Origin of the sequence: Streptomyces aculeolatus, from assembly GCF_020400605.1 — a bacterium.
Lineage (GTDB): Bacteria > Actinomycetota > Actinomycetes > Streptomycetales > Streptomycetaceae > Streptomyces > Streptomyces aculeolatus.
Genome location: NZ_JAINRD010000001.1, coordinates 56,510 through 114,180, shown reverse-complemented (window position 1 = coordinate 114,180; position 57,671 = coordinate 56,510). Strand labels below are relative to the sequence as shown.

At 76.1% G+C, this 57,671-nt stretch carries 18 protein-coding genes and 1 tRNA gene (2 of these 19 running past the window's edge); 12 read left to right on the top strand and 7 right to left on the bottom strand.

Features of this window, described 5'->3' with window-relative positions; translation table 11 throughout:
• Both LG396_RS00340 and LG396_RS00335 read right to left on the bottom strand, forming a co-directional pair.
• Positions 1 to 424, bottom strand: the 5' portion of a protein-coding gene (locus tag LG396_RS00340) for an FHA domain-containing protein FhaB/FipA (protein WP_018838847.1). It extends 83 nt beyond the left edge of the window; only the first 424 of its 507 coding nucleotides appear in the window; it begins with the start codon at positions 422 to 424; its stop codon lies off the left edge, out of view.
• Between the two features lie 10 nt (positions 425 to 434).
• Positions 435 to 1,322, bottom strand: a complete 888-nt coding sequence (locus tag LG396_RS00335; RefSeq protein WP_225793117.1) for an FHA domain-containing protein — start codon at positions 1,320 to 1,322, stop codon at positions 435 to 437.
• Between the two features lie 395 nt (positions 1,323 to 1,717).
• On the opposite strand from LG396_RS00335, the gene LG396_RS00330 reads away from it, so the two are divergent.
• The 12 genes from LG396_RS00330 (at position 1,718) to LG396_RS00265 (ending at position 54,631) form a co-directional block, all read left to right on the top strand.
• Positions 1,718 to 1,801: transfer RNA gene (locus LG396_RS00330), tRNA-Leu, on the top strand.
• A 291-nt stretch (positions 1,802 to 2,092) separates the two neighbouring features.
• Complete coding sequence (locus LG396_RS00325) at positions 2,093 to 3,385, top strand: cytochrome P450 (protein ID WP_100300263.1); 1,293 nt, start codon at positions 2,093 to 2,095, stop codon at positions 3,383 to 3,385.
• Positions 3,386 to 3,436: 51 nt separating this feature from the next.
• Positions 3,437 to 4,708: a cytochrome P450 gene (locus tag LG396_RS00320; RefSeq protein ID WP_018838850.1), complete on the top strand. Its 1,272-nt coding sequence runs from the start codon at positions 3,437 to 3,439 to the stop codon at positions 4,706 to 4,708.
• A 162-nt stretch (positions 4,709 to 4,870) separates the two neighbouring features.
• The gene (locus LG396_RS39560; protein WP_308190048.1) at positions 4,871 to 17,755 is read left to right on the top strand and encodes a type I polyketide synthase; all 12,885 of its coding nucleotides are present in this window, start codon (positions 4,871 to 4,873) and stop codon (positions 17,753 to 17,755) included.
• Between the two features lie 65 nt (positions 17,756 to 17,820).
• Positions 17,821 to 28,461 carry a type I polyketide synthase gene (locus LG396_RS00300; protein ID WP_225793116.1) on the top strand — a complete coding sequence of 3,547 codons (10,641 nt, stop codon included), beginning with the start codon at positions 17,821 to 17,823 and terminating at the stop codon, positions 28,459 to 28,461.
• Between the two features lie 22 nt (positions 28,462 to 28,483).
• Positions 28,484 to 34,987, top strand: coding sequence for an SDR family NAD(P)-dependent oxidoreductase (locus LG396_RS00295; protein WP_372483234.1), 6,504 nt, complete (start codon positions 28,484 to 28,486; stop codon positions 34,985 to 34,987).
• Positions 34,984 to 44,874, top strand: coding sequence for an SDR family NAD(P)-dependent oxidoreductase (locus LG396_RS00290; RefSeq protein WP_225793114.1), 9,891 nt, complete (start codon positions 34,984 to 34,986; stop codon positions 44,872 to 44,874). The genes LG396_RS00295 and LG396_RS00290 overlap by 4 nt, the downstream gene beginning before the upstream one ends.
• Positions 44,875 to 44,882: 8 nt before the next feature.
• Positions 44,883 to 50,672 (top strand): alpha/beta fold hydrolase, encoded by a 5,790-nt coding sequence (locus tag LG396_RS00285; protein WP_225793113.1) that lies wholly within the window; start codon positions 44,883 to 44,885, stop codon positions 50,670 to 50,672.
• Entirely contained in the window at positions 50,665 to 52,179 is a 1,515-nt protein-coding gene (locus LG396_RS00280) for an FAD-dependent monooxygenase (protein WP_225793112.1), read from the top strand. Before LG396_RS00285 ends, LG396_RS00280 begins: the two co-directional genes overlap by 8 nt.
• Positions 52,180 to 52,497: 318 nt before the next feature.
• Positions 52,498 to 53,073: a TerD family protein gene (locus tag LG396_RS00275; RefSeq protein WP_018840686.1), complete on the top strand. Its 576-nt coding sequence runs from the start codon at positions 52,498 to 52,500 to the stop codon at positions 53,071 to 53,073.
• Positions 53,074 to 53,368: 295 nt separating this feature from the next.
• On the top strand, positions 53,369 to 54,205 hold the full coding sequence (locus LG396_RS00270; protein ID WP_037745945.1) for a J domain-containing protein: 837 nt from the start codon (positions 53,369 to 53,371) through the stop codon (positions 54,203 to 54,205).
• 81 nt (positions 54,206 to 54,286) lie between these two features.
• Positions 54,287 to 54,631, top strand: a complete 345-nt coding sequence (locus LG396_RS00265) for a rhodanese-like domain-containing protein (RefSeq protein ID WP_018840684.1) — start codon at positions 54,287 to 54,289, stop codon at positions 54,629 to 54,631.
• Between the two features lie 49 nt (positions 54,632 to 54,680).
• On the opposite strand, the gene LG396_RS00260 is transcribed toward LG396_RS00265, so the two are convergent.
• From LG396_RS00260 to paaA, 5 genes are all read right to left on the bottom strand, one after another.
• Positions 54,681 to 55,781, bottom strand: coding sequence for a 2Fe-2S iron-sulfur cluster-binding protein (locus LG396_RS00260; RefSeq protein WP_225793111.1), 1,101 nt, complete (start codon positions 55,779 to 55,781; stop codon positions 54,681 to 54,683).
• A complete protein-coding gene (gene paaD, locus LG396_RS00255) occupies positions 55,778 to 56,338 on the bottom strand; it encodes a 1,2-phenylacetyl-CoA epoxidase subunit PaaD (RefSeq protein ID WP_225793110.1) in 561 nt (186 codons plus the stop codon). Before paaD ends, LG396_RS00260 begins: the two co-directional genes overlap by 4 nt.
• A complete protein-coding gene (gene paaC, locus LG396_RS00250; protein WP_100300274.1) occupies positions 56,332 to 57,096 on the bottom strand; it encodes a 1,2-phenylacetyl-CoA epoxidase subunit PaaC in 765 nt (254 codons plus the stop codon). The genes paaD and paaC overlap by 7 nt, the downstream gene beginning before the upstream one ends.
• Positions 57,093 to 57,359 (bottom strand): 1,2-phenylacetyl-CoA epoxidase subunit PaaB, encoded by a 267-nt coding sequence (gene paaB, locus LG396_RS39060; protein ID WP_026276709.1) that lies wholly within the window; start codon positions 57,357 to 57,359, stop codon positions 57,093 to 57,095. The genes paaC and paaB overlap by 4 nt, the downstream gene beginning before the upstream one ends.
• Positions 57,360 to 57,466: 107 nt before the next feature.
• Positions 57,467 to 57,671, bottom strand: the end of a protein-coding gene (gene paaA / locus LG396_RS00240) for a 1,2-phenylacetyl-CoA epoxidase subunit PaaA (RefSeq protein ID WP_225793108.1). It continues 839 nt past the right edge of the window; 205 of the gene's 1,044 nt are visible here — the last part of the coding sequence; its start codon lies off the right edge, out of view; its stop codon occupies positions 57,467 to 57,469.

The window sequence follows — 57,671 nt, the reverse complement described above, 5'->3', positions numbered from 1 at the left end:
GGTCGAGATAGGTGCCGTTGGTGGACCCGAGGTCCTCCACGATCCAGCGCCCGTCACGGTCCGGGTAGATCCTGGCATGCCGCGAGGAGGCATAGTCGTCGTCCAGCACGATTGTCGAATCGTGGGCCCGTCCCAGGGTGATGGTCTGCCCCTGCAGGGTGACGGTGGTGCCGGTGAGCGACCCCTCGGTGACGACGAGTTTGGTCGGGGCCCCGCGCTGGCCCCGGCGCCCGCCGCGGCCGCCCCTGGCGTCCTGCGGCGGCGCCTGCGGCCGCGGCGGCGGACGGTCCTGGACGGCCGCGGCCCGCCGGGTGACCCGGGTGCCGAACAGGTCACTGCGGATGACCTGTACGGCGACGATGACGAACAGCCACAGTACGGCGAGGAAACCCAGCCGCATGACCGTCAGGGTCAGCTCTGACATCGGCCCCGCTTCACCCTTCGGCTTGCCGGTAGAGGACGGTGGTGCTGCCCACGCGGATGCGTGAGCCGTCGCGGAGCGTAGCGCGCTGGGTGTGCTGGTCGTCCACCACGATGCCGTTGGTGGATCCGAGGTCCTGCACCATCGCGCCGCCGTCGAAGGCACGGATCTCGGCGTGCCGGCGCGAGACGCCGGGGTCGTCGATCCGCACGTCTGCTTCTGTGCTGCGCCCGAGGACCAGGGACTGCCTGGTCATCTGGTGGCGTACGCCGTTGATCTCCAGCCAGTGGCGCAGCCGGCGCGCGCCGCCCGGGGGGGCGCCTCCGGGGGCGCCCGCGGGCGCACCGCCGGGCATGCCGGGGGGCGGGCCCGCGGGCATCGGCGGCGGCTGGTGCTGCGGGGGGCGGCCGAAGGCGGCGTAGTCACTGGGCTGCGAGCCGTAGCTGCCGGGGCCTGCGGGGGCGGGGGGTCCGGGCGGCGCGGTGGGCGCACCGCCGGGCCGGCCCCGGGCGGGCGCCTGCGAGTGGCTGCCGGCCAGGGTGCGGCTGCGGATCCGGTAGAGCCCCGTGTCGAGGTCCTCCGCCTTCTCCAGGTGCACCTTTATGGGGCCCATGAAGGTGTAGCGCTGCTGCTGCGCGTAGTCGCGGACCATGGCGGCCAGCTCGTCGCCCAGCTGGCCGGAGTACGGCGCGAGCCGGTCGTAGTCGGGGGCGCTCAGCTCCACGATGAAGTCGTTGGGCACGACCGTGCGCTCGCGGTTCCAGATCGTGGCGTTGTTGTCGCACTCGCGCTGCAGGGCGCCGGCGATCTCCACCGGCTGCACCTCGGACTTGAACACCTTGGCGAAGGTGCCGTTGACGAGACCCTCCAGACGCTGCTCGAAGCGCTTGAGTACTCCCACGGGGCACCTCCTCTCCTACGCCTCTCTACGGGCCTTCCCGCCGGGCCCTCGAACATGCTGCTCGAAACTGCACGCTGATCGTATCCACGCGCGGGGGAATGGACTGGTTCCCGGTCCCCGCCGCCGGTACGCGGTGTCCTCTCTCACACCTGTCTCGCGCCAGTCCGGCCGGCCGCCGGCCGGCTGTCCGGCCGGGCCGTCCGGCCCTGCTCCTCCACCGTCCGCCCAGGCGTCCCCTGGGATGGTACGGGCGGCTCCTCCCAGTGTCCCGCACCACCGGCCCCGAGCGGCCGCGGTGCGGGCAAAACGGATGTGATTCGGGCCCGGACCGCGTGCTACGCTTCCTGACGTCAGCAGGACGCCGCACGGCCCAGGCCATGTACGGCACACCCTTTGCGCGGGTGGCGGAATAGGCAGACGCGCTGGATTCAGGTTCCAGTGTCCGAAAGGACGTGGGGGTTCAACTCCCCCCTCGCGCACACAGAGGGCAATATCATGTTATTGCCTTTGATCCCAGACGACAGAACCCCTGTTTCGGAGAGAACCGAAACAGGGGTTCGTTGCTGTGCGTACAGGGCATCCAGCCGGTGGAGGTGCGGATGTCGCTCTCCGTGACCAGCCGGGCCGTGAGCGTCCGGTTCCGGGGGGAAAAGAGAGCAAAACGTAACTGTTTGACAAGCCCAGATGTGATCCCACACACTCGAACGCGATTTCACTGAGACGTCTCAAACGGGGTGGCGGCCAAGGGGGTTGGCCGCGGGAGGAGTGAAATGACGGGGCATCAGGGGCGGGATTCCACCGAGCTGCCGGCGGTGCTGGAGGGCTTCGACCTCACCGACCAGACGCGGTTCGCCGACGGCTTCCCGCACGAGGTCTTCGTGCGCCTGCGCGAAGAGGCCCCGGTGCTGTGGCACCCGCCGGGCACCACGGTGGACGGCGAGGGCTTCTGGGTCGTCACCAGGCACGCGGACCTGAAGGCCGCCGCGGAGGACCCGGTGTTCTCCTCGAAGGGCGGTGTCGGTCGCGAGGGCGGCGGGACGCACATCGACGACCTGAAGCCCGGCGTGCACGCCGGCGCACTGATCAACATGCAGGACGACCCGCGGCACCAGCTGTTCAAGGACCTGGTCAGCCCGCCCGTCGCCCGGCAGGCCGTCGAGGCGCGGTTAGACGAATGGCGTGAGATCGCGGCCCGGCTCGTCGGGAAGGCGGTCGCGGAGGGCCGGGTGAACCTGCAGCCGGCGCTCACCGCCCCGTACACCATCGAGTGTGTCGGGAAGGTGCTCGGCGCGCCCGAGGAGGACGTGCCGCAGCTCATCGAGTGGGGGGAGACCCTCGCCGGATTCGAGGAACGCCGCTCCGGCAAGGTCAACCAGACCTCCACCGAGACCCAGTACGCGATGTACGAGTACAGCAAGAAGCTGCTCGCCCGGAAGCGTGCGGCCGCCGGCCCGCCGGCGAACGACCTGATGTCCGTGCTGGCGCACGGAGACATCCCCGCGGGCCGGGGCGAGGAGCCGCTCTCGGAGTACGAGCGCGAGGCCTTCTTCTGCCTGGTGCTGATCGCCGGCAGCGAACCGGCGCGCAACACGCTGGCGAGCGGCATCCTGGCCCTGGCACAGCACCCGGAGCAGTGGCACGACCTGCGCGCCGACCGCTCCCTGCTGCCCGGCGCCATCGAGGAGATGCTGCGCTGGGCCAGCCCCACGCCGTACAACAGGCGGACCGCGCTGCGCGACACCGTCTTCCGCGGCACGGAGATCAAGGCGGGCGAGAAGATCACCTTCTGGTGGGCGTCGGGCAACCGGGACGCCGAGGTCTTCGACGACCCCGCGACCTTCGACATCCGCCGCTCCCCCAACCCGCACCTGGCGTTCGCCCACGGCACCCACTCCTGCCTCGGCGAGCAGCTCGCGCGGATCGAGATGCGCGTGCTGCTGGAGGAACTGCTCGACCGGGTGGCCGAGATCAGGCTCGAAGGCGACGTGGTCTGGGCCCCGAGCAACAAGCACACGGTCGTCCTGCGGATGCCCGTCGAGCTGGTGCCGGCCCGTACGGCCTGACACCAACCACCCGTAACGGGACTTCACCATCACAACGGGGAGCAATTGAGCATGTCGGAAACACCAGCGACCGAGGAAGGGGCGAGCGGGGCGGAGGCGGCGATCGATCCGGCGATCTTCTCGCAGCTGCTGCCCTTCGACCCCTTCGACCCGGCGTTCCACGCCGACCCCTACGCCGTCTACCGCAAGATCCGCGAGCAGGGCCCCGTGACGCGTACGCCCCTGGGGCTCGTCGTGGTCCCCGGGCACGCCGAGGTCTCCGCGGTGCTGCGCGACAACCGGTTCGGGTGGGGCGACGGCGCCACCGTGGCCGAGCACTTCAGCCAGGCGCCGGACGGCACCACCGTGCGCCCGTTCATCTTCATGGACCCGCCGGACCACACCCGCATCCGCGGCCTGGTCAGCCAGGCGTTCGCCGCGCGCCGCATCGACGCGCTGCGCACCCGCGCCGGCGAACTGGTCGACGAGCTGATCGAGAAGGCCAGGGCCGAGGCCGGCGACGGCCCCGTCGACCTGATCGACGCGGTCGCCCACCCGCTGCCCGCGATCCTGCTCGGCGAACTCCTCGGCGTACCGGCGGAGCAGCACGAGCGGTTCCGCCAGCTGTCCAACGACATCGCGCACGGCCTCGACCCGAGCATCTTCCTCACGCCCGAGGAGGTCACCCGCCGCGACAGCGCCCGCGCCGAGCTGAACGCCTACTTCGGCACGCTCGCCGACGAGCGCCGGGCCGCGCCCACCGGGGACCTGATCAGCGAACTGGTCGCCGCCGAGGACACCGACGGCAAGCTCTCGGGCCACGAACTCGTCGTCACCCTCACCCTCCTGCTGTCGGCCGGGTTCGCGCTCACCGTGAACCTCGTCGGCAACGGCATGTACGCGCTGCTGCGCAACCCCGAGCAGGCGGCGTGGCTGCGCGCGCACCCGGAGGAGGTGCCCGCCGCGGTCGAGGAGATGCTGCGCTACGACCCGCCCGGGCAGATGATCTCCCGGGTCGCGCTGGAGGACGCCGAGGTCGCGGGCGTCCCGATCGCCGCCGGCGAACAGGTCATGCTGATGATCGGCGCCGCCAGCCGCGACCCCGAGGTCTACGAGGACCCCGACGCGCTGCTGCTGTCCCGCCCCGCCGGCCGGAACCTCGGCTTCGGGCTCGGCGTGCACTTCTGCGTCGGCGCGCCCATCGCCCGGCTCGCCGCGCAGGCGGCGGTGGCCAAGCTGACGGCGCTCGACCTGGAGCTGGCGACCGACGAGCCGCCCCGGGCGCCGTACATCATCACGCGCGGGCTGAAGGAGCTGCCCGTGCGCGTCGCCCCGGCAGGCTGAACGCACCTTCCGGCGCAGGGCACCACGGAGCAGGCGGCGCGGCGGCGCGGCGGTGAGCAGGCCCGGGCACGGCGCGACGATGTCGCGCGCCCGCAGCTCACTCCGCGTCTGCCCGCCGGATCGTACGGGGGAGTCATGAGCGAGAGAAGTGGTAGAGCCGGCGTGCCGGCCGATCGCCGGATCGCCGTGGTGGGGATGGCCTGCCGGGTACCCGGGGCGGCGGACCCCGGGGCGTTCTGGCGGCTGCTGCGCGACGGCGTGGACGCGGTCGGACCGGCGCCCGCCGGGCGCGGCCTGCCGGAGGGCGCCCACGGCGGCTTCCTCGACGAGGTCGACCGGTTCGACGCCGCGTTCTTCGGCATGTCACCGCGCGAGGCCGCCGCCGTGGACCCGCAGCAGCGCCTCGCGCTCGAACTGGCCTGGGAGGCGCTGGAGCACGCGGGGTTACGGCCCGGTCTGCTGCGCGGCAGCCGTACCGGCGTGTTCGTCGGCGCGATGACCGACGACTACGCCCGGCTCCAGCACGCCGCCGGCGCCGTCTCCGCGCACAGCACCACCGGCCTGAGCCGCGCCGCCCTCGCCAACCGCCTGTCGCACGTCCTCGGCCTGACCGGCCCCAGCCTCGCCGTCGACACCGCCCAGTCCTCCGGTCTCGCCGCCGTGCACCTGGCCGTACGGAGCCTCCTGGACGGCGAGTCGACCCTCGCCGTCGCGGGCGGCGTCCAGCTGAACATCCTCGCCGAGGGCTTCGCCGCCGCCGAACTCTTCGGCGCCCTCGCGCCCGGCGCTGACGCCCGCTGCCGCGTGTTCGACGCGCGGGCCGACGGCTACGTACGCGGCGAGGGCGGCGGCATCGTCGTCCTCAAGCCGCTGGCCGCCGCGCTCGCCGACGGCGACCCGGTGCACGGCGTCATCCTCGGCAGCGCGCTGGGCAGCGGCACGGGCCGCACGCTGACCGCGCCCGACCCCGCGGCGCAGGAGAGCGTCATCCGGGCCGCGTACCGCGACGCCGGGGTCGACCCGGACGAGGCGCGGTACGTCGAACTCCACGGCACCGGCACCCCGATGGGCGACCCCGTCGAGGCGGCGGCCCTCGCCGCCGCGCTGGGGACGGCGCACCGCGGCGAAGGCGAGGAACTCGTCGTCGGCTCGGTGAAGACCAACATCGGACACCTGGAGGGCGCGGCCGGCGCCGTCGGGCTGATCAAGGCGCTGCTGAGCCTCAAGCACGGAGAACTGCCGCCCAGCCTCCACTTCGAGGAGCCCCACCCGCGGATTCCGCTGGACGAGCTGAAGCTGCGCGTACGGACCGGGGCCGGGCCGTGGCCGCGGGAGCGGGAGCGGCGGGCGGCGCAGAAGGGGGAGAGCGCGGAACGCCTCGTCGCCGGCGTCAGCTCCTTCGGCATGGGCGGCACCAACTGCCACGTGGTGCTCTCCGACTGGCGCCCGGCGCCGGGGGACGGGCACGGCGAGGGGGACGGCTCGTACGGCACGCTGCCGTGGCTGGTCTCGGGGCGCGGCGCCAAGGCCCTGCGCGCGCAGGCCGCGGCGCTCGCCGCGCACGTCACCGGCACCGAACCCGACCGCGTACGGCTGCCGGACCTCGCGGGCTCCCTGGCCACCACCCGCTCCGCGTTCGAGCACCGCGCCGTCGTGCTCGGCGGGGACCGCGAGGCGCTGCTGTCCGGCCTGGCCGCGCTCGCCGACGGCCGCGACACCCCCCACGTGCTGCGCGGCGCGGTCGCGGCGCGGCCGGCGCCGGACGCGCCGGGCGGGCGCGTGGCGTTCCTCTTCTCCGGGCAGGGCAGCCAGCGCGCCGGCATGGGGCGTGCGCTGTACGCCGCGTTCCCCGCGTACGCGGAGGCGTTCGACGCGGTCTGCGCCGCGCTCGACGCCCGCCTCGCCCGGCACCTGCCGGACGCGCCGCCGCTCCGGGACGTCGTCCTGGCCGGTCCTGACACCCCGGAGGCGGAGCTGCTGGGGCGCACCGTCTTCACGCAGCCCGCGCTGTTCGCCGTCGAGGTGTCCCTCTGCCGGCTGCTGGAGCGCTGGGGCGTGACCCCCGACGTGCTGTTGGGCCACTCCGTGGGCGAGTTGGCGGCGGCGCACGTCGCGGGGGTCCTGGACCTCGCCGACGCCGCGGCCCTCGTCACCGCCCGGGGCGCGCTCATGCAGGCCCTCCCCGCGGACGGCGCCATGGCCGCGATCGAGGCGGACGAGGCGGAGCTGCGCGCGGACCTCGCCGCGTACGAGGAGGAGTCGGGGCCGGGCCGCCGGGTGGCGATCGCCGCGCTCAACGGCCCCGCGGAGACCGTCGTCTCCGGTGACGCCGACGCCGTACGGGAGCTGACCGCCGCCTGGTCCGCGCGCGGCCGGAAGGCCACCGCGCTGCGCGTCAGCCACGCGTTCCACTCGCCGCACATGGACGGCATGCTCGACGCCTTCCGCCGGGTCGCCGAAGGCCTCACCTACCACCCGCCGCGCATCCGGGTCGTCTCCGACCTCACCGGCGCCCCGGCCGGGGCCGCGGAGTTGTGCAGCCCCGACTACTGGGTGCGGCACGTCCGCGAGGCCGTCCGCTTCCTCGACGGCGCACGGGCGGCGAGCGCCGCCGGGGCGACGGTGTTCGTCGAGATCGGACCGGGCGCCGCGCTCAGCGGACTGACCCGGGACTGCCTGGGGGACGACGCCGGGGCGCTGGTCCTGCCGACGCTCCGGCGCGACGCGGCGGAGGACCGGTCCCTCCTCACCACCCTCGGCGAACTCCACGTGCACGGCGCCGAGGTCGGCTGGGACGCCTTCTTCGCCGACGCCGGCGCGCGGCGGGTCGAGCTGCCCACGTACCGCTTCCAGCGCAGCCGCCACTGGACGGGGCAGTCGCCGCCGGTGCGGCCCGCGGCGGGGGAACTGCCCGGTGCGCCGGACGCGCCGCCGGCCCCGGCCGAAGCCGCCGAGCCCGCGGAGCCCGCCGATGAGCAGCCGCCCGCCGACATCGCGGGCCTCACCGATCTCGTACGCACCCACACGGCCGCCGCCCTCGGCTACGACTCTGCGGCAGCCGTCAGCACCGGCACGGCCTTCCGCGACCTCGGCCTCGACTCCTACGGCGCCGTCGAGCTGCGCCGCCGCCTCACCGCCGGCACCGGCGTGCGGCTGCCGAGCGGCGCCCTGTTCAACCACCCGACGCCCGCGGCGATGGCCGCCTGGCTGCACACCGCCCTCGGCGGCGGCGACGCCCGGCCCGAGCCGGACGCCGGCCCGGCACCGGCGGCCGGCGACGACGACCCCGTCGTCATCGTCGGCATGGCCTGCCGCTACCCCGGCGGCGTCGGCTCCCCGGCGGAGCTGTGGCGGCTGCTGCGCGAGGAGCGGGACGCGATCGGGGACTTCCCCGCCGATCGCGGCTGGGACCTCGAAGGACTGCACGACCCCGACCCGGACCGCGCGGGCACCTCGTACACCGCGCGGGGCGGCTTCCTCGACGATGTCGCGGGCTTCGACGCCGAGTTCTTCGGGATCTCGCCGCGCGAGGCGCTGGCGATGGACCCGCAGCAGCGGCTGCTGCTGGAGACGAGCTGGGAGGCGTTCGAGCGCGCGGGCATCGCGGCCGGGCCGCTGCGCGGCAGCCGCACCGGCGTCTTCGTCGGCGCCACGGCGCAGGACTACGGGCCGCGCATGCACGAGGCCGCCGACGGGCTGGAGGGCTACGTCCTCACCGGCACCACCCCGAGCGTCGCCTCGGGCCGCATCGCGTACGTCTTCGGGCTGGAAGGGCCCGCGGTGACGGTGGACACGGCGTGCTCGTCGTCGCTGGTGGCGCTGCATCTCGCCGCGCAGTCGATACGCGCGGGCGAGTGCGACACGGCGCTGGCCGGCGGGGTGACCGTGCTGTCGACGCCCGGGATGTTCGTGGAGTTCAGCCGGCAGCGCGGGCTCGCGGCGGACGGCCGGTGCAAGCCGTTCGCGGCGGGTGCGGACGGCACGGGCTGGGCCGAGGGCGTCGGCGTGCTGGTCCTGGAGCGGCTGTCGGTGGCCCGGCGCAACGGGCACCGGCCGCTGGCCGTCGTGCGCGGCACGGCGATCAACCAGGACGGTGCGAGCAACGGCCTCACGGCGCCCAACGGGCTGGCGCAGGAGCGCGTGATCAGCGCGGCGCTCGCGAGCGCCGGCCTGGGCACCCGGGACGTCGACGCCGTGGAGGCGCACGGCACCGGCACGGAGCTGGGCGACCCGATCGAGGCGGAGGCGCTGCTCGCGACGTACGGGCAGGGCCGGGCCGAGGACCGGCCGGTGTGGCTGGGATCGCTGAAGTCGAACATCGGGCACACGCAGGCCGCGGCGGGCGTGGCGGGGATCATCAAGATGGTCCAGGCCATGCAACACGGGGAGTTGCCGGCGACGCTGCACGTGGACGAGCCGACGCCGCACGTGGAGTGGGCCGCCGGCGGTGTCTCGCTGCTGACCCGCGCCCGGCCGTGGCCGGAGGTGGATCGCCCGCGGCGGGCGGCGGTCTCGTCGTTCGGGGTGAGCGGCACCAACGCGCACGTGATCCTGGAGCAGGCCGACGAGACGGGTCCGGCAGAGACCCCGGAGACGCCCGGGGTGGCCGCGTGGCCGCTGACCGGCCGTACGGCGGCGGCGCTGCGGGCGCATGCGAAGCGGCTGCACGACTACGCGGCGGAGCGGCCGGAGCTGCGCGGCGACGAGGTCGCCGCCGCACTCGTACGCCGCACGCGCTTCGACCGGCGCGCGGTGGTCGTGGGCGCCGGGCGGGCGGAGTTGCTGGCGGGGCTGGAGGCGCTGGCCGCGGGTGTGCCGCACGACGGTGTGGTGCAGGGGACGGCGGCCGGGCCGGGGAAGACGGTGTTCGTCTATCCGGGGCAGGGGTCGCAATGGGTGCGGATGGGTGCCCGGCTGCTGGCGGAGTCCCCGGTGTTCGCGGATGCGCTCGCGGACTGCGCGCGGGCACTGTCCCCGCACGTCCACTTCGATCTGCTCGACGTGCTCACGAGTGATGATCCTGCCGTGTTGGAGCCGGTGGAGGTGGTGCAGCCGGCGCTGTGGGCGGTGATGGTGGCGTTGACCCGCTGGTGGGAGCACCACGGTGTGCGCCCGGACGCGGTCATCGGGCATTCGCAGGGTGAGATCGCCGCGGCGCATGTCGCGGGGGCGTTGAGCCTGGAGGACGCGGCTCGGGTGGTCGCGCAGCGGTCGCAGGCACTCACGGCTCTGGCGGGTACGGGCGGGATGCTGTCCGTTGCGCTGGACGAGGCCGGTGCGGAAGCGCTGCTGGGTGCCTGCGGCGTCGTCGGCGAGGTGTCGGTGGCGGCGTACAACGGGCCCGCGGCGGTGGTCGTCGCGGGACCTGCGGGCGCGTTGGACGCGGTGCAGGAGCACTGTGTACGGAACGACGTCCGGCACCGCCGCGTCCCGGTCACGTACGCCTCGCACACGGCGCTGGTCCAGCCGCTGGAAGCGGACCTGGCGGCACGCCTCGAAGGCATCGAACCGCGAACCGCCGACATCCCCTTCTACTCCACCGTGAGTGCCGGGCCGGTCGACACCACCACCCTGACCGCCGACTACTGGTTCACCAACCTGCGTTCGCCGGTTCGTTTCCACCAGACCGTGCAGGCGCTCCTCGCCGACGGCTACGGCCACTTCGTCGAACCCAGCCCTCACCCCGGCCTGCTCACCGCCGTCGAAGACACCATCGACGCCGCCGACGCCCAGGCCGTCACCCACGCCACCCTCCACCGCAACGACGACACCCCCCACCGCCTCGCCCTCGCGCTGGCCCACGCCCACGCCCACGGCCTCGACGCTGCCTTCGACGCCGCCGCCCCGCCCGCCGACCTGCCCACCTACCCCTTCCAGCATCAGCACCTCTGGCTCTCCCCCGCCGCCACCGCGCCCGCCGCGAGCGCCGGCCGCCACCTCTTCCTCGGCGCCCCCGTCCCTCTCGCCACCTCGGGCGGCCTGGTGTTCACGGCGGAGGTGTCGCTCGCCACGCACCCCTGGCTCGCCGACCATGCCGTGGCCGGTACCGTCCTCCTGCCCGGCACCGCCCTGGTGGAGCTGGCGTTGCACGCCGCCGACCACGTCGGCTGCGACCGTGTCGACGAGCTGACGCTGTCGGCTCCCCTGCTCCTCCCGGCAGCCGGGGCCGTCCGGCTCCAGGTCACCGTGGACGCCCCCGACGCCGAAGGCCGGCGGGCGCTCGGCGTCCACGCCCGCCCGGCGGCGGACGAGGAAGCGCCGTGGACCGCGCACGCCGAGGGGGTGTTGGCGCGTACCGCCGACGCCTCCGCGACCGGCCTGCCGTGGCCGCCCCCCGCCACCGCCGCCCCCGTCGACCTGTCCGACGGCTACCCGCGGCTCGGCGCACGCGGCTACGACTACGGGCCCGTCTTCCAGGGCCTGCGCCGCCTGTGGCACGACGGCGCCGACGGCACGGTCTTCGCCGAGGTGGCGCTCCCCGACGAGGCGACGGCCGACGCCGACCGCGCCGGCGTGCACCCGGCGCTGTTCGACGCCGCCCTGCACGCGGTGCTCCTCGGCGCGCCCTCGGACCGTACGCTCCTGCCGTTCTCCTGGTCGGGCGTACGCCTCCACGCGACCCGCGCGACCTCTCTGCGCGTACGCGCCTCCCGCCTCGGCGACGACGCCGTGGCCCTGGTCATGACGGACCCCGCGGGCGACCCCGTCGTCACGGTGGACCGGCTGTCGCTGCGCCCGGTGGAGGCGGCGCGGCTGCGCGAGGCGGCCGGCGGGCGGCACGACGGGCTGTACCGGGTGGCGTGGCGGCCGCTCGCGCCCGGCCCGGAGCGCGCCGACCACGTCGACATCGCGGACCTCGCCGACCTGTCCGTCCTGCCCGTGCCGGTACCGGAGTCCGTGGTGATCCGCCCCGCGGCCGTCCCGGCGGACGCAGCCCCCGACGCCGCCGCGATACGGGCCTCGGTGGCCCGGGCGCTGGAGCTGGTGCAGGGGTGGCTCGGGGACGAGCGGTTCGACGGCTCGCGGCTCGTCTTCGTCACCGGCGGCGCGGTGGCCGTCGACCCCGGCGACCGGGTGGCCGACCTCGCGGGCGCCGCGCTGTGGGGGCTGCTGCGCTCCGCTGCGTCGGAGTTCCCGGGCCGCTTCGCCGTCGTGGACACCGACGACGACCCCGCGTCCGCGGCCGCCCTGCCCGCGGCGCTCGCCACCCGCGAGCCCCAACTCGCCCTGCGCGCGGGACGCCTGACCGTGCCCCGCCTGGCCCGGCACACCCCCGCCGCCGACCCCGGGGCCCCGCCCTTCGGGCCGGGCGGCACCGTCCTCGTCACGGGCGGCACCGGCACCCTCGGCGCCCTCCTGGCGCGCCACCTGGTCACCCGCCACGGCGTACGCCACCTCCGGCTCGTCTCCCGCAGGGGACCCCGCGCCCCCCACGCCGGTGAACTGCGCGACGAGTTGACCGCCCTCGGCGCCACCGTCACCGTCACCGCCTGCGACCTCGCCGACCCCGACGCCACGCGCGAGCTGATCGCCGCCACCGCCGCGGCCCGCCCGCTGACCGCCGTCGTGCACGCCGCCGGGGTGCTCGAAGACGCCCTGATCACCAACCTCACCCCGGAGCGCCTGGACGCGGTCCTCGCCGCCAAGGCCGACTCCGCGCTCGCGCTCCACCGCGCCACCGCCGACCTGCCCGACCCGCCGGCGCTCGTCCTCTTCTCCTCCACCACAGCGACGCTCGGCACCCCCGGCCAGGCCAACTACGCCGCCGCCAACGCCTTCCTCGACGCACTCGCCCACCACCGGCCCCGTACCCTCTCGATCGGCTGGGGGCTGTGGGCGGAGGCCAGCGGCATGACGCGGCACCTCGGCGACGCCGGGATCCGGCGCATGGAACGTACCGGCGTCGCGCCGCTCGGCACCGACCACGCGCTCGCCCTCTTCGACGCGGCCGCGGGCGCTACAAGCACCGACGGCCCGCCGCACCTGATCGCCGCCCGGCTCAGCCTCGGCGCGTTCGGCGACCGGGACGGCGACGCGGCGGTACCGGCCGTGCTGCGGGACCTGGTGCGGCTGCCCGCCCGCCGGTCCGCCGCCGCCGCGTCCGCGGACGGCGACACCCTCGCGTCGCGCTGGGCGGCCATGCCGCCGGCCGAGCGGGAGCGCGAGGCGCTGCTGCTCGTACGGGAACAGGCGGCGGCCGTCCTCGGCCACGGCTCCGCGGAGCCGATCGAGCCGGGCCAGACGTTCAAGAGCCTCGGCTTCGACTCGCTGACGGCCGTGCAGTTGCGCAACCGCCTCGCCGACGTCGTCGGCCGGCGGCTGCCGACGACCCTCGCCTTCGACTATCCGACGCCGCACGCCCTCACCACCTACCTGCTCGGCGACGACGCCGCGGGCGCCCGCTCCGATGCCGCGCTCCGGCCTGCGGGCGGCGGGGCCGGGGAGTTGGCGGACGACCCTGTCGTCATCGTCGGCATGGCCTGCCGCTACCCGGGCGGCGTCGCGTCGCCCGAGGACCTGTGGCGGCTGGTGACCGAGGGGCGCGAGGGCCTGGGCCCGTTCCCCACCGACAGGGGCTGGGACCTCGACGCGCTGTTCCACCCCGACCAGGACCGGCCGGGCACCTCGCACACGCGGGCGGGGCACTTCCTCTACCGGGCCGGGGACTTCGACCCCGACCTCTTCGGTCTTTCGCGGCGCGAGGCGCTGGCGATGGACCCGCAGCAGCGGCTGCTGCTGGAGACGAGCTGGGAGGCCTTCGAGCGCGCGGGCATCGACCCGGCGGCGCTGCGCGGCAGCCGCACCGGCGTGTTCACGGGCCTGATGTACCACGACTACGCGGTCGGCGTGGACGCCGGCGCCGAGGGCGTCGAGGGGCATGTGCTGACCGGGACGCAGGCGAGCGTGGCGTCGGGGCGGGTGTCGTACGCGTTCGGGCTGGAAGGTCCTGCGGTGACGGTGGACACGGCGTGTTCGTCGTCGCTGGTGGCGTTGCACTTGGCGGCGCAGTCGCTGCGTACGGGTGAGTGCGACATGGCGCTCGCGGGCGGCGTCACGGTGATGGCGAGTCCGGGGACGTTCGTGGAGTTCAGCCGGCAGCGCGGGCTGGCACCGGACGGCCGGTGCAAGTCGTTCGCGGCTGGTGCGGACGGTACGGGCTGGGCCGAGGGCGTCGGCGTGCTGGTGGTCGAGCGGCTGTCGGCCGCGCGCCGCAACGGCCACCGGGTGCTCGCGGTCGTACGCGGCTCTGCGGTGAACCAGGACGGCGCGAGCAACGGCCTGACGGCGCCCAACGGGCCGTCGCAGCAGCGGGTGATCCGCGCGGCGCTCGACAGCGCCGGGCTGGGCCTCGCTGACGTGGATGCCGTGGAGGCGCACGGTACGGGGACGACGCTGGGCGACCCGATCGAGGCGGAGGCGCTGCTGTCGACGTACGGGCGGGGACGGGACGAGGACAGCCCGCTGTGGCTGGGGTCGATCAAGTCCAACATCGGGCACGCCCAGGCCGCGGCCGGTGTCGCCGGGATCATCAAGATGGTCCACGCGATGCGGCACGGCGAACTGCCCGCGACGCTGCACGTGGACGAGCCGACGCCGCACGTCGACTGGGCCGCCGGGGGCGTCTCGCTCCTCACCGACTCCCGGCCCTGGCCCGAGGTGGACCGGCCGCGCCGCGCGGCGGTCTCGTCCTTCGGCGTCAGCGGCACGAACGCGCACGTCATCCTCGAACAGCCCGAGCTGGAGGCCGAACTGCCGGCGGCGGCAGCCGCGGGACCCGTGGGCGTGCCGCTGTCGGCGCAGGGGGACGCGGCGCTGAGCGCGTACGCCGCGACGGTGCGCGGGCATCTCGTGGAGCACCCCGAGCTGGAGCCTGCCGCCGTCGCGGCGGCGCTGCGGACGCGGGCGCGGCTGTCCCGGCACGCGGTGGTCGTCGGAGAGGGACGGCAGGAACTGCTGGCGGGGCTGGAGGCGTTGGCGGACGGCGTACCGCACCCGGGGGTGGTGACCGGGCGAGCGGGGATGCCGGGCGGGACGGTGTTCGTCTACCCGGGGCAGGGCTCGCAGTGGGTGGGGATGGGCGCCCGCTTGTTCGCCGGGTCGCCGGTGTTCGCGGACGCTCTCACGGAGTGCGCGCGGGCGCTGGCCCCGCACACCGAGTTCGATCTGCTCGATGTCCTGACCAGTGATGACCCTGCTGCGTTGGAGCCGGTGGAGGTGGTGCAGCCGGCGCTGTGGGCGGTGATGGTGGCGCTGACCCGCTGGTGGGAGCACCACGGTGTGCGTCCCGACGCGGTGATCGGCCATTCGCAGGGTGAGATCGCTGCCGCGCATGTCGCGGGTGCCTTGAGTTTGGAGGACGCGGCTCGCGTGGTCGCGCAGCGGTCGCAAGCACTCACTGCCCTTGCCGGTACGGGCGGAATGCTGTCCGTAGCCCTGGACGAGGCCGGTGCCGATGCGCTGTTCAAGGACTGTGGCGTCTCGGGGGACGTGTCGGTCGCGGCCGTCAACGGGCCTACGGCGGTCGTGGTCGCGGGCCCGGCGGCAGCGCTGGACGCGGTGCAGGAGCATTGTGCCCGTAACGAGATCCGCCACCGCCGTATCCCGGTCACGTACGCCTCGCACACGCCGCTCGTTCAACCGTTGGAAGCGGATCTGGAGGCACGGCTGTCGGGCATCGAGCCCCGTACTGCGGACATCCCGTTCTACTCCACGGTGACCGCAGGGTCGGTCGACACCACCACCCTGACCTCGGATTACTGGTTCACCAACCTGCGTTCGCCGGTCCGCTTCCACCAGACCGTGCAGGCGCTCCTCGCCGACGGCTACGGCCACTTCCTGGAGCCCAGCCCGCACCCCGGCCTGCTCACCGCCGTCGAAGACACCATCGACGCCACCGACTCCGACGCCGTCACCCACGCCACCCTCCACCGCGACGACGACACCCCCCACCGCCTCGCCCTCGCGCTGGCCCACACCCACGCCCACGGCCTCGACGCCGCCTCCGCCACCAACGCCCCACCCGCCGAACTCCCCACCTATCCCTTCCAGCACGAGCACCTCTGGCTCGCCCCGCCCCGCGCCACCCGGTCGACGCACGACACCCTCAACTCCTGGCGCTACACCGTCACCTGGCGCCCGCACACACCCCCCGCCGCCCCGCGCGCCGTGCTCACCGGGACCTGGCTGCTCCTCACCCCGCCCGAGGCGTCTGTGCCCGCCGCCCTGGTCGCGGCGCTCGAAGCCGCCGGTGCCGCCGTCACCACCGACCCCGAACACCCCGACCCGGCCGGCATCCTCAACCTCGACCCCGACCCCACCGCCACCCTGACCCGTCTCCACGACCGGCAGCGGCGCCCCGCCGCCCCCCTGTGGACGGTCACCACCCACGCCGTACGGGCCACCCCCCAGGACCCGCCGCCCGACCCCGACCACGCCCGGACCTGGGGCCTCGGGCGGGTCGCCGCGCTGGAGTACGTCCGGCACTTCGCCGGGCTCGTCGACCTGCCCGCCGACCCGCAGCCCCACCACTACGCCCGGCTCGTCCAGCACCTGGCCGACCGGACCGACCCCGAGCACGAACCCCACGTCGCCATCCGCGACGGCGGCGGCCACGCGCCCCGCCTGGTCCGCGCCCCGCTCACCACCCCGCCGCCCGGCGCCGGTTACCGCCCCCGCCACGCCACCCTCGTCACCGGCGGCACCGGTGCCCTCGGCCCGCACATCGCGCGGTGGCTGGTCGAGGCCGGTGCCGAGCACCTCGTGCTCGTCTCCCGCCGCGGCGGGACGGCCGACGGTGTCGCGGAGCTGGTGGCCGAGGTCGAGGAGCAGGGCGCGCGGGTCACCGTCGCCGCCTGCGACGTGGGCGACAGGGACGCGGTCGCGGACCTCGTGCGCCGCCTCGACGCGGACGGCGTCCGGGTCGGGACGGTGATCCACGCGGCGGCGGCGATGCGGCTCAACTCGCTGGACGCGCTGACCGTCGAGGAGTTCCACGAGGTCGTCGAGGCCAAGGTCGCGGGCGCGCGGCATCTGGACGAGCTGCTGGCGCACCACCCGGTGGAGGCGTTCGTGCTCTTCTCGTCCATCGCCGGCGTGTGGGGCAGCGGCGACCACGGTGCGTACGCCGCGGCCAACGCCTGGCTCGACGCCTTCGCCGAGCAGCGCCGCGCGCGCGGGCTGCCCGCCACCTCCGTGGCGTGGGGCGTGTGGGGCAGCGACACGCTGCCGGACGCGGTCGATCCGGAGTTCCTGCGCAGGCAGGGGCTGCCGCTGCTCGACCCGGAGACCGCGCTCGCCGGGCTGCGGCAGGCACTCGACCACGACGAGACGTTCGTGGCCCTCGCGGACGTCGACTGGGAACGGTTCCTGCCCGTCTTCACCTCCGCCCGGCCCAGCCCGCTGCTCGCGGAGATCGCCGCCGAGCAGCGGCCGGCGGCGGATCGGGCGGCGGCCGGGCCCGTACGCGAAGGGTCGCCGCTCGCGCAGCGGCTGGCCGGTCTTGCGCCCGAGGAGCGCGAGAAGGAGCTGCTGGCCGTCGTCCACAGCTGTCTCGCCGCCGTCCTCGGGCAGCGGCCCGGCGCCGCGGAGCAGGCGGACCTCACCGACAAGACGCCGTTCCGGCAGCGCGGCATGGACTCGCTGCTGGCCGTCGAACTGCGCAACCGGCTCGGTGAGGCGACCGGCCTGCGGCTGCCCGCGACCCTGGTCTTCGAGCACCCCCACCCGCTCGCCGTCGCCCGCTTCCTCGGCGGGGAACTCGCGGTGGAGCTCGCCGGGGACCCCGCCGGCCTGCCGCCCGCCGCCGCCGTACGCGCCGAACTCGCCCGCCTCGAAGCCGCGGTCACCGCGCACGGGGTGGGCGCCCAGGAGCGTACGGAGGTCGCCGCCCGGCTGCGGACGCTGCTCGCCGGGCTCGACACCCAGGCCGCGCCACCGCCGGCGGACGCCGGCGAGGCGGCCGGCGGCGCCGCCGCGGACGACGATCTCGATCTCGTCAGCGACGAGGAGATGTTCGACCTCATCGACCGCGAACTCCGCGAAGGCTGAGGCGTGAGACCCATGCCGACCGCCGTATCCACCGCCCGACCGCCGCACGACGTGAAGGACGCGCCATGGCCGAGGACGTAGCCAAGCTCCGCGACTATCTCAAGCGGGTCACCGTGGACTTGCGCAAGGCCCGGCGGCGCCTCCAGGAGGTCGAGGACCGGGCCGCGGAGCCGATCGCGATCGTCGGCATGGCCTGCCGCTTCCCCGGCGGGGTCGCCTCGCCCGGCGACCTGTGGCGGCTGCTCGTCGAGGAGCGCGACGCCATCGGCCCGTTCCCGACGGACCGCGGCTGGGACCTGGAGCGCCTCTTCGGCTCCGGGCCCGCCGGTACGACGACGGTGCGCGAGGGCGGCTTCCTGGCCGACGCGGCCGGGTTCGACGCGGAGTTCTTCGGCATCTCGCCGCGCGAGGCGCTGGCGATGGAGCCGCAGCAGCGGCTGCTGCTGGAGAGCGCCTGGGCGGCGCTGGAGCACGCGGGCATCGACCCGGCGGGCCTGGAGGAGGCGAAGGCCGGGGTCTTCGTCGGCCGGAACTACCACGAGTACGGGGCCCCGCTGGAGTACGCCCCGGGGTCGGTCGAAGGGCACCTGGTCACCGGTTCCGTGGCGAGTGTGGCGTCCGGGCGGATCGCGTACACGCTGGGGCTCTCGGGCCCGGCCGTCACGGTCGACACGGCCTGCTCGACGTCCCTGGTGACGCTGCACCTCGCGGCGCAGTCGCTGCGCTCCGGGGAGAGCGACCTCGCGCTCGCGGGCGGGGCGACGGTGATGTACACGCCGGGCACGTTCGTGGAGTTCGACAAGCAGGGCGCGCTCGCGGCGGACGGGCGGTGCAAGGCGTTCGCGGCCGGGTCCGACGGCATGGGGATGGCGGAGGGCGTGGGCGTCCTCGCGCTGGAGCGGCTGTCGGACGCGCGGCGCAACGGGCACCGGGTGCTGGCGGTCGTGCGCGGCTCCGCCGTCAACCAGGACGGCGCCAGCAACGGGCTCACCGCGCCCAGCGGCCCGGCCCAGCAGCAGGTCATCTGGGCGGCGCTGGACAACGCGGGCCTGGGGCCCGGCGACGTGGACGCGGTGGAGGCGCACGGCACGGGCACGGAGCTGGGCGACCCGATCGAGGGCCGGGCGCTGCTGGCGACGTACGGGCAGGGGCACACCGCGGAACAGCCGCTGTGGCTGGGTTCGGTGAAGTCGAACATCGGGCACGCCCAGGCCGCGGCCGGGGTCGCGGGGATCATCAAGACCGTCCTGGCGCTACGGCACGGGCAGTTGCCCCGGACGCTGCACGCGGACGAGCCCTCCCCGCACGTCGACTGGGAGTCCGGCACCGTACGCCTCCTGACCGAGGCGCGGCCGTGGCCGGAGACGGGCAGGCGGCGGCGGGCGGCGGTGTCGTCGTTCGGGATCAGCGGCACCAACGCGCACGTGATCCTGGAGCAGGCCCCGCAGGAGCCGGAAGCCGAAGAGGCGGTACGCCCCGGGGCGTTGCTGTGGCCGTTGTCGGCGAAGAGCCCGGCGGCCCTGGCGGCGCAGGGGGAGCGGCTTGCCGCGTACGCGGAGAGCCACCCGGAGACGGATCCCGCGGACGTCGCCCACACGTTGGCCGCGTCCCGGGCCGGGCACCGGCACCGCGCCGTGGTCCTGGACGGCGACCGGGCGGCGCTCGCCGCGCTCGCCGCAGGCGCGGCGCACCCGCACCTGGTCACAGGCCCGGCCACCGGACCCGTAGCCGGCAAGCTGGCGTTCCTCTTCTCCGGGCAGGGCAGCCAGTACCCCGGCATGGGGCGGGACCTGTACGCCGCCTTCCCCGCCTTCGCCGAAGCGCTGGACGAGGTGGCGGCGGCGCTCGACCCCCATCTCGACCGGCCGCTGCGCGACGTGATGTTCGACGCGGAAGCCGAGGTGCTGGACCGGACGCGCTACGCGCAGCCCGCCCTCTTCGCCTTCGAGGTCGCGCTCTTCCGCCTCCTCGGCCACTGGGGCATCACCCCCGACCGCCTCGCCGGCCACTCGGTCGGCGACATCGCCGCCGCCCACTGCGCCGGCGTCCTCGACCTCGCCGACGCCGCCCTGCTGGTCGCCACCCGGGCCCGGCTCATGCAGGAGATGCCCGCCACCGGCGTCATGATCTCCCTCCAGGCGTCCGCCGAGGAGGTCACCCCGCACCTCACCGGGGGCGTGACGATCGCGGCGCTCAACAGCCCCTCCACCACGGTCATCTCCGGCGACGCGGCCGAGGCGCGCGCGGTCGCGGAGCGGTTCCGTGCGCGTGAGCTGCACGTGAGCCACGCGTTCCACTCCCCGCACATGGACGGGATGCTGGCCCCGTTCCGCGAGGTCGTCCGCACGCTGACGTTCCACCCGCCGCGCATCCCCCTCGCCGTCGACGAGGACCTGCTCCGCGACCCCGAGCACTGGGTGCGCCACGTCCGCGAGCCCGTCCCCTTCGCCGACCACGTCGCCCGGCTCGCGGCCGACGGCGTCGCCGTGTTCGCCGAAGTCGGCCCCGACGCCGCGCTGGCGACCCTCGCCGGCCAGAGCTTCGCCGACGGCGCCGACCACCTCGCCGTCGCCCTCCAGCGCCGCACCCGCGACCAGCGCCACACCCTCCTCACGGCCGTGGCGACCCTCCACACCCACCACGCCGCCACCCCCGCCTGGCCCGCGCTGCTTCCCGGCGCCCGGCCGGCCGGCCTCCCCACGTACCCCTTCCAGCACAAGGACTTCTGGCTCCCGCCCTTCGCCCCGGGCGCCTCCCCCGGCGGCCGCGACGCGCACCCGTTCGTCGAGACCGCCACCCGGCCCGCGGACGGCGACCGGCTCGTCCTCACCGGCCGGCTCTCCCTGCGTACGCACCCCTGGCTCGCCGGCCATGCCGTCGCCGGCCGCGTCCTCCTCCCCGGCACCGCGTACGTCGACATGGCGCTGGCGGCGGGCGCGCGGCTGGACGGGCCAGGACTCGGCGTCGAGGAGCTGACGCTGCACGCGCCCCTGGTGCTGCCGGCCGCTGGGGCCGTCGAGTTCCAGGTGCTGGTGGCGGAGGCAGACGCCGCGGGGCGGCGGGAGATACGCATCCACGCGCGGCCCGAACCGGCGGGCGTGGCGCCCGGCCCCTGGACGGAGCACGCGTCCGGGCACCTCGCCGCGCTCCCCGCCCCGCCGGCCGGGGTTCCGGACCTCACCGCCTGGCCGCCCGCGGGGGCGGAGCCGGTCGCGGTGGACGGGCTGTACCCGCGGCTGGCGGCCCTCGGCCTGGCCTACGGGCCGGTGTTCACCGGCGTACGGGCCGCGTGGCGGCGCGGCGACGAGGTGTTCGCGGAGGTGGCGCTGCCCGAGGAGGCGGCCGCCGACGCCGAACGCTTCGGGATCCACCCCGCGCTGCTCGACGCCGCCCTGCACGGCATCGGGCTCGGCCTCGGCGCGGGCCGGGAGCCGGAGCGCGCGGGCCTGCCGTTCTCCTTCGGCGGGGTGCGGCTGGACGCGGTCGCCGCCACCGCGGTACGGGTGCGGCTGGCCCCGGCCGGGACGGACGCCGTCGCCGTCACGGTCGCCGACGCGCTCGGGCAGCCCGTCGCCGCCGTCGACGCCCTGGTGACGCGGCCGTTCGACACCGACCGGCTCGCGCGGCCCGCGACCGACTCGCTGTACCGGCTCGACTGGACCCCGGTCACGGCGGACGCGGCGGGCACGGAGAACGGCGCGGACGGCGCCGAGTTCGCCGAGGTCGCCGACGTCGCCGCGCTGCCGGAGGTCCCCGGGACCGTCGTCCTCCCCTTCGGCGAGGCGGCCGACGCGACCGCCGCGCTGCACCGCGCCCTCGACGCGGCACGCACCTGGCTCGCCGACGACCGTGCCGCTGCGGCCGGTTCGCGGCTCGTCGTGCTCACCCGCCGCGCCGTCGCCGCCGGCCCCGGCGACGTACCCGACCCGGCGGCGGCCGCCGTGTGGGGGCTGCTGCGGTCGGCGCAGTCGGAGGCGCCGGGCCGGTTCGTCCTCGTCGACGCGGACGACGACGCCGCCGCGGAGCGGGACCGCACCGTACGGCGGGCCCTGGCCTGCGGGGAGCCGCAGGTCGCCGTGCGTGCCGGCCGCCTCGCCGCGCCCCGGCTCGTACGGCACCAGCCCGCCGCGGACCGGCCCGGTCCGCGGTGGGACCCCGACGGCACCGTGCTCCTCACCGGCGGCACCGGCACCCTCGCCCGGCTCCTCGCCGCGCACCTGGTCACCGAGCACGGCGTACGCCACCTCCTGCTCGTCAGCCGCACCGGCCCGGACGCCGCCGGCGCCCCCGCACTGCGCGAGGAACTCACCGCCCTGGGCGCCACCGTCACCGTCGCCGCCTGCGACATCGCGGACCGCGACGCCACCGCCCGGCTCCTCGACGGCATCCCCGCGGCGCACCCGCTGACCGCCGTCGTCCACCTGGCGGGCGTCGTGGCCGACGGGCTGCTGACCGGGGTCGCGCCCGAGCAGCTGGACCGCGTCCTCGCCCCCAAGGTGGCGGGGGCGCTGAACCTCCACGAGCTGACGGTCGCGCGCGAACTCCCGCTCGACGCCTTCGTCCTCTTCTCCTCCGCCGCCGCCGTCCTCGGCGGCGCGGGCCAGGGCGCGTACGCGGGCGCGAACGCCTTCCTCGACGCGCTGGCCCGGCACCGGCGGGCGCAGGGCCTGCCGGCGGTCGCCCTCGGGTGGGGGCTGTGGGAGCGCGAGAGCGGCATGACCGCCGCCCTCGGGGCGGCGGACCGGGCCCGGATGGCCAGGTCCGGTGTCGCGCCGCTCGGCGACGCGGAGGGGCTGGCGCTGTTCGACGCGGGAGTCGCCGACCCGGCGGACGGGGCGCTGCTGCCCGTACGCCTCGACCTCGCCGCGCTCGCGGACGCCGGGGCGCTGTCGCCCGTGCTGCGGGGCCTGGTCCGTACGCCCGGGCGGCGGGCCGCGGCGGCAGCGGCACCCGGCGCCGGGGCGCCGGCGCTGCGGGAGCGGCTGGCGGCGCTGCCCGGCGCCGAGCGGACGGCGGCGGCGCTTGACCTGGTCCGTACGCAGACGGCGACCGTGCTCGGGCACGAGTCGCCGGGGTCCGTGCCGGAGGCGCAGGCGTTCCGGGACCTGGGCTTCGACTCGCTGATGGCGGTCGACCTGCGCAACGGCCTCGCCCGCGAGACGGGCCTGCGGCTGCCCGCGACGCTGGTCTTCGACTACCCCAACCCGACGGCGCTGGCGGCGTACCTGCTCGCCGAGTTCGGCCTCGGCGCGGAGGCGGACGCGGACACGGACGCGGTGCCGCTCGCCGCGGCCTCGGCGGACGATCCGATCGCCATCATCGGCATGGCCTGCCGCTACCCGGGGGGCGTCGGCTCCCCGGAGGAGCTGTGGGAGCTGGTCGCCGAGCGCCGGGACGCGATCTCGGACTTCCCGGACGACCGGGGCTGGGACCCGGAGGAGCTGTACGACCCGGACCCCGACCGCGCGGGCCGGTCGTCCGTGTGGTCGGGCGGCTTCCTGCACGGGGCGGCGGACTTCGACCCCGGGTTCTTCGGTCTCTCGCCCCGCGAGGCGCTGGCGACGGACCCGCAGCAGCGGCTGCTCCTGGAGACGAGCTGGGAGGCGTTCGAACGGGCCGGCATCGACCCGGAGTCGGCGCGCGGCAGCCGCACCGGCGTCTTCACCGGCCTGATGTACCACGACTACGCGGCCAGGGTGAGCCGTCCGCCCGCGGAGCTGGAGCCTTACCTCGGCAACGGCAGCGCGGGCAGCGTGGCGACGGGCCGGGTGGCGTACACGTTCGGGCTGGAAGGTCCGGCGGTGACGGTGGACACGGCGTGTTCGTCGTCGCTGGTGGCGCTGCACCTGGCGGCGCAGTCGCTGCGTACGGGCGAGTGCGACATGGCGCTCGCGGGCGGCGTGACGGTGATGTCGGCGCTGCACGCGTTCATCGAGTTCAGCCGCCAGCGGGCGCTGGCGCCCGACGGCCGGTGCAAGTCGTTCGCGGCGGGCGCCGACGGCACGGGCTGGGCCGAGGGCGTCGGCGTACTGGTTCTGGAGCGGCTGTCGGTCGCGCGCCGGAAGGGCCACCGGGTGCTCGCGGTCGTACGCGGCTCGGCGGTCAACCAGGACGGCGCGAGCAACGGTCTGACGGCGCCCAACGGGCCTTCGCAGCAGCGGGTGATACGGGCCGCGCTGGCCGGCGCCGGGCTGGAGCCGGGCGACGTGGACGCCGTGGAGGCGCACGGCACGGGAACGACGCTGGGCGACCCGATCGAGGCGGAGGCGCTGCTCGCCGCGTACGGGCAGGGGCGGGACGAGGACCGGCCGCTGTGGCTGGGGTCGATCAAGTCCAACATCGGCCACACGCAGGCCGCGGCCGGTGTGGCGGGGATCATCAAGATGGTCCAGGCCATGCAACACGGGGCGTTGCCGGCGACGCTGCACGTGGACGAGCCGACGCCGCACGTCGACTGGGCCGCCGGGGGCGTCTCGCTCCTCACCGACGCCCGGCCGTGGCCGGAGGTGGACAGGCCCCGGCGGGCGGCGGTCTCGTCGTTCGGCGTGAGCGGCACCAACGCGCACGTGATCCTCGAACAGGCCGACGAGACCGGCGAGTCGACGGAGCAGGAGCACGCCGAGGCGCCCGGAGTGATGTCGTGGCCGCTGAGCGGCCACACGGCCGCGGCGCTACGGGCACAGGCCGCGCGCCTGCACACGCACCTGGCCGACCGCCCGGAGACGCCGCTGAACGGGGTCGCCGGTGCGCTGAGCACACGGGCCCGCTTCGAGGAGCGCGCGGTGGTCGTGGGCGCCGGGCGGGCGGAGTTGCTGGCGGGGTTGGAGGCGCTGGCCGCGGGTGTGCCGCACGACGGTGTGGTGCAGGGGACGGTGCTGCCGGGGAAGACGGTGTTCGTCTATCCGGGGCAGGGCTCGCAGTGGGTGGGGATGGGTGCCCGGTTGTTCGCCGAGTCGCCTGTGTTCGCGGAGGCGCTGACGGCGTGTGCCGAAGCCCTCGCGCCGCACGTCCACTTCGATCTGCTCGATGTGCTGACCAGCGAGGATCCTGCCGCTCTCGAACCGGTCGAGGTGGTGCAACCTGCCCTGTGGGCGGTGATGGTGGCGTTGACCCGCTGGTGGGAGCACCACGGTGTGCGTCCCGACGCGGTGATCGGCCATTCGCAGGGTGAGATCGCTGCCGCGCATGTCGCGGGTGCCTTGAGTTTGGAGGACGCGGCTCGCGTGGTCGCGCAGCGGTCGCAGGCACTCACTGCTCTGGCGGGTACGGGCGGGATGCTGTCCGTAGCGCTGGACGAGGCGGGTGCGGACGGGCTGTTCAAGGATTGCGGTGTCTCGGGGGACGTGTCGGTTGCGGCCGTCAACGGGCCTTCGGCCGTCGTGGTCGCGGGTCCGGCGGCAGCGCTGGACGCGGTGCAGGAGCATTGTGCCCGTAACGAGATCCGCCACCGCCGTATCCCGGTCACGTACGCCTCGCACACGCCGCTGGTCCAGCCGCTGGAAGCGGACTTGGCGGCACGCCTCGAAGGCATCGAGCCCCGTACTGCCGACATCCCCTTCTACTCGACGGTGACCGCAGGGCCGGTCGACACCACCACCCTGACCTCGGATTACTGGTTCACCAACCTGCGTTCGCCGGTTCGTTTCCACCAGACCGTGCAGGCGCTCCTCGCCGACGGCTACGGGCACTTCCTGGAGCCCAGCCCGCACCCCGGCCTGCTCACCGCCGTCGCAGACACCATCGACGCCGCCGACGCCCAGGCCGTCACCCACGCCACCCTCCACCGCGACGACGACACCCCGAACCGCCTCGCCCTCGCGCTGGCCCACACCCACGCCCACGGCCTGGCGGCCCCCACCGCCGCCCCTGCCCCCGCCCACCTGCCCGACCTGCCCACCTACGCCTTCCAGCACCAGCACCTCTGGCTCGACGCCACCCCCGCCGCCCCCGCCGAGTCCGCGTCGCACCCGCTGGTCGGCCCGCCCGTGGAACTCGCGGGCGACGGCGGCCTGCTCCTCACCGGCCGCCTCTCCCTGCGCACCCACCCCTGGCTCGCCGATCACGCCGTGGCCGGCACCGTCCTCCTCCCGGGGACCGCGCTCCTCGAACTCGCCCTGCACGCCGGCCACCTCGCCGGCTGCGCGCACCTCGACGAACTCGCCCTCGAGGCACCGCTCGTCGTGCCCGACGACGGCGCCGTCGACCTCCAGGTGACGGTGGGCGACGCGGACGACAGCGGGCGGCGCACCGTCGTCGTCCACGCGCGGCCCCACGGCGATCCGGCGGGCGAGCCCTGGTCGAGGCACGCCACCGCCACCGTCCAGCCGCGCGCCCCGCAGGAACCGCCGCCGCCCGCCCGCTCCGTCTGGCCGCCCGCGGAGGCGACCCCCCTCTCCCTCACCTCGCTCTACGCGCACCTCGACGCCACCGGGCTGACCTACGGTCCCGCCTTCCGCGGCCTTCGCGCCGCCTGGCGCGACGGCGGCGACATCCTCGCCGAGGTGACCCTCCCCGACCACGCGGACCACACGGCGCCGTTCGCCGTCCACCCGGCGCTGCTCGACGCCGCCCTGCACGCCATCGGACTCGGCGACGAACAGGGCGACCGCGGGACCGGCTCGCCCCACCTGCCCTTCACCTGGCAGGGCGTCCGCCTCCACGCCTCAGCCGCCCCCGGACCGGCCACCCTCCGTGTCCGCCTCACCCCCACCGGCCCCGACGCGGTCGGTCTGGAGGCGACGTACGCGGACGGTTCTCCCGCCGTCTCCGTGGACCGGCTCGTCCTGCGTCCGCTGCCCGTCGCGGAGTTGCGCACCCGCGCGGACTCGCTGTACGAGGTCGAGTGGTCGGCGCCCCCGGGCCGCCCCGGCACCCGTAGCCCCGCGGAAAGCGACGACCACCCACTGCTCGTCGTGGCGGACGCAGCGGACGCAGCAGACGCAGCAGACGCACAAGGCGCGGACGCGGACGCCGCCGGCTCCGCCCGCGCCGTCCTGCTCCGCACCCTGAGCGCGCTCCAGACCTGGCTGGCCGACGAGCAGAACGCCGACCGCCGCCTGACCGTCGTCACCCGGAACGCGGTCGCGCTCGGCGACGAGTCGCCGAACCTGTCGCACGCCCCGGTCTGGGGCCTCGTACGGTCGGCGCAGGAGGAGCACCCCGACCGCCTCGTGCTGGTCGACACCGACGACAGCGAGGAGTCGCGGCGCGCCCTGCCCGCCGCCGTCGCCTCCGGCGAGCCGCAACTCGCCCTCCGCGGCGGCGCGCTCAGTGTTCCCCGCCTCGTCCGCGTCCCCGTCCGTCCCGACCCCTCCGCGCCCTCCGCGCGCCCTGCCCCGGGATACGCCGACGGTACGGTCCTGGTCACCGGCGGCACCGGGACGCTCGGCGCGCTGGTCGCCCGGCACCTGGTCGCCGCGCACGGCGCCACGCGCCTGCTGCTGACCAGCCGCCGCGGGCCGGACGCGCCCGGCGCCGCCGAACTGGTCGCCGAGCTGGCGGAGCTGGGCGCGGACGTCACCGTCGCCGCCTGCGACGCCGCCGACCGGGAGGCGCTGGCCGCGCTGCTGGCGGGCATACCCGCCGACCGTCCGCTTTCCGCCGTCGTGCACGCGGCCGGCACGGTGGACGACGGCGTGGTCGACTCGCTCACGCCGGAGTCCGTCGACCGGGTGCTGGCGCCGAAGGCGGCCGCCGCGTGGACGCTGCACGAGCTGACGCGCGAACTGCCCCGGCCGCCCGCCGCGTTCGTGCTGTTCTCGTCGTTCGCCGGTACGGTCGGCTCCGCCGGCCAGTCGAACTACGCCGCCGCCAACGCCTTCCTCGACGCACTCGCCCACCACCGCCGTGCCGCCGGCCTGCCGGCGGTCTCGCTGGCGTGGGGGCTGTGGGAGTCCGCGTCCGGCATCACGTCCGCGCTCGACGCGGCGGACCTGGCGCGGATCGGGCGTACCGGCGTCGCCCCGCTGGCGACCGCCGAGGCCCTGGCGCTCTTCGACGCCGCGCTCGCGCTCCCCGCGGACCGGCGGTCTCCCGCGCCGGCGCCCGTCCGGCTCGTACCGGCCAGGCTGCGGGCCCTCGCCGCCGCCGGGGAGCTGCCCGCCCTGCTGCGGCGGCTGGTCCGGACGCCCACGGCGCAGGCGGCTGCGCCGGCGGCCGGGGAGCCGGCGGCCGACCTGGTCGCGCGGCTGTCCGCGCTGCCGGAGGCGGAACAGGACGCGGCGCTGCTGGAGTTGGTACGCGCCCAGGTGGCGGACGTGCTCGGGCACGCGGACCGTACGCAGGTCGAGGCCGACCGCGGCTTCAAGGACCTCGGCTTCGACTCCCTCACCGCGATGGAGCTGCGCAACCGCCTCCAGCGGGCCACCGGCACCAGGCTGCGGGCCACCCTGGTCTTCGACTACCCCGCCCCCGCGGCGGTCGCCGCGCACCTGCGGGAGCGGCTCGACCTGGGCACCGCCGACCCGGCGCAGGCCCTGCTCGGCGACCTCGACCGGCTGGAGGAGGGCCTGACCGCGCTCGCCGGGCAGGCCGCGGCCCTCGGCGCCGACCGCAGCCGCATCACCGTACGGCTGCGCGGTCTGCTGGCGCGCTGGCACGACGAGCCGCGGGACCCGGGCACCACGGAGCCGGAAAGCCGCGGCGACCTCGACGCCGCGACGGACGACGACCTGTTCGATCTGGTCGAGAACCTGGGGAACTCCTGACATGGCAGAGCGCGGCGGACCGGTGAGCGGTCCCCAGAACGAGGCGAAGCTCCGCGACTACCTCAAGCGGGCCATCGCCGACGCCCAGGACGCCCGGCAGCGGCTGCGCGAGGCCGAGGACCGGGTGCGCGAGCCGATCGCGGTCGTCGGCATGGCCTGCCGCTTCCCCGGCGGCGCCGGCACGCCCGAGGAGCTGTGGGACCTGGTCGCCCGGGGCGGCGACGCCGTCGGCCCGTTCCCCGCCGACCGCGGCTGGGACCTCGACGCGCTCTACGACCCGGACCCGGAGCGCAGCGGCACGACGTACACGAGGAGCGGCGGATTCCTGCCCGACGTCGCCGACTTCGACCCCGCCTTCTTCGGGATCTCGCCGCGCGAGGCGCTGGCGATGGACCCGCAGCAGCGGCTGCTGCTGGAGACGGGCTGGGAGGCGTGCGAACGGGCCGGGATCGACCCCGCGTCGCTGCGCGGCAGCCGCACCGGCGTCTTCGCCGGCCTCATGTACCACGACTACGGCTCGCGGCTGGCGGAGCTGCCCGCGGACCTGGAGGGATACGTCGGCAGCGGCAGCGCGGGCAGCGTCGCGACGGGCCGGGTGGCGTACACGCTCGGGCTCGAAGGCCCGGCGGTGACCGTCGACACGGCGTGCTCGTCGTCGCTGGTCGCCGTGCACCTGGCGGTGAACGCGCTGCGGCTCGGGGAGTGCGGCCTCGCGCTGGCGGGCGGGGTGTCGGTGATGGCGACGCCGGGCACCTTCGTGGAGTTCAGCCGGCAGCGCGGGCTGGCGCCGGACGGCCGGTGCAAGTCGTTCGCGGCGGCGGCGGACGGCGCGGGGTGGGCCGAGGGCGCGGGGCTGCTGCTGCTGGAGCGGCTGTCGGACGCGCGACGCAACGGGCACCGGGTGCTGGGGCTGGTGCGCGGCTCGGCGGTCAACCAGGACGGCGCGAGCAGCGGGCTGACCGTGCCCAACGGCCCTTCGCAGCAGCGCGTCATCCTCGACGCCCTCGTGAACGCCGGGCTCGCCGAGTCCGACGTGGACGCGGTGGAGGCGCACGGCACGGGCACGGAGCTGGGCGACCCGATCGAGGCGGAGGCGCTGCTCGCGACGTACGGGCGGGGGCGTCCCGCGGAGCGGCCGGTGTGGCTGGGTTCGGTGAAGTCCAACATCGGCCATGCCCAGGCGGCGGCGGGGGTCGCGGGGATCATCAAGATGGTCCAGGCGATGCGGCACGGGGAGTTGCCGGCGACGCTGCACGTGGACGAGCCGACGCCGCATGTCGACTGGGAGTCGGGCGCGGTGCGGCTGCTGACGGAGGCGCGGCCGTGGCCGGAGACGGGCGGGCCGCGGCGGGCGGCGGTGTCGTCGTTCGGGATCAGTGGGACGAACGCGCATGTGATCCTGGAGCAGGCCCCGCAGGAGCCGGAAGCCGAAGAGGCGGCGCGCCCGGGGGCGTTGCTGTGGCCGTTGTCGGCGAAGAGCCCGGCGGCTCTGGCGGCGCAGGGGGAGCGGCTGGCGGCGTATGCCGGGAGCCACCCGGAGACGGATCCCGCGGACGTCGCCCGCACGTTGGCCGCGTCCCGGGCGGGGCACCGGCACCGCGCCGTGGTCCTGGACGGCGACCGGGCGGCGCTGGCCGCGCTCGCCGCGGGTGCCGCGCACCCGCTCCTGGTCACCGGCCCGGACTCCGCTCCCGCTCCCGGCAAGCTGGCGTTCCTGTTCACGGGGCAGGGGAGCCAGTTCCCGGGGATGGGACGGGAGTTGTACGCCGGGTTCCCGGTCTTCGCGGAGGCGCTGGACGAGGTGGCGGCGGCGCTCGACCTCCATCTCGACCGGCCGTTGCGTGAGGTGATGTTCGAGGCGGAGGCCGAGGTGCTGGGGCGTACGCGGTACGCGCAGCCCGCGCTGTTCGCGCTTGAAGTCGCGCTCTTCCGGCTGCTCGGCCACTGGGGTGTCGCACCGGACTGTCTGGCGGGTCATTCGGTGGGGGAGGTGGCCGCCGCTCACTGCGCCGGTGTCCTCGACCTGGCCGATGCGGCGTTGCTGGTCGCCACGCGGGCCCGGCTCATGCAGGAGATGCCCGCCACGGGAGTCATGATCTCCCTCCAGGCGTCCGCCGAGGAGGTCACCCCGCACCTCACCGGGGGCGTGGCGATCGCGGCGCTCAACAGCCCTTCCACCACGGTCATCTCCGGCGACGCGGCCGAGGCGCGCGCGGTCGCGGAGCGGTTCCGCTCCCGTGAGCTGCACGTGAGTCATGCGTTCCACTCCCCGCACATGGACGGGATGCTGGCCCCGTTCCGCGAGGTCGTCCGCACGCTGACGTTCCATCCGCCGCGGATACCCCTGGCCGGGGATGCGGATCGCCTGGTGGATCCGGAGTACTGGGTGCGTCAGGTCCGCGAGCCGGTCCGGTTCTCCGAGGCCGTCGAGGCCCTACGCGCCGCGGGTGTGACGACGTACGTGGAGACCGGACCCGACGCCGCGCTCACCACGCTCGCCGCCGAATGCCTCGCCGACACCGAGATCCCGGCCCTCACGGTCCCCCTCCAGCGCCGCGCGCGCGAGCAGGTCCCCACTCTCCTCGCCGCGCTGGCCACCCTCCACACCCACCACGCCGCCACCCCGTGCTGGGACGTGCTCCTCCCCGCGGCCCGACTGACCGACCTGCCCACCTACCCCTTCCAGCGCCAACGCCTGTGGCTCGACGCGCCTCCCGCCTCCGCCACCGCCGGTCACCATCCGCTGATCGGCCCGGCCGTCGTGCTCGCCGACCGCGACGGCGCGACGGTCTTCGCGGGCACCCTGTCCCTCCGCACCCACCCCTGGCTCGCCGACCACGCCGTGGGGGACTCCGTCCTCCTCCCCGGCACCGCGTTCCTCGAACTCGCCCTCCACGCCGCCCGCCACGCCGGACGCGCCGCGCTGGACGAACTCGTCCTCACCGCGCCCCTGGCGATCCCCGCGACCGGGGCCGTCGAACTGCAGGTGGCCGTCGAGGGCGCCGAGGTCGCCGTCCACTCCCGCCCCGCCGGCGACGACGGCAACCGTGCGCCCTGGACCCGCCACGCCCACGGCACCGCCGCGGAGACCGAGCCACCCGCCCCGGCCGTCTCCCCTCAATCCGCCGCCTGGCCCCCGCCGGGCGCCGTCCCCGTCCCGCCGGAGGAGCTGTACGAGCGGCTCGACGCCGCCGGCCTGCGCTACGGCCCCGCCTTCCGCGGGCTGCACGCCGCGTGGCGCCACGGCGACGCCGTCCTCGCCGAGGTCGCCGCGGACACCGGCGCCGCCCCCGGCGCCGACCGGTTCGCGCTGCACCCGGCCCTCTTCGACGCCGCGCTGCACGCCGTGGCCCTCACCGGCGACGAGCAGGACGGCACCGGGTACCTCCCCTTCAGCTGGACGGACGTCCACGTTCACCGCACGCGGGCCGGTGCCCTGCGGGTACGTATCGTCCCCACCGGCGACCACGCCGTCAGGCTCGACGCCACCGACCCGGCGACCGGCCGACCCGTCGTCTCCGTGGGGACGTTGCTGCTGCGCCCGCTCGCCCCCGCCCCGCACGACTCGCTCCACCGCCTCACCTGGCAGCCGCTCGCCGCCGACACGGCCGGCGACGCGGCCGGCGACGCGGCAGAAGACGCCGCGACCTGGGCCGTGCTCACCACCGGCGGCGCCGGCGACCTGCTCGCCGCGCTGCCCGCCGCCCGCTCCGTCACCGGGCTCGACCCCGCCGCGCTGCCCGAGGTGCCCGGCCTGCTCGTGCTCCCCGTCACCACCGGCGACGTACCCGGGCCCGCCCCCGCCGCCGCGCACACGGTCGCCGTCCGCACGCTGGACACGATCAAGGCGTGGCTCGCCGAGGAACGCCTCGCCGCCACCCGCCTCGCCGTCCTCACCCGCGGCGCCGTCGCCGTCGGCGCCGAGGAGGACCCCGACCTCGCCGCCGCCACCGCCTGGGGCCTCGTACGGGCCGCGGCGGCCGAGCACCCCGGGCGGCTGCTCCTCGTCGACACCGACGGCACCCCCGAGTCCCTGCGCGCCCTGCCGCGGGCGGTCGCCTCCGGCGAGCCGCAACTCGCCGTCCGCGCCGGCACCCCGCTCGCCGCCCGCCTCGCCCGCGCCGCCGCCCCCGCGCTCGTACCGCGGGCCGGCGCCGCGGCGTGGCGGCTCGGCGTGACCGCGCCCGGATCGCTGGACAACCTCGCGCTGCTGCCCGCGCCCGAGGCGACCGCGCCCCTGGCACCGGGCCACGTCCGGCTGTCCGTACGCGCCGCCGGGCTGAACTTCCGCGACGTGCTGGGCGCCCTCGGCATGTACCCGGGCGAGGTGGCCATCGGCGGCGAAGCCGCCGGGATCGTCGTCGAGACCGCGCCGGACGTCACCGATCTGGCGCCCGGTGACCGGGTGTTCGGGATGGTGCGGGGCGCGGTCGGCCCGCTCGCCACCGCCGACCGGCGGCTCCTGGCGCCGATGCCCCGCGACTGGACCTTCGCGCAGGCCGCCACCGTCCCCGTCGTCTACCTCACCGCCTACTACGGCCTCGTGGACCTCGGCGCCCTCAAGCCCGGCCAGTCGGTGCTGGTGCACGCGGCGGCCGGCGGCGTCGGGACGGCGGCCGTGCAGCTCGCCCGGCACCTCGGCGCCGAGGTGTACGGCACGGCGAGCCCCGGCAAGCAGGCGGCGCTGCACGCGCTGGGGCTGCCCGCCGACCACGTCGCCTCGTCCCGCACGCTCGACTTCGAGGCCGCCTTCCGCGACGCCGGCGGCGGCGTCGACGTGGTGCTGAACTCGCTGGCCCAGGAGTTCACCGACGCCTCGCTCCGGCTGCTGCGGCCCGGCGGCCGGTTCCTGGAGATGGGCAAGACGGACATCAGGGACGCGGATGCCGTACGGGCCGCGCACGAGGGCGTCGAGTACACGGCGTACGACCTGATGGACGCGGGGGCCGAACGGATCGCCGCGATGTTCGGCGAGGTGATGGCGCTGTTCGGCGAGGGCGCGCTCACGCTGCCGCCGCTGACGGTCTGGGACGTACGGGCGGCACCCGAGGCGTTCCGCCACATCAGCCAGGCCCGGCACCGCGGGAAGGTCGCGCTGACCGTGCCGCGCCCCCCGGACCCGGACGGCACGGTGCTCGTCACCGGTGCCACCGGGGCGCTCGGCGGGCTGATCGCCCGCCACCTGGTGACCGCGTACGGGATCCGCCACCTGCTCCTCGCCGGGCGGCGCGGCGCCGCGGCACCCGGCGTGGCGGAACTCGTCGCGGAACTGGAGGAGCTGGGCGCCGCGGTCACCGTGGCCGCCTGTGACGTGGCCGACCGGGAGGCGCTGGCCGCGCTGCTCGCCGCCGTGCCCGCCGCCCACCCGCTGACCGGCGTCGTCCACACGGCGGGCGTCCTGGACGACGGCGTACTCGCGTCGATGACCGCGGAGCGGCTGCGTACCGCCCTCGCGCCGAAGGCCGACGCGGCGTGGGCGCTGCACGAGCTGACGCGGGACGCCGACCTGGCGCTCTTCGTCCTGTTCTCGTCCGCGGCAGGCACGCTGGGCGCGCCGGGGCAGGCCAACTACGCGGCGGCGAACGCCTTCCTCGACGCCCTCGCCGGGCACCGGCGGGCCCGCGGGCTGCCCGCGGTGTCGCTGGCCTGGGGGCTGTGGGACCAGCCGGGCGGGATGAACGCCGGGCTGGGCGGTACGGACCGGGCGCGGCTGGCGCGCGCGGGGTCGGGGGCGCTGTCGGAGGCGGAGGGGCTGCGGCTGTTCGACGCCGCCCTTGAGGTGACGGAGGCCGTGTCGCTGCCGGTCAAGCTGGACCCGGCGGCGCTGCGGGCGCGCGGGGACGACGTGCCGCCGCTGCTCCGCGAGTTGGTGCGGGGCGCGCAGGGCGGCGGCCGGCCCGTACGCGACAAGGGCGGGCCCGCGGCGGCCGGTGACCTCGCGCGGCGCCTCGCCGGGGCGACCGCGGCCGAGCGCCGCAACGCCGTGCTCGACCTGGTGTGCCGGGAGTCGGCGGCGGTGCTGGGGCACGCGGATGCCGGGGCGCTGGCGCCCGACGCGGCGTTCGCGGAGCTGGGGTTCGACTCGCTGACCTCGGTGGAGCTGCGCAACCGGCTCGCGCGGGCGACGGGGCTGCGGCTCCCGGCGGGGCTGCTCTTCGACCGGCCGACGCCGCAGGCGCTGGCCGACCACCTCGCCGGGCTGCTGGCGGCCGCCCCCGCGGACCCGGCCGCCGCCGAGCCGGCCGCCGGGGAGGACCCGGGCGCCGACGAGGCGGCGGTGCGCGCCGCGCTGGCGGGCCTGTCGCCCGCGCGGCTCCGCGACGCGGGGCTGCTGGACGCGCTGCTCGCCCTCGCGGCGGACGACGCCGCCCCGCCCCCCGCGCAGCCCGCGCGAACCGCGGAGGCCGACGACTTCGACGCGGACGCGGACGGCGACGCCGACCTGGACTCCCTGGACGCCCAGAGCCTGATCGACATGGCCCTCGGCGACGACGACTCCGACTCCGAACAGGGTGACGCGCGATGAGCAGCACTCCGTCGACCGAAAGCCTCGTCGAGGCCCTGCGCAAGTCGCTGCGCGAGGGCAAGCAGCTCAAGCGCGAGAACCGGCGGCTGGCCGAGGCCGCGCGCGAGCCCGTCGCGATCGTCGGCATGGCCTGCCGCTTCCCCGGCGGCGTCGGCTCGCCGGAGGAACTGTGGGACCTCGTGGCCGCGGGCCGCGACGCGGTGACCGCGTTCCCCACCGACCGGGGCTGGGACCTCGACGCCCTGCACGATCCCGACCCGGACAAGCCGGGCACCAGCTACGTGCGCGAGGGCGGATTCCTCGACGGCGCGGGCGACTTCGACGCCGAGCTGTTCGGGATCTCGCCGCGCGAGGCGCTGGCGATGGACCCGCAGCAGCGGCTGCTGCTGGAGACGAGCTGGGAGGCGTTCGAGCGCGCCGGAATCGACCCGGCGTCGCTGCGCGGCAGCCGCACCGGCGTCTTCGTCGGCGGCGTACGCCAGGACTACGGCCCCGCGCTGCACGAGACCGTGCCGGACGTGGCCGGACACCGCCTGACCGGCATCGCGGCGAGCGTGCAGTCCGGGCGGGTGTCGTACGTCTTCGGGCTCGAAGGGCCCTCGGTGACGGTCGACACCGCGTGCTCGTCGTCCCTGGTCGCGCTGCACCTGGCGGTGAACGCGCTGCGCGCCGGGGAGTGCGGGACGGCGCTGGTGGGCGGCGTGGCGGTGATGACGAGCCCCGGCGTCTTCGTGGAGTTCAGCCGGCAGCGCGGGCTGGCGCCCGACGGCCGGTGCAAGCCGTTCGCGGCGGGTGCGGACGGCACGGGCTGGGCCGAGGGCGTCGGCGTACTGGCCCTGGAACGGCTGTCGGACGCGCGCCGCAACGGACGGAAGGTGCTCGCGGTGATCCGCGGCTCCGCCGTCAACCAGGACGGCGCGAGCAACGGGCTGACCGCCCCCAACGGCCCGTCCCAGGAGCGCGTCATCCGCGCGGCGCTCGACAACGCCGGGCTGCGCCCCGGCGACGTCGACGCCGTGGAGGCGCACGGCACGGGCACGCCGCTGGGCGACCCGATCGAGGCGGAGGCGCTGCTCGCGACGTACGGCCAGGAGCGTCCCGTGGAGCGGCCGCTGTGGCTGGGGTCGATCAAGTCCAACATCGGGCACGCCCAGGCGGCGGCGGGTGTCGCGGGGATCATCAAGATGGTCCAGGCGATGCGGCACGGGGAGTTGCCGGCGACGCTGCATGTGGACGAGCCGACACCGCACGTCGACCTGACCTCGGGGGCCGTCGCGCTGCTCGCGGACGCCAGGCGGTGGCCCGCGGCGGACCGGCCGCGCCGGGCCGGGGTGTCCTCGTTCGGCATCAGCGGCACGAACGCCCACGTGATCCTGGAAGAGGCCCCGGCCGCCCCGGACACCGCGTCCGCGCCGGACACCGCGTCCGCGCCGCCGCCCGCCGCGTACCCCGTGCCGCTGCCGGTCCCGCTGTCGGCCAAGTCCGACGACGCCCTGCGCGCCCAGGCGGCCCGGCTCCTCGCGCACGTCGAGGACCGGCGGGACGACCTGGACCTCCCGTCCCTGGCCCGCTCCCTGGCGACGACGCGCGCGACGCTCGACCGCCGCGCGGTGCTGCTGGCGGGCGACCGCGGGGAACTGGTGCGCCGGCTCGGCGAGGTGGCGGCGGGGGAGGCGGAGCGGCCGGGGCACGTCGCGACCGCGCGGGACCTGACGGCGTTCCTGTTCACGGGGCAGGGGAGCCAGTTCCCGGGGATGGGGCGGGAGTTGTACGCGGGGTTCCCGGTCTTCGCGGAGGCGCTGGACGAGGTGGCGGCGGCGCTCGACCCGCATCTGGACCGGCCGTTGCGTGAGGTGATGTTCGAGGCGGAGGCCGAGGTGCTGGGGCGTACGGGGTACGCGCAGCCCGCGCTGTTCGCGCTTGAAGTCGCGCTCTTCCGGCTGCTCGGCCACTGGGGTGTCACGCCGGACTGTCTGGCGGGTCATTCGGTGGGGGAGGTGGCTGCCGCGCACTGCGCCGGTGTCCTCGATCTCGCGGATGCGGCCCTGCTGGTCGCCACGCGGGCCCGGCTCATGCAGGAGATGCCCGCGACGGGCGTCATGATCTCGCTGCGTGCCTCGGAGGAGGAGGTCGTCCCGCATCTGACCGAGGGCGTGGCGATCGCCGCGGTCAACAGCCCGACCACCACCGTCATTTCCGGTGACGCCGGTGCCGCCCGTGCGGTCGCCGAGCGGTTCCGTGCGCGTGAGCTGCACGTGAGCCACGCGTTCCACTCCCCGCACATGGACGGGATGCTGGCCCCGTTCCGCGAGGTCGTCCGCACGCTGACGTTCCATCCGCCGCGGATACCTCTGGCCGGGGATGATGCAGACCGGCTGGTGGATCCGGAGTACTGGGTGCGTCAGGTCCGCGAGCCGGTCCGGTTCTCCGAGGCCGTCGAGGCCCTACGCGCCGCGGGTGTGACGACGTACGTGGAGACCGGACCCGACGCCGCGCTGGCCACCCTCGCCGCCGAATGCCTCGCCGACACGGAGGAGACGGCCCTCACCGTCCCCCTCCAGCGCCGCACCCACGACCAGGTCCGCACCCTCCTCGCCGCGCTGGCCACCCTCCACACCCACCACGCCGCCACCCCGCGCTGGGACGTGCTCCTCCCCGCGGCCCGACTCACCGACCTGCCCACTTACCCCTTCCAGCACCGGCACCACTGGCTCGCCCCCGCCACCACCGGCGACGTCACCCGCGCCGGCCTCGGCACCACCGAACACCCCCTGCTCGGCGCCGTCGTGGAGCTGGCCGACGCCACCGCCGACGGCCTCGTCCTCACCGGCCGCCTCTCCCTCCACACCCACCCCTGGCTCGCGGACCACGCCGTGGGGGACACCGTCCTGCTCCCCGGCACCGCGCTGGTGGAGCTGGCGCTGCACGCGGCGCAGCAGCTCGGCGGCGGCCATGTCGAGGAGTTGACCCTCGCCGTCCCGCTGCGCGTCCCGGCGACCGGGGCGCTCGACATCCAGGTCGCCGTGGGAGCGGGCGACGCCGACGACCGCCGGCCCGTCACCGTCCACTCCCGCCGGGCGGGTGCAGGTGACGGCGACGGCACACCGTGGACCCGCCACGCCGAGGGAACGCTCCTCCCCGCCCCCGGGCCGCACGCCGGGACCCACCCCGCGCCGCCCGCCGACGGCGCGTGGCCGCCGGCCGGCGCTAGCGCCGTGGACCTGACCGGCGCGTATCCGGCGCTGGCCGAGCGCGGCTACCGCTACGGGCCCACCTTCCGCGGACTCCGGCGCCTGTGGCGGAACGCCGAAGGCGACCAGCTCCACGCCGACGTGGAGTTGCCGGACGACGCCTTCACCGACGCCGACGCCTTCGGCGTGCACCCCGCCCTGCTGGACGCCGCCCTGCACGGACTCGCCCTCGGCGCAGGCACCGCCCCGGACGAAGCGGTCCGCCTCCCCTTCGCCTGGGCGGGCATCCGGCTGCACGCCACCGGCGCCACCACCCTGCGCGTACGGATCACGCCCGCGGGACCCGACGCGGTCACCCTCCACGCCACCGACCCGGCCGGGCAGCCGGTCGTCACCGTGGAGCGGCTGACGCTGCGCGCGATGGCACCCGACGCCGTGACCGCCGCCGCGAACACCGCCTCGGCTGCCGTACGGGACATGCTGTTCCGCCGGGAGTGGGCGCCCCTGACCGGCATCCCGCAGCGGGACGCCGGCAGCTGGGCGGCGCTGGGCACCGCCCCCTGGACCGGCTTCGACGGGCCCGTCTTCGCCGGCCCCGCCGAACTGGCCGCCGCCGTGGCCGCGGACGGGACCGAGCCGCCCGCCGCGGTCTTCACGCCCCTCACCTCCGTCCGCGACGCCGAGCCGGCGGCGGAGAGCATCCACGCGGCCTGCGCCGAAGCCCTGTCCCTCGTCCGGTCCTGGGCCGCGGCGGACGGCCTCGCCGACGCCGCGCTCGTGCTGGTCGCCGGGGACGACGTGCCGGCGCTGGTGCGGGAGCCGGTGCAGGCGCTCGTACGGGTCGCGGAGTCGGAGTCCCCCGGCCGGTTCGTACTCCTGGACCTGCACGGCACCCCGGCGCCGGACCTCGTGGCATCGGCCCTGGCCGCCGGCGAGCCGCACGCGGCGCTACGGGACCGGCGGCTCACCGCCCCCCGCCTGACCCGCCACACCCCCGGCCCCGCCGCCGCACCCCCCGCCTGGGCCGCGGACCCCGACGCCACCGTCCTCGTCACCGGCACGGGTACCCTCGCCGGCCTCGTCGCCCGCCACCTGGTCACCCACCACGGCACCCGCCACCTCCACCTCGTCTCCCGCCAGGGCGACCGGACCGCCCACGCGGCCCGCCTGCGCGACGAGTTGACCGAACTGGGCGCCACCGTCACCGTCTCCGCCCGCGACCTCGCCGACCCGCAGGCCGCCCGCGCGCTCGTCGACGGCATCGACCCCGGCCACCCGCTGCGCGCCGTGGTCCACACCGCCGGCGTCGTCGACGACGCGCTGGTCACCGGCCTCACCCCGGAGCGGCTGCACGCGGTCCTCGCCCCCAAGGTCGACGCCGCCCTGCACCTCCACCGGGCCACCGCCCACCTCCCGGACGTGGCCTTCGTCCTCTTCTCCTCCACCACCGCGGCCCTCGGCACCCCCGGCCAGGCCAACTACGCGGCCGCCAACGCCTTCCTCGACGCCCTGGCCCGCACCCGGCCCCGTACGCACGCCATCGCCTGGGGGCTGTGGGCGGAGACGAGCGGCATCACCGCCCACCTCACGGAGGCGGACATCGCGCGGATGGCCCGCAACGGGCTGCTGCCCCTGGAGACGCGGCAGGCCCTCGACCTCTTCGACGCCGCGATCGCCGACTCGGAGCCGAGCCTCGCAGCCGTACGCCTCGAAACCGCCGCGCTGCGCGCCCACGCCCGCGACGCGACGCTGCCCGCACCCCTGCGCGCCCTCGCGCCCGCCCCCGCCGCCGGCCCGCGCCGCGCCGCACGGACCGCAGGCGACGCCGCGGGCGTACCCCTCGCCGACCGCCTCGCCGCACTCGCCCCGAAGGACCGGAAGGCGGCGCTGCTCGACGTCGTGGCCGCCGACGTTGCCGCCGTGCTCGGCCACCCGCGCACCACCCCGATCGAGCCGACCCGCGGCTTCAAGGACCTCGGCTTCGACTCGCTGACGGCCGTGCAGCTGCGCAACCGCCTCGCCGACACCGTCGGCCGACGCCTGCCCGCGACGCTCGTCTTCGACTACCCGGACCCGCGGGCCCTCGCCGGCTACCTCGGCCGCGAACTCCTCGGCGACCGCGCCGAGTCCGCCGCCACCGCACCGCCGCCCGCCGCGGCCGCCGCGAACGAACCGATCGCCATCGTCGGCATGGCCTGCCGCTACCCCGGCGGCGTCACCTCCCCCGACGACCTGTGGCAGCTCGTCGCCACCGGCCGGGACGCCGTCACCGGCTTCCCCACCAACCGCGGCTGGGGCCTGCACACCCTCTTCCACCCCGACCCGGACCACCCCGGCACCAGCTACGCGCGGCACGGCGGATTCCTGCACGACGCGGGCGACTTCGACGCCGACTTCTTCGGCATCTCGCCGAAGGAAGCCCTCGCCATGGACCCGCAGCAGCGGCTGCTGCTGGAGACGAGCTGGGAGGCCTTCGAGCGCGCGGGCATCGACCCGGCCGCGGTACGCGGCAGCCGCACCGGCGTCTTCACGGGCCTGATGTACCACGACTACGCCTCCTGGCTCCCCGAGCTGCCCGACGAGGTCGCGGGCTACGTCGGCACGGGCAACACCGGCAGCGTGGCGTCGGGGCGGGTGTCGTATGCGTTCGGGCTGGAAGGTCCGGCGGTGACGGTGGACACGGCGTGTTCGTCGTCGCTGGTGGCGTTGCACTTGGCGGCGCAGTCGCTGCGTACGGGTGAGTGCGATATGGCGCTCGCGGGTGGCGTGACGGTGATGGCGGGTCCGGGGACGTTCGTGGAGTTCAGCCGGCAGCGTGGGCTGTCGGCGGACGGTCGGTGCAAGTCGTTCGCGGCGGGTGCGGACGGTACGGGCTGGGCCGAGGGCGTCGGCGTGCTGGTGGTCGAGCGGCTGTCGGTGGCCCGCCGGGAGGGCCACCGCGTACTGGCGGTCATGCGCGGCTCTGCGGTGAACCAGGACGGCGCGAGTAACGGCCTGACCGCGCCCAACGGGCCGTCGCAGCAGCGGGTGATCCGGGCCGCCCTCGACAGCGCCGGGCTGGGGCTGGGCGACGTCGATGCGGTCGAGGCGCACGGCACGGGCACGGAGCTGGGCGACCCGATCGAGGCCGAGGCGCTGCTGTCGACGTACGGGCGGGAGCGCGACGCGGACAGCCCGCTGTGGCTGGGGTCGGTCAAGTCCAACATCGGGCACGCCCAGGCCGCGGCCGGTGTCGCCGGGATCATCAAGATGGTCCAGGCGATGCGGCACGGCCGACTGCCGGCAACGCTGCACGCGGAGGAGCCGACGCCGCACGTCGACTGGGAGTCGGGCGCGGTACGGCTGCTGACCGGGCCCCGCGCGTGGCCGGAGGTGGACAGGCCCCGGCGGGCGGCGGTCTCGTCGTTCGGGATCAGCGGCACGAACGCGCACGTGATCCTCGAACAGGCCGAGCCGGAGCCCGAACCCCCGGCGGTGGCGGCGACGGGGCCCGTGGGGGTACCGCTGTCCGCACGCGGAGACGAGGCGCTGCGCGCGTACGCCGGGATGCTGCACGCATACGTGTCGCAGCGCCCGGAGCTGGAGCCTGCGGCCGTCGCGGCGGCGCTGCGGGCGCGGGCGCGGCTGTCCCGGCACGCGGTGGTCGTCGGAGAGGGACGGCAGGAACTGCTCGCGGGCCTGGAGGCGCTGGCCGCGGATGTGCCGCATCCGGGGGTGGTGACCGGGCGGGCAGGAGCACCGGGGAAGACGGTGTTCGTCTATCCGGGGCAGGGGTCGCAGTGGGTGGGTATGGGTGCCCGGTTGTTCGCCGAGTCGCCGGTGTTCGCGGAGGCGCTGACGGCGTGTGCCGAAGCGCTGTCCCCGCACGTCCACTTCGATCTGCTCGACGTGCTCACGAGTGATGATCCTGCTGTGTTGGAGCCGGTGGAGGTGGTGCAGCCGGCGCTGTGGGCGGTGATGGTGGCGTTGACCCGCTGGTGGGAGCACCACGGTGTGCGCCCGGACGCGGTCATCGGTCACTCGCAGGGTGAGATAGCGGCTGCCTGCGTGGCGGGGGCGTTGAGCCTGGAGGATGCGGCGCGGGTGGTCGCGCAGCGGTCGCAGGCGTTGACGGCTCTTGCGGGTACGGGCGGGATGCTGTCCGTGGCGTTGGACGAGACTGGTGCGGATGCGCTGTTCAAGGACTGCGGTGTCTCGGGAGATGTGTCGGTTGCGGCGGTCAACGGACCTACGGCCGTGGTCGTTGCTGGTCCGGCGGGCGCGTTGGATGCGGTGCAGGAGCATTGCGCCCGTAACGAGATCCGCCACCGCCGCATCCCGGTGACGTATGCCTCGCACACGCCGCTGGTCCAGCCGTTGGAAGCGGATCTGGAGGCACGGCTGTCGGGCATCGAGCCCCGTACTGCGGACATCCCGTTCTACTCCACCGTGAGTGCCGGGCCGGTCGACACCACCACCCTGACCTCGGATTACTGGTTCACCAACCTGCGTTCGCCGGTCCGTTTCCACCAGACCGTGCAGGCCCTCCTCGCCGACGGCTACGGCCACTTCGTCGAACCCAGCCCCCACCCCGGCCTGCTCACCGCCGTCGAAGACACCATCGACGCCGCCGACTCCGACGCCGTCACCCACGCCACCCTCCACCGCAACGACGACACCCCCCACCGCCTCGCCCTCGCACTCGCCCACACCCACGCCCACGGCCTCGACGCAACATTCGACGCCGCCGCGCCACCCGCCGACCTCCCCACCTACCCCTTCCAGCGCCAACACCTCTGGCTCGCCCCGTCCGAGGCCACCACCACCCGCGACGCCCTCAACTCCTGGCGCTACGACCTCACCTGGCAGCCCCACCACCCCCCGGCCGACGTCCCCGCCCTCTCCGGGACCTGGCTGCTCCTCCCCCGGCCCGGCGTGTCCCCGCCGGCCGCCCTGATCGACGCCCTCGAAGCCGCCGGTGCCGCCGTCACCACCGACCCCGAACACCCCGACCCCGCCGGCATCCTCAACCTCGACCCCGACCCCGCGACCCTCCTCCGCCAGCTCCAGAGCCCGCGGCCCGCCCCCGCCGCGCTGTGGACCCTCACCACCCACGCCGTCCGTGCCACCCCCGGCGACGCACCGCCCGATCGGGACCACGCGCAGACCTGGGGTCTCGGCCGGGTCGCCGCGCTCGAACACCCCGAGCACGTCTCCGGGCTCGTCGACCTGCCCGCCGACCCGCAGCCCCACCACTACGCCCGCCTCGTCCAGCACCTCGCCGACGCACCCCGCAGCCACGAGACCCAGCTCGCCGTCCGCGACGACGCCGCCCATGTCCCCCGGCTCACCCGCGCGCCGCACGCCGGGCCGCCCCCCGGCACGTACCACTTCCGGGACGTCTCGCTCGTCACCGGCGGCACGACGGGCATGGGGCTGCTCGTCGCCCGGCATCTCGCCCGCGCGGGAGCCGACCACCTCGTGCTCACCCGCCACCCGGGCGCCCGGGCGGATGCGGAACCGGCCGCCGAACTCGTCGCCGAGCTGACCGGCTTGGGCGCCGGTGCCGTCACCGTCGCCGACGCCGACCTCCGCGGCCGCGCGTCCGTACGCACCCTCCTGACCTCCCTGCCCCCCGACCGGCCCCTCGCCACCGTCATCCACACCGCCGAGGCGGACACCTGGTCGCCGCTCGCCGACCTGACCCCCGGCGACCTCGCCGACGTCCTGGCCGTACGCGCCGGAGGGGCCCGGCTGCTGCACGAGCTGACCCTCGAACTCGGCCTGGCACCGGCCGCGTTCGTCCTCTTCTCCTCCGTCGCCGGCGTGTGGGGCAGCGCCGGCCAGGGCGCCCACGCCGCCGGTGTCGCGTCCCTCGACGCGCTCGCCCACGCCAGGCGGGCCGCCGGGCTGGCGGCGACGTCGCTGGCGTGGGGGCCGTGGGCGGACGTGTCGGTCGGCGCGCCGGACGGCACCGTCGACGCGGACCGGCAGGAGCAGCTCCTCCGGCGCGGGCTCGGCGGGCTGCCGACCCCGCTGGCGCTCGCGGCGCTCCAGCAGGCGCTCGACCACGACGAGACCTTCGTCGCCGTCGCGGATGTCGACTGGGCCCGCCTCGGGCCGGTGTTCGCCGCCGTGCGCCCCAGCCCTCTCCTCGGCGCCCTGCCCGAGGCGGCCGGCGCCCCGGGCGGCGGCGCGGACGACGCCGGGGGCGCGGCCGGCGAGGACGGCGGGTCCGGGCTCGTCGCCCGGCTGGCGGGGCTCGACCCGGACGAGCGCGCGGCGGAGCTGCTGACGCTGGTGCGTACGGCCGCGGCCGTGGTGCTCGGCCACCCCGGGGCGGAGGCGGTGGACCCGCACCGGCCGTTCCAGGAGCTGGGGTTCGACTCCCTGGCCGCCGTCTCCCTGCGCAACCGGCTCGGCGAGACGGCCGGCCTGCGGCTGCCGACGACCCTCGTCTTCGACCACCCGACACCGGTGGCGGTCGCGGAGTTCCTGGCCGGCGAACTGCTGGGCACGGGCGGGCCGGAGGAGCCGGCGGCCGCGTACGAGGGCACCGGACACGGCGCCGCCGGACCCGGCGCCCCGGACCACGACCCCGCGTACCCCTCGCGCCCGGAGGTCGCGGAGGCCGTGGCGGGGTTCACCGACGACGAGTTGTTCGCGTTCATCGACGAGCGGCTGGGCACCTTCGGGCCCGGTCGCGGCCAGCAATGAGGACCGCCATGACGAACACCGCGGGCACCGCTACCGCGAACACCGCCACCGCGGACACCGCCGGCCCGACGCCCGCGGGCAACGAGTCGCGCCTGCGGGACTACCTGGAGCGCGTGACCGTCGACCTGCACGAGGCCATGCGCCGGCTGCGGCAGGCGGACCGGCGCGAGCGGGAGCCGATCGCCGTCGTCGGCATGGCCTGCCGGTTCCCCGGCGGGGCGGCCACGCCGGAGGCGCTGTGGGAGCTGCTGGCCGCGGGGCGTGACGTGATCGGCGGGTTCCCCGCGGACCGTGGCTGGGACCTCGACGGGCTGTACCACCCCGACCCCGACCACCCGGGCACCAGCTACGTGCGCCACGGCGGATTCCTGCACGACGCGGGGGACTTCGACGCGGAGTTCTTCGGCATCTCGCCGCGCGAGGCCCTGGCCATGGACCCGCAGCAGCGGCTCGCGCTGGAGGCGGCGTGGGAGGCCGTCGAGCGGGCGGGCATCGACGTGTCGTCGCTCGCGGGCAGCCGCACCGGCGTCTTCGTCGGGAGCAGCGGCCAGGACTACGGGATGCTCACGACGACGACGTCCGACCGCGTCGAGGGCTACGTGATGACGGGCAACGCCGCGAGCGTGCTGTCCGGGCGGATCTCGTACTCCTTCGGCCTGGAGGGCCCGGCGCTGACGGTGGACACCGCCTGCTCGTCGTCGCTGGTGAGCACCCATGCCGCCGTCGGGTCGCTGCGTACGGGGGAGTGCGAACTGGCGCTCGCGGGCGGGGTGATGGTGCTGTCGACACCCGGCGGGTTCGTGGAGTTCAGCCGGCAGCGGGGGCTGGCGCCGGACGGCCGGTGCAAGCCCTTCGCGGCGGCGGCCGACGGGACCGGGTGGGGCGAGGGTGTGGGGATGCTCCTGCTGGAGCGGCTGTCCGACGCGCGGCGCCACGGGCACCCGGTGCTCGCGGTGATCCGCGGCTCCGCCGTCAACCAGGACGGCGCCAGCAACGGCCTGTCCGCCCCCAACGGCCCCGCGCAGCAGCGCGTCATCCGCGCCGCCCTCGCCGCCGCCGGCCTGGCGCCCGGGGACGTCGACGCCGTGGAGGCGCACGGCACGGGCACCACGCTCGGCGACCCCATCGAGGCGCAGGCGCTGCTGGCCACGTACGGGCAGGGGCGGCCCGCGGAACGGCCGCTGTGGCTCGGCTCGTTGAAGTCGAACTTCGGCCACACCGGTTCTGCGGCGGGCGTCGCCGGGATCATCAAGATGGTCCTGGCGCTCCGCCACGGGCAGCTGCCCGCGAGCCTGCACGTGGACGAGCCGACGCCGCACGTCGACTGGACGGCGGGGGAGGTGCGGCTGCTCACCGAGCACCGGGAGTGGCCGCAGACGGGCCGGCCGCGCCGCGCGGGCGTCTCGGCGTTCGGGGTCAGCGGCACCAACGCGCACCTGATCCTGGAGGAGGCGCCCGCGGAGCCCCCGGAGCCCGGGGACGGCCCCGCGGAAGGGCCGGCGCCGCTCGTGGTCGGCACCCGCGCCGGGGCACCGGCGCCGTGGCCGCTGTCGGCCCGTACCGAGGACGAACTGCGCGCCCAGGCCGCCCGCCTGCACGACCACCTCACCGCGGACCCCGCGGCGCCGCCCGCGGTGCTGGACACCGGGTTCACGCTCGCCGCCGGCCGCCGGGCCTTCCCGCACCGCGCGGTGGTCACCGCCGCCGACGCGGACGGCTTCGCCCAGGGCCTGCGCGCGCTGGCCGACGGGCGGTCCGCGGCGGGTGTCGTACGCGGCCGGGCGCTGCCGGAGGCCGCCGACACGGGGCCGGTGTTCCTCTTCGGCGGCGGCGGCTCCCACTGGGCCGGGATGGGCCGCGAACTGCTCGCCGCCTCACCGGTGTTCGCCGAGCACATCGCCGCCTGCGAGAAGGCGCTGGCGCCGCACGTCGACTGGTCGCTCGGCGACGTACTGCGGCACGCCGAAGGCCCCGACCTGGAGCGGGCCGACGTCGTCCAGCCCGCGCAGTGGGCCGTCTCCGTGGCGCTCGCCGAGCTGTGGCAGGCGTGCGGGGTGCGGCCCGCGGCCGTCGCGGGCCACTCGCAGGGCGAGATCGCCGCGGCCGTCGTCGCGGGCGGGCTCTCCCTGGAGGACGGCGCCGCCGTCATCGCCCACCGGGGGGCCGTGCTGCACGGCCTGGCGGGGCAGGGCGGCATGGCCGTCGTACCGCTGCCCGAGAAGGCCGCGGCCGACCGGCTCGCGCCCTGGGCGGACCGGCTGACGGTCGCGGCCGTCAACGGCCCCGCCGGGGTCGTGGTCTCCGGCGAGACCGGGGCGCTCGACGAACTGCTGGCCGCGCTCGCCGCCGAGGACGTGGACGCCCGCAGGGTGCGGGTCGACTTCGCCGCGCACTCGCCGCAGATCGAACCGCTCCGCGCCCGGCTGCTCGCCGGCTGGCAGGACATCCGGCCGCGGCGCGGCCGGATCCGGTTCGTCTCCACGGTCACCGGGGAGCCCTTCGACACCGCGGGCCTGGACGCCGGGTACTGGTACCGCAACGCGCGGAGCACGGTCCGCTTCGGCGCCGCGGTCGGCGCGCTGGCCGGCGCGGGGCACCGGGCGTTCGTCGAGGTGGGAGCCCACCCGGTGCTCACGGCGGCGGTGCAGGAGGTCCTCGACGCCGAGGACGCCGGCGGGGCCGCGGCGGTGCTCGGCACGCTGCGGCGCGACGACGGCGGCGCCGGCCGCTTCCTCACCACGCTGGGCGAGGCGTACACGGCCGGGCTGCCGGTCGCGTGGCCCGAGCTGTTCGCGGGCACCGGCGCCCGCCGCCGCGAACTGCCCACGTACCCCTTCCACCGCGAGCGGTTCTGGCTCGCCCCGGCGGCGAAGGGGACGGGGGAGACGGGACAGGACGACTGGTTCTGGGACCACGTGGAGCAGCGGGACGCCAGGACCCTGGCGAAGGCCGTCGGCGTGGAGCCGGCCGCGCTGGACGCCGTGCTGCCGGCGCTCGCCGAGTACCGGGCCCGGGGGCGGGAGAGCGCCGCCCAGGACCGGCTGCACTACCGGGTGGCGTGGCGGGCGGCGGCGCAGCCGGGGGCCGCGGCGCGTATCGGGGGAGACTGGCTGGTCGTCGCCCCCGCCGACGCGCCCGGCGCATCGGCCGCGGCGCTGCGGGCGCTGACCGGGCGCGGTGCGCGCTGCCGGCTGCTGGAGGTGGACGCCGCGGCGGCCGGGCGCGAGGCGTTGGCCGCGCGGCTGCGCGACGCCGCCCCCGAGGGCGCGGCCGGTGTGCTGTCGCTGCTGGCGTTCGACGACGCGACGGCACCCGGCGAGTCGTACCTCACCGTGGGCATGAGCGCGACGCTGGCGCTGGCGCAGGGTCTGGCCGACGCCGCGCTCGACGCGCCGCTCTGGGTGGTGACCCGGGGCGGCGTCGCCGTGGACCGGGACGATGCCGGCCCCCGGGCGGACCAGGCCGCGGTCTGGGGCCTGGGCCGGGCGGTGGCGCACGAGCAGCCGGGGCAGTGGGGCGGGCTCGTGGACCTGCCGGAGGAGGACGAGCCGCGGCGGGACGTACCGCAGTCGGACGTACCGCAGGAGGACATGAAGCAGGCGGACGTACCGGAGGGGGCAACTGCCGGGGAACGGCCGGAGGCCGGCGGCCCCCGGGTGGACCCGCCCCCGGACGGCGCGTGGTCGCGGCTTGCCGACGCGCTCGTGTTGGCGCTCTCCGGCCCCGGCGAGCGGCGCGAGGACGAGGTGGCGGTACGCCCCGAGGGCCTGTTCGTACGCCGCCTCGTGCGCGCCCGCCCCCACCGGTCCCGCCCCGCGGGCCGCGCGGCCCGCCCCTGGCAGCCGCACGGCACCGTGCTCGTCGCCGGCCCCGACGGCAGCCCCCGCGGCGCCGTCGCGCGGCTGCTCGCGGCCGGGGGCGCGGCGCACGTGCTGCTGGCCGGCGGCACCCGCGCGGGGACGGACGAGGAGGCGGCGGAGCTGACCGCCGACGGCATCCCCGCCACGGCGCTCGGCACCTGCCCGGAGCAGGAGGAGATCCTGGCGGCCGCCCCCGCGGACCGGCCGCTCACCGCCGCCGTGCACGCCGGCGCCCCGCCGGGGGACGTGCCGGTCGGCCGGCTCACCCCGGCGCTGCTGTCGGAGAGCCTGGCGGGGGCCGGGGAGGCGGGCGCGCTGCTGGCCGAGCTGGCGGGCGTGCCGCTGGAGGCGCTGGTGTGCTTCTCCTCCGTCGCCGCGACCTTCGGGGGCGTCGGCCAGGGCGCGTACGGGGCCGTCAGCGCGCACGTCGAGGCGCTGGCCGAGGCGCTGCGGACGGCCATGGGGCTGGAGGTGGCGTCCGTCGCCTGGGGCACGTGGAGCGGCGCCGGGGAGGGGGAGCAGCGGTTCGCAAGCGCCGGTCTCGCCCCGCTCGACGCGACCGAGATGCTCCACGGCGTGCGCTGGACCGTCGACGAGGACGAGCCGGGCGCGGTGGTGGCGCAGATCGACTGGGAGCGGTTCGCCGCCTCCTACGGCGCGGCCCGCACCGGCGCCCTGCTCGCCGAACTGGTCTCCGACACCCGCGTACGCCCCGAAGGCCCCGCGGGGTCCGGCGGGTCGGCGGCATCCGGCGGGCCGGCCGGACCGGCCGGGTCGGCCGGATCGGCCGGGTCCGCGGCGCGGCAGCGGCTGGCGGACGCCACCGGCGAGGAGCTGCGCACGCTGCTGGCCGACCTGGTCACCACCGAGGTCGCCGCCGTCCTCGGCCACGCCGACCCCGCGGCGCTCGCCGGGCGGGGGCTGCTGGAGCTGGGCTTCGACTCGCTGACCACCGTCGAACTCCGCAACCGCCTCAACAGCGCCACCGGCGCCGCCCTCCCGGCCTCCGTCCTCACGGGGAACCCCGATCTGGCCGCGCTCACGGACCAGTTGTACGCCGACCTCTCCCCCGCCCCCGCCGAGTCCCCGGAGTCCGCGGGCCCGCCCGGTCCGTACGACGCGCACGGCGCGGGCGGCGGCTCCCTGCCCGCGATGTTCCGGGGCGCGCTGGAGCAGGGGCGGTCGCGGGAGTTCATCGGGATGCTGGCCACGGCGGCCTCGTTCCGTACGGCCTTCATCGGCACCGGCGACCCGGGTGCGCTCCCCGCGCCCGTCGAGCTGACCGCCGACGGCACCGGGCCGCGGCTTCTCGCGCTGCCCAGCGCGCTCGCGGCGTCCGGGCCCCACCAGTTCGCGCGGCTCGCCGCCGCGCTGCGCGGCGACGGTGACGGCGACGGCTACCGGGTGACGGCGCTGCCGCTGCCCGGCTTCCGCGCCGGCGAGCCGCTGCCCGCGAACCTGCCGGCGCTGCTCGACGCGCTGGCCGTCGCCGCCGTGCGCGCGGCGGACGGCGGGCCGTTCGCCTTCGTCGGCTACTCCTCCGGCGGCCTCCTCGCGCACGCCCTCGCGGCGCGGCTGGGCGCCGCGGCGGTGGTGCTGCTCGACAGCCGGCCGCTCACCGACTACACCCCCGCGGACCACCCCGAGTTGCTCGACGGCGTCGCCGCGCGGATGGACGTCGTCGACGACACCCGCCTCACGGCGATGGGCCGCTATCTGGAACTGCTGCACACCCTGCACCCCACGCCGGCCGACGTCCCCACGCTGCTCGCCGCGGCCGAGCGGCCGATCCCGGCGCGGCCCCTGCCGTGGCCGCTGCCGCACACCGAGGTCGTCGTACCGGGCGATCACTTCACCCTGATCGAGGACCACGCCGCGACGACCGCCGCCGCCGTGAGCGCGTGGCTCAGCAACGTCTGGAGAACGAACGATGAGTAACGCCCAGGACCACAGCCGCAATCCCGCCGCCGAGGACCCGGCCGCGCCCGACCCCGTCGTCGTGGTCGGCGCCGGCCCGTGCGGCCTGGTGACCGCGTGCGAGCTGCTCCGGCTCGGCCTGCCCGTACGGCTGCTGGAGGCCGACACCGAACCGCACACCGGCTCCCGGGCCGTCCTGCTCTGGCCGCCGACGCTCGACGTGCTCGACGGGCTCGGCATGCTCGACGACGCGCTGGCGCGCGGCGTGCGGCCCGCCGCCCTCGCGTACCACATGCCCGACGGCAAGGCGCTCCGCGTCGCGCTGGGCGAGGCGAACGAACCGCTGGTGCTGCCGCAGCAGGAGACCACGCAACTGCTGCTGGGCGTGCTCGAAAAGCTCGGCGGCCAGGTCGAGTACGGGGTCCGCGTCACGGACGTCAGCACCGCCGACGACACCGTCACCCTCACCACCGAGGGCCCCGACGGCGGGCAGGAGACCGTGACGGCGCCCTGGCTGATCGGCGCCGACGGCGTCGGCAGCACGGTGCGGCAGCAGCTCGGCATCCCGTTCGAGGGCGGCAGCGTGCCGATGACGTTCCTGCTGGCCGAGGGGGAGGTGACCGGCGACTTCGGGCGGGACGCGGTGCAGTACTACCTCGGCCGCAAGGGCACCGTGCTGCTCTCCCCGCTGCCCGGCGGTCAGGTGCGCATCTCCGGCCCGGTCCCGCCCGACATGCCGATGACGCGGGAGGCGGTGCAGGAGATCCTCGACGAGCGCGGCCCCGGCGGGCTGCGCTTCACCACCGCCACGACCGTCGACTCCTTCACCAGCCAGGAGCGGATCGCCCGGACCATGCGCTCCGGCAGGGTGTTCCTCGCCGGCGACGCCGCCCACGTCCACTCCGTCGTCGGCGGCCAGGGGCTCAACCTCGGCATCCAGGACGGCCGCAACCTGGCCTGGAAGCTGGCCGGCGTGATCCACGGCACCCTGTCCCCCGCGGTGCTCGACAGCTACACCACCGAGCGGCGCGCCGTCGCCGAGCAGGTCGTCCAGACGACGGGCCGCATGATCCGGCAGTCCGCCGCCGGTCCGTTCGCCTCCCGCGTACGCAACGGGGTGTGGGCCCTGATGCAGGCCACGGGCACGCTGCGGCGCTGGTACGCGCCCATGCTGGCCGGCCGGCTGACCCGCTACCCCGACGTGCTCTTCGGCGCCCCCACGCCCAAGCCGCCCCGCGGCCTGCCGGCCCCCGGCAGCCGGACGCCCCTGTGGGTCCCGGCCGCCGACCCCGGGCAGGACGGCTTCCGCCTCCTCACGCTGGGCCCCGGCGACGCCGGCGGCCTGCGGCCGGCCGCCGAGCGGCTGGCCGGCGCCCATCCGGAGGTGCTCGCGTACGCCCATGTCGCCCACCGCCGGACGGGCTGGGTGCTCCTGCGTCCGGACGGGTTCGTCGCCGCGTCCGGCAAGGGCGCCGCGCAGCTCGCCGGGATCGAGGGGCTGCTCGCACGGCTCGTCGCGGGCGGCTGACGGGCGGGTTGGCGCCGTAAGACCGGAAAGCGCTGGTCAGCGAGCTATGAAACGATTGAGGCGTGGGACGGATCCCGGCCGGGTGGCCGGGGTCGTGTTTCACGTGAAACGCCCGGACGGCGTAACGCGCCGCCCGGGGGGTTCCGGGGCGATCGGCGAAGGTGGTAGACCCGAGGGCACGAGGTCCGATTCGTCGCCGTACGCTGACGGGAACCGGGGTCCCGGGGTGCTCGTTGCACCAGTGGGTGCCACGGTCAGCCGGGCCCAGCAATGTTCGTCAAGCGGCGCGGCCCGCGCCGGATTGGGGCAGGGTAATTCATGGGTGTCAGCCTCGCTAAGGGTGGAAACGTCTCGCTGACGAAGGAGGCGCCGGGTCTCACGGCCGTCATCGTCGGCCTCGGCTGGGACGTGCGTACCACCACCGGCTCGGACTTCGACCTCGACGCCAGCGCGCTGCTGCTCGGCGCCGACGGGAAGGTCCTCTCGGACCAGCACTTCATCTTCTTCAACAACCTCAAGAGCCCCGACGGCTCCGTCGAGCACACCGGTGACAACCTCACCGGTGAGGGCGAGGGTGACGACGAGCAGGTGAAGGTGAATCTCGCGGGCGTGCCCGCCGAGATCGAGAAGATCAGCTTCCCGGTGTCGATCTACGAGGCGGAGAGCCGCCAGCAGAGCTTCGGCCAGGTGCGGAACGCGTTCATCCGCGTCGTCAACCAGGCCGACAACAACGAGATCGCCCGCTACGACCTCAGCGAGGACGCCTCGACCGAGACCGCCATGGTCTTCGGCGAGCTGTACCGCAACGGGGCCGAGTGGAAGTTCCGCGCCGTGGGCCAGGGGTACGCCTCGGGGCTGCGCGGCATCGCGCAGGACTTCGGCGTCAACGTCTGAGTCAACGTCCGAGCCGGTAACGGCTCTTGAGGCGGTGGACCAGCGGGCCCCCGGGCCCGCGGTCCTCCCGCCCCTGCCCGGTCAGCGGACCGGCGACGGCCGAGCCGTCGCCGGTCTCGCCGTGTCCGGGGGCGGGTGCCGGGTCCGTGCCTGGCCGGTGCCGGGCCCGTGCCGCTGGCGGTGCGGGGCTCCTTTCGGTGGCGGGGCCGCGGCGGTGGGCGCGGTCCGTATGGGGCAGGCCACTCCTCGCCGAACTGGCCGTCCCGCCCCGGGGCCCACCCCGTACGCTTGCGGGGTGACGGAACCCGCGGAACCCGACGAGCAGACGCCCCCCGATGACGAGCACGCCCGCGCCGACAGCGGCGCCGAGCGGCTGGAGCGCGCCGTACGGGCCGCGGAGCAGGCCCTCATCGAGTTCGAGGTGGCCGTCGAGACGTTCCGTATCGAGGTCGACAACTTCTCCCGCCTGCACCACCAGCGCCTCGGCCCCATGTACAGCCGCCTCGACGAGCTGGACGCCCTCATCGCCGAGGCCCGCGCCGAGCAGACCGGGGACCCCGAGGACAAGCGCCGGGCCGACGAGGCGCGGGCGCTGGTCATGCCGATGCCCGGCGTCGAGGAGCTGTTCGGCGGCTGGCTCGACTCCGACGGGCTCTCGCCCGAGGCGGCCGACATGCTCACCGGGCGGCCGGTGTCGCCGCCGCCGCGGGTGCGGCCCAGCGAGGAGGCCCGCAAGCTCTACCGCGAGCTGGCCCGCATGGCGCACCCCGACCTCGCCCAGGACGAGCACGAGTCGGACCGGCGCAGCGCCTTCATCGCCCGGGTGAACATCGCGTACGCCTCCGGGGACGTCGAGGCCCTGACCGCGCTCAAGGCGGAGTGGGAGGCCGGGCCCGCGCCCGAGGAGCCCCGGCGCAGCCGCACCGAGGAGCTGTACGCGCGGCTGGAGTGGCTGGCCCAGCGCAAGGAGCTGCTGGTGTCGGTCGCGAAGCAGCTGGAGGACGGCGCGATCGGCCAGATGCTGAAGCTGGCGCCGGACGACCCGGACCGGCTGCTGGAGGAGATCGCGGAAGAGCTGCTGGCGCGGGTGGCGGAGAAGGAGACGACGCTCGCGGAACTCGCCCGCGGCTGAAGCCGGGACGGGCCCGCGGCTGAGACCGGGACGGGCGGCGGCGCCGGGCGCCGGGCGGCGGTGGTCCGGTAGCGTCGGGGCATGAGCTTTGGTCACGTACCCACGGTCGGCATCGACGAGCTGACGGACGGCGCCTTCCTGCTGGACGTCCGCGAGGACGACGAGTGGCAGGCCGGTCACGCCGAGGGCGCCCTGCACGTCCCGATGAGCCAGTTCGCCGCGCGCTACGGCGAGGTGACCGAGGCGGCGCCGCAGGACGGCCGGATCAACGTCATCTGCCGCTCCGGCGGGCGCTCGGCGCAGGTGGCGATGTACCTCGCGCAGCAGGGGATGGACGCCGTGAACGTCGCCGGCGGCATGGAGGCGTGGGCCGCCGCCGGCCGGCCGGTCGTGGACGACAAGGGCACCCCGGGGCACGTGCTCTGACGCCCGCCGCGTCACCTTCGGCGCTGTCCCGTCCCGGAGACGGGCCGGGTCAGCGGTCGAAGTCCAACTCCACCTGCTCCGTCACCGGGTGCGACTGGCACGCCAGCACGTACCCGGCGGCCAGCTCGTCCGGCTCCAGCGCGTAGCTGCGGTCCATCCGGACCTCGCCGCGGACCAGGAACGCCCGGCACGTACCGCAGACGCCGCCCCGGCACGCGTACGGGGCGTCCGGGCGGGCCCGCAGCACCGCGTCGAGGAGCTTCTCGCCGGGCCGCAGCGGCCAACTCCCCGACCGGCCCGCGAGGGTGGCGGTCAGCGTGCTGTGCTCGGGTGCGTCGCCCGCGGCGGGCTCGGGGGCCGGGGCGTCGTCGACGTGGAAGATCTCCTCGTGGATCCGGCGGCGGGGCACGCCGAGGGAGCGCAGCCCCCGCTCCGCCTGCTGGATGAGCCCGAAGGGCCCGCACAGGAACCAGCCCGCGACCTCCGCCACCGGCAGCAGCGCGGGCAGCAGCTCCGCCAGCCGCGCCGCGTCCAGCCGCCCGGCGGTCAGCCCGGCCTGCTGCTCCTCGCGGCTGAGGGACTGCACGACCTGGAGCCGGTCGGGATAGCGGTCCTTGAGGTCCGCGACCTCCTCCAGGAACATCGCGGAGTCGGCGGACCGGTCGCTGCGGACGAGGCAGAAGCGGGCCCGCGGGTCGCGCCCGAGGAGGGTCGCGGCGATGGAGAGCACCGGCGTGATGCCGCTGCCGCCGACCACCGCGCCGTAGCGCCCGCCGGGGACCGGGGCGCCGCGCAGCCCGAAGCGGCCGGCGGGGGTGAGCACGGGCAGGGTCTCCCCCGGTGCGAGCCGCCTGTTGACGTACGGCGAGCAGGCGCCGTCGGCGACCTCGCGGACGCCGACGGTCAGCTCGGCGGGCTCGGGGTCCTCGGGGGAGCAGATCGAGTACGTCCGCCGGTCGCTGGCGCCGCCGTCGGTGCCGGTGGGGATCTGCAGGGCGAGGTGCTGCCCGGCCCGGAAGCCGTACGCGGCGCGCAGCTCGGGCGGCACGGCGAAGGTGACGGCGACGGCGTCGGGCGTGAGGCGGCGGATGTCGGCGACCTTGAGGTCGTGGAAGACGGCGTGCCCCCGGGGTGCGGCGGCGGAGGTCACGTCAGCTCCTTGAAGTGGTCGAAGGGCTCCCGGCAGGCGGTGCACCGCCGGAGGGCCTTGCAGGCGGTGGACGAGAAGGGCGACAGCAACTCGGTCTCGGCGGAGCCGCAGTGCGGACACCGGAGGTCGGTCTCCGGCGCCGCGGGGCCGGCACGGCGCGTCGACAGCGTGACCGGGACCGGGCCGGACGGGCGGGTCGTACGGGGCGGGGCGATGCCCGCCTCCGCCAGCTTGCGGCGGCCCTCCGGCGTGATGTCGTCCGTCGTCCACGCCGGCGCCAGCACGCGCCGCACCCGGACCTCCGCCATCCCGCCGCGCTCGCGCAGCACCCGCTCGATGTCCTCGGCCATGGACTCCACGGCCGGGCAGCCCGTGTACGTCGGCGTCAGCTCGACCTCCACGGCCGCCGCGCCGGTCCTGCGCACTCCGCGGACCACGCCCAGCTCCGCGAGCGTCAGCATCGGCAGCTCCGGGTCCGGCACGCTGCCGGCCAGCTCCCGCAGCCGCTCCTCCAGCGCGGTGTCCGGTGGGGTGTCCGCCGGGGTGTCCGTCACCATGACGCCCCCGGGTGGCTGCGGTGCAGGTGCTGCATCTCCGCGAGCATCCGGCCGAAGGGCTCCGTGTGCACGCCCTCCCGTCCGCCTCCCGCCGACCAGCCGGTGGCGCGCGGGCCCTCGGGCAGCGTGAGCGTGGCGCGCTCCAGCACGCCGCCCACGGTCTCCAGCCACGCCGCCTCCAGCCCGGCCCAGTCCACCGCCAGCCCTTCGACGGGCCGGAACAGCTCGCCCGTGTACCGCCAGAGTGCGTCGAGGCCGGCCCGCATCCGGGCGTGGGAGGTCTCGGTGCCGTCGCCGAGGCGCAGGGTCCACTGCTCGGCGTGGTCGCGGTGGTACGCGACCTCCTTGACGGCCTTCGCCGCGAGCGGCGCCAGCGGCGCCGCCTCGCCGCCCGCCGCCAACTGCCCGTAGAGCAGCTCCTGGTAGACGGAGAAGTACAGCTGGCGGGCGATGGTCTGCGCGAAGTCGCCGTTCGGCTGCTCGACCAGCTGGACGTTGCGGAAGGCGCGTTCCTCGCGGAGGAACGCCAGCTCGTCCTCGTCACCGACGAGGGACAGCAGTGTGCGCGCCTGGCCGAGCAGGTCGAGCGCGATGTTCGCGAGGGCGACCTCCTCCTCCAGGACCGGTGCGTGCCCCGTCCACTCGGCGAGCCGGTGCGACAGCACGAGCGCGTCGTCCCCCAGCGCCAGCGCGCCCGCGGCGGTGGCCGGGTCGGCGGCTGCGGGGTCGGCGGTGGCCGGGTCCGGGGCGGCGCTCACAGGTTCCGCACCCCTTCCGGCAGCTCGTAGAACGTCGGGTGCCGGTACGGCTTGTCCGCGGCGGGCGCGAAGAACGGGTCCTTCTCGTCCGGCGAGGAGGCCGTGACCGCCGTGGACGGCACGACCCACACCGAGACGCCCTCCTGGCGCCGGGTGTAGAGATCGCGGGCGTTGCGCAGGGCCATGGCGGCATCCGGGGCGTGCAGGGAGCCGGCGTGCACGTGCGACAGGCCGCGCCTGCTGCGTACGAACACCTCCCACAGCGGCCAGTCCCCCGCCGCGGCACCGGCACCGGCGCCCGCGTCCGCGCTCGGTTCCGTACCGCCAGAGCCCGCAGTCGTCCTCCGCCCCGCGTCCTCCGCCTCCGCGCTCACGCCGCCGCCTCCCCGGGCCCCGCGGTCCCGGGCGCCCGCTTCGCGGCGTACGCCGCCGCGGCGTCGCGGACCCACGCGCCGTCCTCGTGCGCCTGCCGCCTGCGGCCGATCCGCTGCTCGTTGCACGGCCCGTTCCCCCGCAGGACCTCCTTGAACTCCGACCAGTCGATGGCGCCGAAGTCGTGCTGGCCCCGCTCCTCG

Bases quoted from the DNA above. Each gene is read 5' to 3' on its own strand.
- LG396_RS00325 (WP_100300263.1), top strand. From the start codon at position 2,093: ATGACGGGGCATCAGGGGCGGGATTCCACCGAGCTGCCGGCGGTGCTG.
- LG396_RS00320 (WP_018838850.1), top strand. From the start codon at position 3,437: ATGTCGGAAACACCAGCGACCGAGGAAGGGGCGAGCGGGGCGGAGGCG.
- LG396_RS00300 (WP_225793116.1), top strand. From the start codon at position 17,821: ATGGCCGAGGACGTAGCCAAGCTCCGCGACTATCTCAAGCGGGTCACC.
- LG396_RS00290 (WP_225793114.1), top strand. From the start codon at position 34,984: ATGAGCAGCACTCCGTCGACCGAAAGCCTCGTCGAGGCCCTGCGCAAG.
- LG396_RS00285 (WP_225793113.1), top strand. From the start codon at position 44,883: ATGACGAACACCGCGGGCACCGCTACCGCGAACACCGCCACCGCGGAC.
- LG396_RS00280 (WP_225793112.1), top strand. From the start codon at position 50,665: ATGAGTAACGCCCAGGACCACAGCCGCAATCCCGCCGCCGAGGACCCG.
- LG396_RS00275 (WP_018840686.1), top strand. From the start codon at position 52,498: ATGGGTGTCAGCCTCGCTAAGGGTGGAAACGTCTCGCTGACGAAGGAG.
- LG396_RS00265 (WP_018840684.1), top strand. From the start codon at position 54,287: ATGAGCTTTGGTCACGTACCCACGGTCGGCATCGACGAGCTGACGGAC.
- paaD (WP_225793110.1), bottom strand. From the start codon at position 56,338: ATGGTGACGGACACCCCGGCGGACACCCCACCGGACACCGCGCTGGAG.